Below are 54,132 nucleotides of genomic sequence, written 5' to 3' on the forward strand. Positions count from 1 at the left end.
AGGCCATGCGCGCCAGCAGCGCGCTGGCGGCCGAAGCGCGCCACGGGGCCGGCCCCGCGCGCGGCCCGGCGGCCGCGGAGAAGGCGGGGCTGCTGCTGCGCGACAACTTCCGCCACCGCGTGCGCATCGAGCGGGCCTACCGCCGGGCCATCGGCGCGGCGCGGCACGAGGTCATCATCGCCAATGCCTATTTCCTGCCGGGCGGCAAGGTGCGCCGCGCGCTCATCATGGCGGCGCGCCGCGGCGTCAAGGTGCAGCTGCTGCTGCAGGGCCGCTACGAGTACTTCATGCAGTACCACGCCGCGCGCCCGGTCTACGGGGCGCTGCTGGGCGCGGGCGTGGAGATCTACGAGTACGAGCCCAGCTTCCTGCATGCCAAGGTGGCGGTGATCGACGGGCACTGGGCCACGGTCGGCTCGTCCAACCTCGACCCGCTGAGCCTGCTGCTGGCGCGCGAGGCCAACGTGGTGGTGGAGGGCCCGGCCTTCGCCCAGCCGCTGCGCGAGCGGCTGGTGCGCGCCATGGCCGAGGAGGGCCGGCGCATCGACCCGGCCGACTACGCCCACCGCCCGTTGCTGCAGCGCGCGCTCGACCGCGTGGCCTTCGGCCTGATGCGGCTGGCGCTGTTCGCGATCGGGATGCGCTATTGAATTGATAGCAAAAAAAGACCATCCGACGCGGACATCCGCAGAAAAAACCTTAGAATCCGATCGCTGATACCATGTCTGGATGCTTATGAAGATACCCCCTGGCATGAGCCCTGTCCCTGCTGGCCAGCAGGGCGACGAGGGCACGCCCGTCTCCGTGAAGATCCGCGAACGCCTGGCCGCCGCGCGCAAGCGCTTCCACTCCAACGACAACATCGCCGCCTTCATCGAGCCCGGCGAGCTGGAGAAGCTGCTCGACGAGGTGACCGACAAGATGAAGGGCGTGCTCGACAGCCTGGTGATCGACACCGACAGCGACCACAACACGCACAGCACCGCGCGCCGCGTGGCCAAGATGTACGTCAACGAGGTGTTCAAGGGCCGCTACGTCGAGGCCCCCGCCATCACCGAGTTTCCCAACGCCGAGCACCTGAACGAGCTGATGATCGTCGGCCCGATCACCGTGCGCAGCGCCTGCAGCCACCATTTCTGCCCGGTCATCGGCAAGATCTGGATCGGCGTGATGCCCAACGAGCACACCAACGTGATCGGCCTGTCCAAGTACGCGCGCCTGGCCGAGTGGGTGATGGGGCGCCCGCAGATCCAGGAAGAGGCCGTGGTGCAACTGGCCGACCTGATCCAGGAAAAAACCCAGCCCGACGGCCTGGCCATCGTGATGCAGGCCAGCCACTACTGCATGGCTTGGCGCGGCGTGAAGGAGATGGACAGCAAGATGATCAACTCCGTCATGCGCGGCGTGTTCCTCAAGGACCCGGCGCTGCGCCGCGAATTCCTCTCGCTGATTCCCGGAAAGGACTAGCATGAACTGCCCCCACGCTCGCTTCGCTCCCTGCCCCCCGAGGGGGCGCTCCGTGCCCTTCGGGCGGCCGGGCGGGCACTGACATGCTGGTACGCCTGCTCTACGCCAGCCGCGCGGTGGACAACAGCCCCGCGGCGATCGAGGCCATCCTCACGCAGTCGCGCCTGCACAACCCCTCGTGCGGCATCACCGGCATCCTGTGCTACGGCGGCGGCATCTTCCTGCAGGCCATCGAGGGCGGCCGCATGGCGGTGAGCGACCTGTTCGGCCACATCCAGAAGGACGTGCGCCACAAGGACGTGGCCCTGCTGCACTACGAAGAGATTTCCGAGCGCCGCTTCGGCGGCTGGACCATGGGGCAGGTCAATTTGTCCAAGCTCAACCACTCCATCCTGCTCAAGTACTCCGAGAAGCCCGAGCTCGATCCCTATGCCGTCTCGGGCAAGGTGTCGCTGGCCCTGCTGGAAGAGCTGATGGCCACCGCGTCCATCATCGGCCGGGCGTGACAGGCTCACCCCCAGGCTGCGCTTCGCTACGCCTCCCCCCTGCGAGGGGGCAACACCGGCGGCCCGGCCAAGCCGGTTCCGCGGTGTTTTCCGGGTGGGCCGCGCTGCGCGGGCCAGGGGCAGGCCGGTCAGCCTGACGCCTCCGTTCCTGTTGCGGCCGCCGCTCCCGTTGCATTCTCCTGCGCCATGCCATTACAAGCCCTCGTCCTCGTCATCCTCGCCGGACTGATCCACGCCAGCTGGAACATCGCGGCCAAGAAGGCCGGCGGCGACGCGCGCTTCGCCGCCTTCACCGGCCTGGTGATGATGGTGTTCTGGGCGCCGCTGGGCCTGTGGCTCGGCGTGCAGGAACTGCCGCGCTGGGGCCGCCTCGAGTGGCTGCTGCTGGTGGCCAGCGCCGCGCTGCACACCATCTACTACATCACCCTGCTGCGCGGCTACCGCAAGGCCGATCTCACGGTGGTCTACCCGCTGGCGCGCGGCTCGGGGCCGCTGCTGTCCTCGCTGGTGGCCATCGTGCTGCTGGGCGAGCAGATCTCGGCGCTGGGCGTGCTCGGCATCGCGGGCGTGGTGGTGGGCGTGTTCCTGATCGCGGGCGGGCCCGGCCTGTGGAAGGCCACGCACGACCCGGCCCGCGCGCGGCGCGTGCGCAAGGGCATGGTCTACGGCCTGCTCACGGGCGCCTTCATCGCGAGCTACACCGTGGTGGACGGCTACGCGGTCAAGTTCGTGCTGATGTCGCCGATCCTGCTCGACTACATCGGCAACCTGGTGCGCCTGGTGTTCCTGGTGCCCACCGTGCTGCGCGACCGCCCGGCCGCCGCCGCGCTGTGGCGCCAGCAATGGAAGTACGCGGTGCTGGTGGGCATCATCAGCCCGGTGTCCTATGTGCTGGTGCTGTACGCGGTGCAGGTGGCGCCGCTGTCGCACGTGGCGCCGGCGCGCGAGGTGTCGATGCTGTTCGCGGCGCTGATCGGCGGCCACCTGCTGGGCGAGGGCGACCGCGCGCTGCGCCTGGTGGGCGCCGCCTGCATCGCCGTGGGCGTGATGGCCCTGGCCCTGGGCTGAGAGCGCATTGCCCATGGCCTCGCCCGTGCCCGCCGCGCCGCTGCTCGTGGGCTGCGACTTCTCAAGCCGCCCCATGGCCCGGAAAACCATTGTTTTAGCCCAGGGGTCCGCGTCGGGTGGACGTATCGTGCTATCAAAAATGGAGCGTTTCGCATCGCTCGACGACTGGGCGCAGTGGCTCGGCCAGCCGGGGCCGTGGATCGGCGCGTTCGATTTCCCGTTCGGCCTGCCGCGCGAGCTGGTCGAGCAGCTCGGCTGGCCGCGCACCTGGGAAGCCTGCATGCGCCACTACGCGGCGCTCAGCCGCGAGCAGATCCGCGCCACCTTCGCCGCGTTCTGCGATGCGCGGCCGGTGGGGAAGAAGTTCGCGCACCGCGCCTGCGACGTTCCCGCGGGCGCCAGCCCCTCGATGAAATGGGTCAACCCGCCGGTGGCCTACATGCTGCATGCGGGCGTGCCGCGGCTGCTGGCCGCCGGCGTGCACCTGCCGGGCCTGCACGCGGGCGACCGCGCGCGGGTGGCGCTCGAAGGCTACCCCGGCCTGCTGGCGCGCGAGGTGCTGGGCCGGCGCAGCTACAAGAGCGACGACCGGGCCCAGCAGACACCCGAGCGCCTGATCGCGCGCAAGGACCTGATCACCGCGCTGGAGCATGGCCAGACCCGGCTGGGGTTGCGCCTCAAGCTCAGCCACGCGCAGCGCGACGCGCTGGCGGCCGATGCCAGCGGCGACAGCCTGGACGCCGCGCTGTGCCTGCTGCAGGCGGCCTGGGCCCAGCAGCAGGGCGCGCCGCGCTACGGCCTGCCCGAGGGGCTCGACCCGCTCGAAGGATGGATCGTCACGGCCGGCGCCTAGGGCCTGTTCACCCTATTTTTACCAGTGCGAACGAGGTGAAAACAGCGCCAATCAAGGCGCCTGACGACGCCCAGCCTGGACGGCTGGGCTAGGAGGGCAACGCCGAGTGGCGCTGTTTTCACCCCGTTCCCTGCGGGTTGCGGCCAAAAAGGCCATGCGCCGCGTTGCGAAGCCTTGCCGGGGGCCAACCCCGGCTGCGTTTCGCGCCTTGCGCATGACCTTTTTGCTCCGCAACGCATCTGGCAAAAATAGGGTGAACAGGCCCTAATGCGCTACAAAGCCGGTTGGTGCATTTTCCGCGAGGCTTCGCATGCATGGTGTCTCCCATCCCCTGGGGCGCAAGGTTTTCTACTGGCTCGACCTGCTCGGCGTGGCGGTGTTCGCCGTCAGCGGCACGCTGGCCGCGGGCTACGCGGGGCTGGACCTGCTGGGCGTGGTGGTGATCGCGGCCCTCACCGCCATCGGCGGCGGCACGCTGCGCGACCTGCTGATGGGCCGCCATCCGGTCTTCTGGATGCGCGACCCGAACCCGCTCTACGTGATCCTGCTCACGGCGCTGCTGACCATGCTCTACGTGCGTGTCTATCCGCCGCCGATGGGCACGCTGCTGTGGGCCGATGCGCTGGGCTTGGCGCTGTTCGCGCTGTCGGGGGCGCAGATCGCCGAGGCCGCGCGGCTGCCGGCGCTCGTCGTGGTGCTGATGGGCACGATGTCCGGGGCCGCCGGCGGCGTGCTGCGCGACGTGCTCACGGCCAAGGTGCCGCTGCTGCTGCGCGGCGACATCTATGCCACCGCGGCGATCGCCGGCATCGCGCTGTACCTGCTGCTGCAGGCCGTCGGCGTGCGGCGCCCCTGGGCCTTCGGTTTCGGCCTGGCCACGGTGGCTGCGATGCGCGGCTGCGCCATCGTCTGGCCGCTGCACCTGCCGGTGTTCCGGCTCTGAGCGCAGGGTGCTCCTCTATTGATAGCAAAAAATGACCAGAGGACAAGGACATCCGGCCGATTTGATTCAAAAATCGCCGGCATCGCGGGCGCTGGCGGCTTTCGGGGAGAATCGCGGCATGCGCCGCCGGGCCGTTCTCCGGGGGCGCCTGCCGCAGCGCGCTGCGCGGAGCTGACCGAATGAGCACAGCCTACAACCTCCCCCTGCTGCTGGCCGCCGGCCTGAGCGCCGCCGCGGCGCTGCTGCACCTGGCCATCATCGCGGGCGGTCCGGCCTGGTACCGCTTCTTCGGCGCGGGCGAGCGCATGGCCTCGGCCGCCGCAGCCGGCCGCGGCTACCCGGCCGCGGTCACGCTGGCGATCGCCGCCGTGCTGTTCGTGTGGGCCGCCTATGCGCTGTCGGCCGCGGGCGCCCTGGCGCCGCTGCCGGGCCGGCGCGCCGCGCTCGGCCTGATCACCGCCATCTACCTGCTGCGCGGCCTGCTGTTCGTGCCCGCGCTGGCAGCCGCCGGCCGGCGCATCACCCCCTTCGCGCTCTGGAGTTCGGCGATCTGCCTGCTGTATGGCGCGGTCCACCTGCTGGGCCTGCGCCAGGCCTGGGCCTCGCTGTGGGGCGAGGCGCTGCCATTCCCCCCATCCCCAAGGAGTTTGCATGACCCGCCGCCTCATCAGTTCCGGTTCCACCTTCGAGCAGGAGATCGGCTATTCGCGCGCCGTGGTCGACGGCGACTGGGTGTTCGTCTCGGGCACCACGGGCTTCGACTACGCCAGCATGACCATCGCCGAAGGCCTGCCCGAGCAGACCGAGCAGTGCCTGAAGAACATCGAGGCTGCGCTGCAGCAGGCCGGCGCCAGCCTGCGCGACGTGGTGCGCGTGACCTACGTGCTGCCCCATGGCCCCGACTTTCCCCAGTGCTGGCCGGTGCTGCGCAAGTACTTCGGCGAGGTGCGGCCGGCCGCGATGATGATCTCGGCCCAGTTGCTCGATCCGCGCATGCGCATCGAGATCGAGGTCACGGCGCGCAAGGGCGCCGGCGCCTGAGCCCGCCATGACCCGCTGCGACGCCCTGCTGGCCGAGGTGCGCGCCTGCACGCTGTGCGCGCCGCAGCTGCCGCTGGGGCCGCGGCCGGTGCTGCAGCTGCACCCGCGGGCGCGGCTGCTGATTGCGGGGCAGGCGCCGGGGCGCAAGGTGCATGCCTCGGGCATCCCGTTCGACGACGCCAGCGGCGAGCGCCTGCGCGACTGGCTGGGCCTTGGCCGCGAGGTGTTCTACGACCCGCGCCAGGTGGCCATCCTGCCCATGGGCTTCTGCTACCCCGGCACTGGCCGCTCGGGCGACCTGCCGCCGCGCCCCGAATGCGCGCCGGCCTGGCGCGCGCCGCTGCTGGCGCAGCTGCGCCACCTGCAGCTCACGCTGCTGGTGGGCCAGTATGCGCAGGCCTGGCATCTGGGCGGGCCGAAGCGGCCGCTGACCGAGACGGTGCGCGACTGGCGCCGCGGCTGGGACGCGGGCCTGCTGCCGCTGCCGCATCCCAGCCCGCGCAACAACCTCTGGCTGCGGCGCAACCCCTGGTTCGAGGCGGAGCTGCTGCCGGCGCTGCGCGAGCGCGTCCGGGCTGCTTTGGCGGATTAGGGCCCGACAGCAAGCCAGGCCGCGCCGCAAGCCGCTTACCTCGGGCCAGCCAGCACGCTCAGCGAGGTCTTGTCGAGGGTGTTCTGCCAGAGAAGGAAGCCCACGAGCGCGGGCGTCGCCGCCTTGTCGACAGGCAACTTGTCCACCTTCAAGGCGTGCACGGTGTACACGTAGGTATGTTGGCGGCCGACAGGCGGGCAGGGACCGAGATAGCCCGGTTTGCCGAGGTCTGTGTGGCCTTCCACGGCGCCGCTGGGCAGCGGGCCGCCATTGACGCCGCCGGCCAGGGCGCGGGTATCCGCCGGAATGTCGTAGACGACCCAGTGCCAGAAGCCGCTGCCGGTGGGCGCGTCCTTGTCGTAGAAGGTCACTGCAAAGCTCCTGGTGTCGGCCGGCGCGCCCTGCCAGGCCAGGTCGGGCATGACGTTGCCGCCGCTGCAGCCGAAGTTGTTCCAGTAGTGCGCGGCGCCGATCGCGCCGCCTTGCTGGATGGCCCGGCTGCCCAGCTCGAAGTCGGCGGCGTGGGCGGTGCGGGAAGCCATCGCGAACGCGAGGGAGGCGAGGGCCAGGGCGGTGATTGTCTTCATGGTGATTTCCGTCGTGCGTGGTGTGCCGTGGTGTGAGGCTGCCCGCGTTTCACACGAAGCCGGCCAGCACGCACTTGCCGCGCGCCTGGCCCGATTCGATCCAGGCATGCGCCTGCCTGAGGTTCTTGGCGTTGATGCTGCCGAAGGATTGGCCGGCCGTGGTGCGCAGTTCGCCGCGGTCCACCAGCTGCGCCACCTCGTCCAGCAGGCGGCCCTGCTCCGCCAGGTCGGGCGTGCCGAACAGCGTGCGGGTGAACATCAGCTCCCAGTGCAGCGAGATGGACTTGCGCTTGAGCAGCGTGGCATCAAGCGACTGCGGGTCGTCGATCAGCGCGATCTGCCCCTGCGGCGCGGTGATGTCCACCAGGGCCGCGAAATGCCGGTCGGTTTCCGTCAGGCTGGCCACCTTGTCCACATAGGCCAGGCCCAGCTCCTCGATCTGGCGGCGCAGCGGCCGCGAATGGTCGATCACGTCGTGCGCGCCCATCTCCAGGCACCATTGCCGCGTCTCTTCGCGCGACGCCGTCGCGATCACGCGCAGCGAAGTGAGGCGCCGGGCGAGCTGGACCAGGATGGAGCCGACACCGCCGGCGCCGCCCAGCACCAGCAGCGTCTGGCCCTGCCCGCCGCCGCGGCCGACGCGCAGCCGGTCGAACAGCAGTTCCCATGCGGTAATGGCGGTGAGCGGAAGGGCGGCGGCCTCCGCGTCATCCAGCGTCGCGGGCGCGCGGCCGGCGATGCGTTCATCCACCGCATGCAGCTCGGCATTCGTGCCCGGCCGGTCGATGGCGCCGGCATAGAAGACGCGGTCGCCCGGCTTGAAGCGGGTGACGTGCGGCCCCACGGCCTCGACCAGACCGGCGGCGTCGAAACCCAGGATGCGCGGTTCACCGGCCGCGGGCTTGGCGCCACGCCGCAGCTTGGTGTCCACCGGGTTCACCGACACAGCTTGCACGCGCACCAGCAGGTCGAAGGGCCGCAGTGGCGGAATGGGAAGCTCGATGTCAACCAGCGAAGCTTCCTGGTCGATGGGGAGCGGTTCAAAGTAGCCAACAGCTTTCATGACAGTGCGAGGAAATGGAGAGAACTGCACTGTCGGCTATCTGGGCCGGTTTGATAAGCCAGGTGGTTGCGCTAACAAATTCAATCGCCCATTGAAAATCCCCCAGAGCGGCCAACGGCTCAGGCACGCCGGGGGATCATGTTCGGTTCCACGAACGCCGACGCCTGGTGGGCATCGCGCTCATGGCGCCGGGAGGGCCCAGGTGGGGCCGCGCCGCCCGCGTGAGCCAGGTGCGGCGTATGCGGCACAGGCGGCCCATGGATTTCACGGCCGCAGGGCGGCCGCGAGGTAGTCGTCCTGCGTGTTCTCGGCGACTCGGAACCACATCGAGCTTTCGTGGCGGAACTTGTCCCAGGAGGCGTGCAGGCCCTTGAATTCGGCGTTCCTGGCGGAGATCTCCGCGTTGATCGACTGCGCGGCCTTGAAGGCTTCGTCGAGCACGGCGCGCGGATAGGCGCGCAGCAGCGTGCCCCGGCCCACCAGGCGCTTGAGCGCCTCGGGGTTCTGGGTGTCGTACCTGGCCTGCAGCCACACGTGCGCCTCCATCGACGCGGCCTCGATGGCGTGGCGGTGGCCGGCGGGCAGTGCGTCCAGCGCCTTCTGGTTCACGTAGAACGACAGCTGCGGGCTGCCGTCGAACCAGCCGGGGTAGTAGTAGTACTTGGCCACCCGGAACAGACCGAGCTTCTCGTCGTCGTACGGCCCCACGAATTCGGCCGCGTCGATCGTGCCTTTCTCGATGGCGCCATAGGTCTCGCCGGCGGGGATGATCTGGGGAATGCCGCCCATCGCGGCCCAGACCTGCCCACCCAGGCCGCCGATGCGCATCTTGTTGCCCTTGATGTCGGCGGGCGTCTTGATTTCCTTGCGGAACCAGCCGCCCATCTGCGCGCCGGTGTTGCCGCCCATGTAGTTGACGATGCCGTAGCCGGCGTAGAGCTTGCGCAGCAGCTCCATGCCTCCGCCGTGCATCAGCCAGGCGGTCTGGGCCCGCGAGTTCAGGCCGAAGGGCAGCGCGAAGTCGAAGGCGAGCGCGTCGTTCTTGCCGGTGTAGTAGTAGGAGGCGGTGTGGCCCATCTCCAGTGTGGCGTTGCTTACCGCGTCCATCACCTGCAGGCCGGGCACCAGTTCGCCCGCCGCATGGACGCTGATCTCGAAGGCGCCGCCCGTGAGTTCCTTGACGCGCCGGCCGAACAGCTCGGCCGCGCCGTAGATGGTGTCCAGCGACTTGGGAAAGCTGGAGGCCAGGCGCCAGCGCACCCGGGCCTGGGCGTGGATGGCGGGTGCGGCAAGCACCGCAGGCGCCGCGAGCGCGGCGGCCTGCAGCAGTTTTCTTCTTTCCATGGGGTCTCCTCTTCGTTGTGGTTCATTCCAGGATCTCGGCCCAGAAGCCGAGCATCACGGGCACGTTCAGCGGCATCACCAGGTGCCCGAGGGCCGTACGCGCGTGCCGGCCACGCTCCGCGAACACCTCGTTGATCAGTTCGGAGCCGCCGTTGAGCACTTGCGGGATCTGCGAGAAACCCTCCACGCAGCCCACGTGGCCCTCGATGCGCAGCACCCGCACGCGGCCCAGGTCGCCGTCCGCCGCGGCCTTGAGCTGCGCGATGCCGTTCAGCGCGCAGATGCGCGCGGCCCGGTAGCCCTGCTCCGTGTCCAGTGCCTCACCCAGCCGGCCCACATGGGCGAGGCTGCCGTTGACCCAGGGCAGCTGGAACGAGGTGGTGACGAGAGAGCCCACGCGCTGCCAGGGCTCGTAGGCGGCCACGGCGCCGGGGGCGGCGGGCACGGCCAGGCCGAGTGCGGCCAGGCGGGTTTCAGGCAAGTGGGTCCGGTTCATTTCAATACCTCTTCAATACGTTGCAAGACCTTGTGTTGTGCGCGCCAGCCAATGGGCCGCGGCTTCCTGCGGGCTGTGGCCCGCCACGCTGATCTGATGGTCCAGCGCGGCCACCGCGGCATTGCCCAGGTGCAGGTGGCGCAACTGCTGCAACGTGGCCTCGGGGATCAGATGGGCCGCATCCCGCCGCATCACCAGGGTCGCCGCATCGCGGCCACGCAGCAGCCCGAGGGGCTCCGCGAGTTCCCGGATGGCATAGCGGTGATGCAGGTACTGCGGATGCCACAGCGGCACCACCGCCCAGCGCCCGTCCTGCCAGGCGCGCTCGAACGCACCGGTGCAGTCGGCCAGCGTGCCGTTGTGGAACTGGTAGCCCAGCTCGCTCAGGCTGTAGCGCTCCATGATTTCGCGCGAGAAGCGGCTGATGCCCGCGCCTGGCCCGATGCCCTGGATGCGCTTGTCCATGCGCGCGGCCACTTCCGGCTTCGCGAGATCGGCCACCTGGGCCACCAGTTCGCGCGGCACATAGCCGGGCACGCCCCAAATGGCGTAGGGCTCATACAGCACGCCGAGTTTCAGCAATTCAGGTTCGAGGGGGTCCACATAGACGCCGTGGCTGCCCGGCAGCCAGGCGGACACCACCATGTCCACCTCGCCGCGCGCCAGCATGGCGTACATGGCTTCGTGCGGCGCTTCACGCGTGAAGGTCTTGACGCCCGAGCGTTCGACGATGGCGCGCACGACGGCCGCGCTCGCGACGTGGAAAGACAGCGCGATCTGTCCAATGACCAGCTCCCGGGTCATTGCGCGTCCACGGCGATGCCGGCCTCGTCCGAGTGCCAGCTGGAAGTTTCCGTGGCGTCGAAGATGAACTCGATGGTGAGCCGGCCCGGTGCGATCACGAAAACCTGATGCTCTTCGAGGGCGGGAACGGTTCGGGCGCGGTAGGCGCGTCCCTGTGTCTTTAGACGCTCCTCGAACGCCGGCAGGTCGGTGCAGCGCATCGCAATGTGGTCCACCACCCCGGTGTCATCGCCCACTTGGCGATCACCGAGATACGCGGCCAGGCGCTCATCCGAGGGGTCGTGCGGCGCCAGGTGCACCACGGCTGTGCCACCCGAATACAACCAGTATCCGGGGAACTGGAACGGCGGCCGGGGCCCAACGGCAAAGCCGGCGACTTGCTCGAAGAATCGACGCGTCTCCTCCATCAGCGACGTGCGCAGGGTGAAGTGGTCGAGGCGCGTAACTCCCATGGTGCTGCCTCAGTTCAAGATGTGACACGCTGCAGTCTAGGAGGCGCGATCCAGGCTAGTAAGGGGCCGGCGGAACTAACACCTTCAAGCGGGAATTGAAAATCCAGGCTTGATATGCCGGCCCGGATCGCGCAGGATTCTCAAATGAAGATTGAAAATGTCGCGGACCTGAGGGTCCTGGTGGAAACGGCGCGCAGAGGTTCGTTGACAGCGGCATCGCGCGAACTGGGGGTGACGCCGGCCGCTGCCAGCGCGATGCTGAAACGGCTGGAAGCACTCCTGGGCGCGCGGCTCTTCGAGCGGTCAACGCGCGCGATGCGGCTCACCGTGGAAGGCCAGACCCTGCTGGACTACGCGAACCGCGCGCTGGAGCTGCTCGAGGAAGGAGAGGCACAGCTGCTGGATACCGGCGCTCGCCTGATCGGCACACTCCGCATCTCGGTGCCCTCGGATCTGGCCCGCAGTGTGCTGCTGCCCTGGTTCGACGAATTCCTTGCACTGAATCCCGGCGTGCAGATCAGCTTGTCGGTCAGCGACCGGCTGGCCGACGTGATGCGCGATTCCATGGATCTGGCGCTGCGCTATGGCGACTTGGTGGATTCGCGGCTGGTGGCCCGGCCGCTCGCGTCTACGCGCAGGGTGCTGTGTGCTTCGCCGGCCTACCTTGCGCGCCGCGGGGCGCCGCAAGCGCCGGAGGACCTCGTCAAGCACAACTGCCTGACGTTCCACCTGAACGGACGCCGCTACGTCTCCTGGCGGTTCGAGCGTGGCGGGGAATGGACCGAGGTGCGCATCAGCGGGGACCGGGGCGCCGACGACGCGGCGCTCGCGCACCAATGGGCGCTTGCCGGCGTGGGCCTTACCTACAAGTCAGAGCTGGATCTGGTTCATGACCTGGCGAGCGGAGCGCTGGTGCGCTTGCTGCCGGAGTGGGACGGCGAGCACTATCCGCTGAACGCCATTCTTCCCAGCAACCGTTTTTTGCCCGCGCGCGTGCGCGCCATGGTGGACTTCCTGGCCGCCAAGTTCGAGGAACTGGCGGCCCGCAGGGCTTAGAAGCCAGGCATCCCGGGCGCGAGCGGCTTGAAGCGGTAGACCAGGTAGGGTGCCTTGTTCCTGGCGACTCCATCGGCTTGCAGGACGTTGGTCAGCGGCAACTGCGCGGCGCCGGTGTACATGTAGCCGTCCTTGTTGAAGGTCACGCCGTCAGGCCACACCATGCCGGGATCGGTGACGAGGCGGCGGTATGTGCGCGTGCCGGGCGGGATCACCCCCACGGCGCGCTCGCCAACCTCCGTCAGGTACAGGTTGCCCGCGGAGTCGATGGACAGGCCGCCGTTGAACGGCTTGTCGGCATAGGTTTCGACACGCGACGCCAACTGCGCCTGGGTGAGTCCGCGGTTGAGCAGGTCTGCCATGCGCATCCGGTACATCTTGTAGCCTGAGAGCGGGGCGAAATACAGCCACTCGCTCTGGTGGTCCAAGGCGATGCCATCGACGCCGATGCTCAGCTTGAAAGAACCAGCCGTGGGCGTGCCGACGTCCCAGCGGATGGGGTCGGCCACGGGTTTCATGCTCTCGTGGCCTTGCAGCAGCCGCCGGCTGCTGCCGTCCTTCAGGCTCACCAAAACCAGCGCCGCCTTGTCGCCCACGCCATTGGAGTTCTCGCCGATCGCCTCGTCGGCAATGACGATGACCTGGTTCTTGAGATCGACCACGAAGTCGTTGTGCTGCGACTCGGTGATGGTGGCCGCCGGGTCCAGCTTGATGATGCGTTCGAGCTTGTTGGTCTTCGTGTTCCAGCCCACCAGCTTGGGCACCAGGCCGGCGGGCCGGCCGGCCGCCTTGTCGGTGGTTTTTGCCGAGTCCAGCAGCCACAGGATGCCGTTGGCGTCCGTGTGCAGGCCCAGTACCCAGTCGAGGCAGTGGTCCAGGTCCGCTTTCCACTGGCCGTCGGCGGTCTTGCAGCTTTGCCATTCCAGGTTCGGGTAGGGCGTGGTCGAGCGGCGGTCGGCGTTCAACAGAGCCACCTGCACCTTGGGTGAGTAGAAGGGGTGGTAGCCGATCACGACGCGGCCATCGGGCATCTGCGTGATGCCTCCGACGCCGCCTTCCTGGAGCTGGGCATAGACCTCCGGCGAGGCCTTTTCCGCCTGGGCCGAGGCGCTGCCGGCGAATGCGGTTGCAAGTGCGAGTGCTGCGAGCACGGAAATGGTGGGTTGCATGGATGTCTCCTCGTTTGAGAGGCCCCCATGCTATGAAACGCGAAGTCCCAGGACTACCCAGACCCATTGGCTATCAGTTTCAATTTGCCGTTGAAAATCAATCCCGGATCAGTTCGCATGGCATGTGTCTGCAGCGCGCCGGGGGCAGAAGCCATTCAAGACGCACGGTTGCATGCTAGGTCTCGGCGGTCTGCTGCAGCGCGGCCATGGTCTCGGCATCGGTGCGGTACAGGCGCAGCAGCGGTCCTTCGGACAGCTCTCCGGCGCGCCGCAGCACCGTCTCCACCGGCAGCTTGATGCCGCTGATGTGCAGCGTGATGCCGCGCGCGGCCAGCACCTGGCGGATCTGGCCGAAGATCTCCACCCCGGTGGCGTCGATGCGGTTGATCGGCTGCGCGAACAGGCAGACATGGCGCACCGCGGGCTGCGCCGCGACCTGGTCGCTGATGGCGCGCTCCAGGCTGGTGGCCGAGGCGAAGTCCAGCTCCGCGTCCATGCGCAGGGCATAGAGGCCGGGCGCCAGCGGCGGCAGGTGCCACAGGTGGCGGTCGCGCAGGCTGCCGTCGGGATGCAGGCCCACTTCGATGATGCGCGGGTGCAGGCGCTGGTACAGGAAGTGCAGCAGGCCCATCATCAGTCCCGTGATCACGCCCCAGTACAGGCGCGGCGCGCTCAGCACCGTGACGGCGAAGGTCACGCTGCCGGTGGCCGCCTCCACGCGCGAGACGCGCCACAGCCGCGCGAAGGCCGCGGGCTTGAGCGTGCCGTAGATCGCGGCCACCACCACGGCCGCCAGCACCGACTGCGGCACGTAGTGCAGCACCGGGGTGAGCAGCAGCAGCGCCAGCAGCACCACGACCACCGAGACGAGGGTGGCCCAGCCGGTCTGCGCGCCTGCGAACAGGTTGAGCGCCGAGCGCGAGAACGAGGAGCTGGTGGGAAACGCGCCGCTGAAGGCCGAGGTGATCTTGGCCAGGCCCTGGCCGATCAGGTCCTGGTCCTGATCCCAGCGGTGGCCGCCGCGCTGGCTGTCCACCTTGGCGCTGGAGGCCGTTTCGAGGAAGCTCACCAGCGTGATCACCAGCGCCGGCACCATCAGTTCGCCCAGGGCCTGCCACGGCAGCAGCGAGGGAACGTAGAACGAAGGCAGGCCCGCCGCCAGCGCGCCCACGACCTTGCCACCCGAGGCCTCGAAGCCCAGGCCGGCGCTCAGGCCCGCGCTCAGCCCCACCACCAGCACCACGGCCGGAAAGCGCGGCGACCAGCGCCGCGCCAGCACCAGCGCCGCCAGGCTGCCGAGCCCGAAGGCCGCCGCGGCCAGATTCACTTCAGGCTGCGCGAGCATGCCGGCCCAGTCATGCCGGAAACCCAGCAGCGCGGGTAGCTGCGAGGCCAGGATCAGCACTGCCGCCGCTTGCGTGAAGCCGGTGAGCACGGGCGAGCTCACCACGTTGAGCAGCCAGCCGAAACGCATGAAGCCCAGCCCCACCTGCAGCAGGCCCGACAGCAGCGCGAGCCAGACGGCCAGGTTGATCCACTGCGGGCTGCCGGGCTCGGCCAGGCCCGTGAGCGAGGACGCCACCAGCAGGCAGGTGAGCGCCGTCGGCCCGACCGACAGCCGCGTGGACGAACTCCACAGCACCGCAACCAGCGCGGGCAGCATCGAGGCGTAGATGCCCGTCACCAGCGGCATGCCGGCCAGCGCCGCATAGGCCACGCCCTGCGGGATCACCATCAGGCCGACAGTGAGGCCGGCCCACAGCTCGCCGTGCAGCAGGTGGCGGGTGGGGCGGGGCCAGGCGAGGAAGGGGAACCAGCGATGCAGAGAGGAGGGCATGCGCTCGATGTTAAGGCACCGCCTGCCCGGCGGGCCTCCCCGCGGCTGCAAACGAGGCAGATGCACGCCAGTCCTCTCTCACAGAAGCTCTGCGCCGCGACATGTCCTTGGGGCGGATGGCCCCTGGCGAGGGGTCGCACAACGGTCAGGGTAATTCCCTGTGCGAATTGTTTTCAACAATTAGCCGCCGGGTTACGAAGATGGCGCCCATCACACCTCACCCCCGTGTCGACGGGTCGTTTCGAAAGAAGCGGCCGGCTTGTTGGCTGGGGCCTTGGACAGGAATGGACGCAACGCATGATCTACCCCGATACCCAGCTACTCATCGACGGCGAATGGTGTGATGCCGCCGACGGCCGCACCCTGCCTGTGCTCGATCCTGCGACGGGTGGGACCATCGGCTGCGTGGCGCACGCTGCCATCGCTGATCTGGATCGCGCGTTGGAGGCCGCGGCTCGCGGCTTTCTGGCTTGGCGCGATGTGCCCGCCATCGAACGTGGCCAGGCGCTGCGGCGGGCTGCTCAACTGATGCGTGAGCGTGCCGACGCCATCGCCTATGTGCTGACTCGGGAGCAAGGAAAACCGCTGGCCGAGGCTCTCGCCGAGACACACATGGCGGCAGAGGTGATCGAGTGGTTCGCCGAGGAAGCGCGCCGCCTCTATGGTCGCGTGGTGCCCCCGCGCCAACTATCGGTGCAGCAACTGGTCCTACGCGATCCGGTGGGGCCTGTGGCGGCATTCACTCCCTGGAATTTCCCCATCAACCAGGCCGTACGCAAGGTGGCGGCAGCCTTGGCGGCCGGCTGTTCCATCCTCGTCAAAGCGCCGGAAGAAACACCGGCCGCGCCCGCCGCTCTGGTGCGCGCCTTCGTCGATGCAGGTATACCGGCAGGCACCGTCGGTCTGGTGTTCGGGGATCCGGCCCAGATATCGGCCCATCTGATTGCCCACCCCGTCATACGCAAGGTCACTTTCACGGGCTCGACGCCCGTGGGCAAGCAGTTGGCGGCGCTGGCTGGTGCGCACATGAAGCGGGTGACGATGGAACTGGGAGGGCATGCGCCCGTCATCGTGGCGGAGGATGCCGATGTCGCAGGGGTCGCCCGTGCCAGTGCGGCCGCCAAATTCCGCAATGCCGGCCAGATCTGTGTTGCGCCGACGCGTTTTCTGGTGCACGAGTCCATTCACGACGAATTCGTGCGTGAGTTGGTGCTCAATGCGCGGTCGCTGACGCTGGGTCACGGTCTTGAAGCGCGCACCACGCTCGGTCCGCTGGCCAACGCCCGCCGCCTGGCGGCGATGGAGCAACTCACCCGCGATGCCGTGCAGCGTGGCGCGCAACTGGCTACCGGCGGAGCGCGGGTTGGCGAGCAAGGAAATTTCTTTTCTCCCACGGTGTTGACCGGCGTGCCAACGGACGCCCGCGCCTTCAACGACGAGCCTTTCGGCCCGATAGCGGCCGTGCAACGCTTCCGGTTTCTCGACGAGGCCATCGCCGAGGCCAACCGATTGCCCTACGGACTCGCGGGCTATGCCTTTACCCAGTCGCTGAAGACGGCTCATCTGCTGAGTCAGCGGCTGGAGTTGGGTTTGCTCTGGATCAATCAGCCTGCGCCGGCCTGGCCCGAGTTGCCGTTCGGTGGCGTCAAGGATTCCGGCTTCGGTTCCGAGGGTGGGCCGGAGGCGCTGGAGGCCTACACCAGCACCAAAACGGTGTCGGTGCTATGCCTCTGAGTATTTCGCTTGCCCGCTGCCAGCGGGCTCGGCTGGCCGACCGGAGTTCTCGGCTGATGACAAACGATGAGGAGACATGATGAGACGAAAGATGAAAGCCTGCGGTGCTGCACTCGGGCTACTGTGCGGCCATGCTGGCGCGCAGCCGACGGCCATGGTTTTCGGCGTGGTGGATGTGGGTGTGCAGCGCACCATCGGAGGGGGAAACGGTTCGGTTACCGGAGTGTCCTCATCGGGACTGGGGGCTAGCCAGATCGGGATGCGCGGTACCGAGGAGCTTGGGGGCGGGCTGCGGGCCGGATTTTGGCTCGAGAGTGGCCTTAACCCCGATACAGGCCATGGGCAACTCACCAATATCAACAATCAGTCCAGTGGCTTCGTCGGCGATGGCAGCCTGACTTTCAATCGCCGCTCCTACGTCAGCCTGTCCGGATCGTTCGGCGAACTGCGTTTGGGTCGTGATTTCGTCCCTACGCACTACAACATCTTCGAGTTTGACCCGTTCAATGCCAACGGTGTGGCGCGTGCCGCGAACTTCACCTTTTCTACCGTGGGCACTGGTAACCTGCCCACGACGGTCGTGGCCAGCAATTCGATCAGCTATTGGTTGCCACCTGATCTCGGCGGGTTCTACGGTCTCGCGATGGTGGCGCGTGGCGAGAATGCATCCAACACCAGCAACGCCAAGGACGGCAACATGACCAGCGTCCGGCTGGGCTGGCGCTCCGGCGCGTTCGACATGGCCGCGGCCTTGGGCCGAACGCAATATGCCAAGACAGCGACGCTCGGTGACTACACACACGGCAATCTAGGGGTTTCATGGAACGCGGGCTTCGCCAAGCTGTTCGCGCTCTACAACCTGAGCAAGGTAGCGGTTGCCGGTGGCGATGTGCGCAAGTACACCTGGGAGGTCGGCGCGCACGTTCCGGTCGGTCAGGTAGGGCGGCTACGCCTGAGCCATGCGCGGCTGGATGATCGCAGTGCCGCCACGCTGGCCAATGCGGACGGATCACTGCGCCGTACCAATCAGGCGCGTTTGTATGGGGTGGGCTATGTCCACGACCTGTCCAGGCGGACCGCACTCTATGCCACCTATGCCCGGATCACGAATCAGGGCCAGGCGGCCTATGTCGTGAGCGGTGGTGTAGCACCGCGCCCAGGGAGTCCATCCTCGGGGTTTGAAATGGGCATCCGCCACGCCTTCTGAATTGAACGCTAACTTTGAGGAGACATGTCATGGCATTCTGGAAACAACTGTTGCTGGCCTGCGGAATCGGCCTAGGCCTGCTGCCGGCATTCGCCCAGGAGGCGTCGCCGCTCAGAATACTGGTGGGTTTTCCCGCCGGTGACGTGGGTGATGTCCTTGCCCGGTTGACTGCGGAAAAGATGCGCCCGCTGCTGCATCGCAGCGTCATTGTTGAGAACCGGCCTGGCGCCGGCGGCATGCTTGCCGCCGAGGCGGTGAAGCTTGCGCCGCCCGACGGCAACCTCATCATGCAGGCCCCGCTGGCGACGATGGTGACTTTCCCCTACACCTTCGACAATTTGCGCTACGACCCGATCAAGGACTACGAGCCCGTCGCACTGCTGGCAACCTTTGATCTGGCGATTGTGGTGAATGCCGTGAGCGGCCCCAAGTCCATCGCCGAACTCGCGCAAGCCGCCCGAACCCATCCGCAGATGGCAAATTTTGCCTCACCCGCGGCCGGTAGTCTGCCGCATTTCTTCGGGTTGATGTTCGGCCGGTCGGTCGGGGCTCCGATGGTTCACGTGGCCTACCGTGGTGATGCTCCGGCCAAGCAGGCGCTGCTGGCGGGCGAGGTTGGCATGCTGGTAGCGCCGGTGTCCGCGGTGCTGGAACTGGAGAAGTCGGGCCGGGTGCGGATTCTGGCCACGTCGGGGGGGAAGCGCAGCGTGTTGTTGCCCAAGGTCCTCACGCTGAAGGAGGCCGGTGTCGAGGTGGAAGGCTCAGCCTGGCTGGCGCTGTTTGCTCCGGCCAAAACCCCAAAGCCCATTGTCGAGGCGTTGTCCCGCGCGGCTTTGGCGGTTGTTAACGAACCCGCGATGAAGCAGCGTCTTGCCGACTATGGGCTGGATGTGGCGAACATCGGTCCGCAGGGCCTGGCGGAGGTGATGGCGCGTGACCACAAGCGCTGGTCCGAGGTCATCAAGGAATCCGGGTTCAAAGCCAATCCGTGAACATGCATTACCCCTGAAGAGGATCACCATGAGATTGAAAGACAAGGTCGCCATCATCACCGGTGCGGCCGGCAACATCGGCCTGGCAACGGCCAGGCTTTTTGCACGCGAAGGTGCGCGGCTGGTGCTCATCGATGCCCAGCGCGCGGCTTTGGATGCAGCCTGCAAGGAGTTCGACTCCGTCACCATGCTGCCGATCACCGCGGATGTCACTTCTGCAGAGGACACGATTCGCGTTGCGGACGCAACCATCGCTCGCTTCGGCGGCATCGACATCCTGTTCGCCAATGCGGGCATTGAAGGACTGGTTCAACCTACGGGCGACTATCCCGAGGAAGTCTATGACAAGGTCATGGACGTCAACGTCAAGGGCGTGTTTCTCGGTGTCAAGCACATTGCCCCGCGCATGCGCGAAGGCGGCAGTCTCGTCATGACCTCATCAATCATGGGTCTCATGGGTGCGCCGCGCAATATCGCCTACACCGCCAGCAAGCATGCCGTCGTGGGTCTCATGCGATCGGCCGCGGCCGATCTGGCAGCCCGGCGCATCCGCGTCAATACGGTGCACCCCGGCATGGTCGAAAGCGACATGCTGCGCCGCTTGATCGAGCGCCATCCCGATCCAAAGCAACGCCATGCCGATCTGATCGCGCGCATCAAGCTCGGCCGCTTCGTGGCGCCGGAAGAGATCGCGCATACCGTGCTGTTCTTGTCTTCCGACGAGAGTTGCATGACGACAGGACAGACATTTCTCGTTGACGGCGGCTACCTGGAATGAATACTTCGTCCAACTCTCTTCCCGCGGATGGTGCTCATCGCGTTGTCATCGTGGGAGCAGGCTTCGCTGGCATCGGTCTGGGTGTGCTGCTCAAGCAGGCCGGCGTGAACGACTTCGTCATTCTGGAACGTGCCGACGACATCGGCGGTGTCTGGCGCGACAACCACTACCCAGGTTCCGCCTGCGACATTCCAGCCGTGCTCTATTCATACTCCTTCGAGGTCGAATACCCATGGTCCTCCGGTTATCCGAAACAGCGGGAACTGCTGGACTACATACGCCACGTGGTTGCGAAATACGGCATCGGCCCGCATCTACGCTTTGGCCAGCAGGTGACTGAGGCCGTCTTCGACGACAACAGGCAACGCTGGGTCGTGTCCAGCCAGCAGGGCCAAGCCTGGGAGGGCGAATGCTTCGTGCCCGCCGTGGGTATCTTCAATGACCCGGTGATTCCGCGTCTGGCCGGTCAGGCCGATTTCCGCGGTGAAGCCTTTCACTCTGCTCAATGGCGCGACGGCACGGACGCCACGGGCATGCGCGTGGCCGTCATTGGCACCGGGGCGAGTGCCGTGCAAATCGTTCCCGAGATGGCTCGGATCGCCGCTCAAGTCTCGCTCTACCAGCGCACGCCGCCTTTCGTCGTACCCAAGTCCGTGATCGCCCCCGGCCAGCCGCTATCTGAGCGGGAGCGCATCTTTTCCGAGTTCGAGGCGGTGGCGGGGCGGCGTAAGGATTTCGCGGCCACGCAAGCGGCACAGGATGCGTTCATGCAATACCTGGCGCAGCAGGTACCCGATCCAGCACTGCGCGCCAAGCTCACGCCCGGTTTCACCCTGGGTTGCAAGCGTTCGTTGTTCTCCAATGAGTGGTACCGCGTGCTGCAGCAGCCGAATGTGGAAGTCATCACCGAGGAGATTGAGACGTTGACCAAGACCGGAATATGCACCCGGAATGGCCGGGTCACGGAGGTTGATCTCGTCGTTTACGCGACGGGGTTTAACCCGTCCAACTACCTGCCCGGGATCACCGTGCGTGGGCGTGCGGGAGCACTCCTGGCCGAGGCCTGGCGGGATGGGCCTGAGGCCTACCTGGGTATCACCGTCCATGGATTCCCGAACATGTTCATCCTATTTGGCCCCAATACCAACGTACCCGGCAGCGTGCTTTTCATGCTGGAGTGCCAGGCCCAGTATGTGATGGATGCGCTACGCAGGTTGGTATCCAGCGGAGCTCGCACGATGGAGGTACGTTACGACACGATGCGCCGCTTCTGCGACGGGTTGCAGCAAGACCTGAGAGCGACCACGCAGTCGGCCACGCATTGCACCAGCTACTACATGAATGCTGCAGGCAAGGTGGTCACGAATTTTCCCGGAACACAGACGCAGTATCGGCAAATGACCCGGGCAGTCGCGCCTGATGACTATCTCCTGCGCTGATGTTGGCGGATCGGCAGTGCCGCGTTCACTACCCGGTGCTGCGCCCCACCCAGCGGCGCCGGCTCCCGCCGCGATGCCGGTCGGCTTGGACCTCCGACGCATTTTCCCGGTTGATCTCGACCGCCTGCCGCGTCAGCGCTTCCAACGATGCAAACAGGGCCTCGCGTGCTTCCGGCGAAATTGCGGACAGGACACGCTCGTTGATCTCATCAATCTGCGGGAACAGTTCGTTGGCCAGATTGATGCCCTTCGGTGTGAGCGTCAAGACCGCGCGACACCGATCGTCGCGTACGGCCGTGCGTTGCATCAAAGACTTCTCGATCAAGCTGGCAATGGCCTTGGATACACGTGCCCGGTCGAGGGAGGCGCGCAGCGCTATCTCCGAGGGCGACAACGGTCCGTCACGGGCCAGCATGGCGAGCAGATGCCATTCGCGACGCGTGATACCGTAGCGACCTTCGCACAGTCGCGTGACGGGGGCGCCCGCCAAGGAAACAAGTCTCCAGAGCCGGAAATTGAGCAGATTTTCAGGATCAATCTTCATTGCTCAGGTTTTCCGGTCTTCGCCATGAGGCCGATCGGCCTAACGTTGCGGCATGTCCTTGGCGGAGTAGCCCAGGCTCACGGTGGCGTCTTCCGGGATCGGCGGCATGGTGGCGTCCCAGTCCTGCCAGGCGGCGCGCAGGCGGGCCAGGCGCTCGGGCTCGCGCGCCGCCAGGTTGGCGCGCTCGCGCTCGTCGGCGGGCAGGTTGAAAAGGTACTCGTGGCCGTCGACCTGCAGGTACTTCCAGTCGCCGTCGCGCAAGGCGCGCTGGCCGCGGTGGTTCATGCGCCAGTGCAGCGGCCGGCGGAACTGGTGCCCGGCGTCGCGCAGCACGGGCATCAGCGACAGGCCGTCCAGCGGATAGGCCGGATCGGCGGCCACGCCCGCGGCATCGAGCATCGTGGCCGACCAGTCCATGGTCATGCAGTGCTGGGCGCTCACGCCGCCCGGGGCGATGGCGGCCGGCCAGTGCGCGATCCAGGGCACGCGGATGCCGCCTTCGGTCAGGTCCATCTTGCCGCCCACCAGTGGCCAGTTGTCGGAGAAGCGCTCGCCGCCGTTGTCGCTGGTGAACACCACCAGGGTGTTGTCGGCCAGGCCGTGCTTCTTCAGCGCCTCCATCACCCAGCCGATGCCCTCGTCCATGTGGTGGATCATGCGGCGGTAGGTGTGGATGTTGCCGCCGTGCAGGTGGAACAGGTTGCTCTTCACTTCCTGTGCCAGCGCCTCGTCGTCGCGGGTTTCCCAGGGCCAGTGCGGCGCGGTGTAGTGCAGGCTCAGGAAGAACGGGGCGTCCTGCTGCGCCATGCGCTCCACGTAGTCGACGGCGCGGTGCGAGAGCAGGTCGGTCAGGTAGCCGTCCTCCTGGCGTTCCTCCTCGCCGAACCACAGGTCGTGGTGGCCTGCGGAGCTGCAATGGGTGAAGTAGTCCACGCCGCCCGACATCGGGCCGAAGAATTCCTCGTAGCCCGAGCGCAGCGGTCCGAAGCTCGGCGGGTAGCCCAGGTGCCACTTGCCGATCAGCGCGGTGCGGTAGCCGCTGTCCTTGAGCAGCGAGGGCAGCGTCGGGTGCTCGGGCGGCAGGCCCAGGGTGGTGCTGCCGCGGCTCTTGCTGTTGATCGGCTCCTCGGCCGCGCCGCGCAGGCGGTACTGGTAGCGCGCCGTCATCAGCGCGAAGCGCGTGGGCGAGCACACCGGCGAGTTGGCGTAGCCCTGCGTCAGGCGCAGGCCGTTGGCGGCCAGGCCGTCGAGCACGGGCGACACGGGCTCGCGGCCGCCGTAGCAGCCGAGGTCGGCGAAGCCCAGGTCGTCGGCGACGATGAAGATGATGTTGGGGCGCTGCTGGGGGTTCTGGGTGGCCATGATGTCGGGCGGCTGTTTCAATCGGATGCGACGAAGTTGGTGGCTTTCATGATGCGGGCCCAGCGCTCGATGTCCTCGCGCATGGTCTTCACCAGGGCGTCGGGCCCGTCGCCGACCGGGTACATGCCGTTGAGCAGCAGTTGCTGGCGCACCTCGCGCGTGTTGACGGCCCGGGTGAGCTCGGCGCGCAGCAGGTCCAGCACCGGCCTGGGCGTCTTCGCCGGGGCATAGTAGGCGAACCAGGCCGCGGCGATCACGTCCTTGTAGCCGAGCTCGACGAAGGTCGGGATGGCCGGCATCGGCGGCGAGCGCCTGGCGCCGCTGGTGGCGAGCACCTTCACGCGGCCGGTGGGCTGCATGGTGATGGCGCCGCCCACGGTGTCGAAGTACACCGGCACGGTGCCGCCCATCAGGTCCTGGCGCGCCGGCGTGGAGCCGCGGTAGGGCACGTGCACCATCTGCAGGCCGGCGGCGCGGTTGAGCATTTCGCCGAGGAAGTGCGAGGGCGTGCCCGCGCCATAGGAGGCGAAGCTGACCTTGTTGCCGTTGGGGCCCTGGGTCTTGGCCCAGGCGATGAACTCGGGCACGGTGCTGGCCGGCACGTCCTTGTGCACCACCATGGCGAGCTCGAAGCTGGCCGCGTTGATGAGGGGCGAGAAGTCCTTGATCGGGTCGTAGCTCAGGTTCTTGTAGGCGCTGGGGAACATGGTCATCATGCTGGCCGTGCCCAGCAGCAGGGTGTGGCCGTCGGGCTCGGCGGTCTTCACCGTGTCCACCGCAATGCGGCCGGACGCGCCCGACTTGTTGTCGATGATGAGCGGGCCCAGCGAACTGCGCACCGCATCGGCGACGGCGCGCGTCAGCACGTCCTGCGTGCCGCCGGCGGGAACGCCGATCAGCACCCGGGTGGGCTTGGACGCAAAGCCCTGCGTCTGCGCTTGCGCCTGCGACGCGAGCGGCGCCAGCGCGAGGCCGCCGAGGGCGGCCAGGGCCTGGCGGCGGCCGGGCTGGAAGTTCGGGAAAGTCATGAAATCTCCTGGGAATTCAGGGCTGGTAGCCCGATTTCTGCACCACCGGCGTCCACTGCGCGCGGAATGCCTTGAGCATGGCGTCGGTCTGCGCCCGGGTGCTGGCCACCGGGGTCATCTTGGCATCGACGAATTTGCGGACGGTGTCCGGGTCCTGCATCACCTCGTGCACGGCCGCAGCAAGGCGCTCGACCTTGGCGCGCGGCATGCTGGCCGGCGCGTAGAGCGTGTTCCAGCCGGTGGCCACGAGGTCGAGCCCGGCTTCCTTGAACGTGGGGATGTCCGGGGCATAGGGCGAGCGCCTGTCGCTCGAAATGGCGAGGATGCGGACCCGGCCGGCCTCATGCTGCGGCAGCGCGGTGTCGAAGGTGTCGAACGCGACGGCCACCTGGCCGCCCATGAGGTCGGTCAGCAGCGGCGCCGAGCCGCGGTAGCCGACCACCTGCGCCTGGACCCGGGCCTTCTCGCCCATCATGAGGCTGAAGAAATGCGGCAGGCTGCCGGTGGCCGGTACGCCGAAATTGGCTTTCTCGGGATTGGCGCGCAGCCAGGCCAGCAGGTGCGACAGCTCGCGCACCGGCACGGCGGAGGCCACCGCGAGCGCGAATTCGTAGTTGTTGACGTGCGAGACCGGCACGAAATCGCGCTCGGGGTCGTAGCCGTTGTCCTTGAACACCAGCGGCGCCACCACCATCACCGCCGGGTTGGCGAGCATCAGCACGTTCTGACCGGCCGGGGTGGCCTTGACCTGTTGGGCCGCCAGGCGTCCGCCGGCGCCGGTCCGGTTCTCCACCACCACGGGCACGCCGAGGCGGGCCTGCAGCTTCTCGCCCACGATGCGCGCCACCCGGTCGTTCGAGCCGCCCGGTGCGTAGCCCACCACGATGCGCAGCGGGCCGTCCAGCGGCTGCGCCTGCGCACACAGGGCAGCGGCAGCGCAGGTGAGCGCGAGCCACGCGCGAAAGCGGTTGAACATGGGGGAGTCTCCTGGTGCAGGTTTGTCAGGGCACTGTAATGGCCGGACAATTGATTGTTCTAATCAATCATTCATGGGGCTTACCCTGATGACCTACCTGCCTGATGCGCCCCGCCTGGGCCATCCCAAGTCGATGGACGACCTGCTGCTGTACCGCCTGAGCCGGCTGCTCGGCGTGGCCGGCAGCATGGTGATCCGGCTGTGCGAAGGGCGTTTCGGCATCACGCGGCGCGAGTGGCGCGTGCTGGCGCTGCTGGCTCAGGACGAGGGGCTGCTGTCGTCGCAGCTGGCCGAGCGCGCGCAGCTCGACCGGGCGCGCACCTCCCGGGCCATCACCTCGCTGGTGGCCAAGCGGCTGCTGGTGCGCCAGCCGCGGCCGGGCGACCGGCGCCAGGCCGCGCTGGCGCTGACCGATGGTGGCCGGGCCCTGTATGCGGAACTGTTCCCGCTGGTGGTGCAGCTCAATGCCAGCCTGCTGTCGGTGCTGGAGGGCAGCGACGTGCACCGGCTGGATGCCGCGCTCGACGAACTGCAGCAGCGCGCCGATGCGATGGTGGCGCAGGCCGAGCTGCCCAAGGCCGACCGGCGGCGCGGCGGGCGGACGCATCGGGGCATGGATTGAGCAGTCATCCGCTTGTCCTACACGAACATCGGCCTTGTCCGACGCGCCCCGGCTGGCAGGCTGCCTAAAGTGAATGTGTCCTGGAGGCGTGCCTCCGGACCCACCCATTGCCAAGGAGCCTTTCATGAATTCAAGTCATTTCCGCGCTGCCGGCCGCCGCTTCGGCGGGGCCGCCGCCGCGGTCTCGGCCGCCGCGCTGCTGCTGGCGCTCGGCGCCTGCAGCAAGCAGCAGGACAACGCCACCGTGGGCCAGCAGATCGATTCCGCCGTCGCCAAAACCGAGCAGGCGGCCGAGAAAGCCAAGGACGAAGCCCAGTCCTCGATGGCCGCGGCCGGATCCGCCGTGAAAGACGCGGCGCAGGACGCCAAGGCCACGACCCAGGAGACGGTCGACAAGATGTCCGCCACGATCGACGATGCCACGATCACGGCGGCCGTCACCGCCGGCCTGGCCAAGGACCCGGACCTGAGCGCGATCAAGATCAACGTGGACACCCAGGGCGGCCGCGTGAGCCTGACCGGCCCGGCGCCCTCCGCCGAGGCGCGCGAGCGTGCTTCAGTCATCGCGAAGAGCATCAAGGGCGTGCAGGCCGTCGACAACCAGCTCACCATCAAGGCGGGTTGATCCGCGCCCGGGCGCGCGGCCCCGCATGAGCGGCCTGCGCCGGGCTCAGGCCGCAGCCGGAGGGCTTGTCTTTTGCGCGGCCTGCGGAGCGGCAACGGGCGTTGCCGCTGCCGCCGCGGGACCTGTCGAGGCCTGGATGACGTCGTGCACGTAGCGCAGCTTGCGCAGGGCGCCTTCCCTCAGCGCGAAGGGGTAGGCGTCGTTCTGGCCCAGGCTGCGGTTGAGGCTGTTGAGCAGCAGCGTCACCGGCACCCACTGGCGCACCATCTCGTCGAAATCGCTGTCGCCGGCCGCGAACGGATTGGCGACGGGGCCGGAGGCGCCGGCAGCCTGGCCCGGTCCGGCGCCCGGCACCACCACCGTGGTCTGGTAGGTGGAGGCGGTTTCGAGCAGGTCCACCATGTGCAGATAGTGCGCCCAGGTTTCGGCCCAGTCCTCCCACGGGTGGGCCGTGGCGTAGGCGCTCACATGCGCTTCCTGCCACGCGTCGCCGGCGCTGGCACCGGCGGCGTAGTGCGCCTCCAGGGCCTTCAGGTAGTCGGCGGATTCGTCGCCGAACACCTCGCGGAACGACGCCAGCCGTTTCGGCGCCAGGATCAGCCGGTCCCAGTAGTAGTGCCCTGATTCATGGCGCAGATGGCCCAGCAGGGTGCGGTAGGGCTCATGCAGGGCGAGGCGCCGGCGCGCCCGCTCGTCGTCGTCCGCTTCGGCGACATTGAGCGTGATGACGCCCTGGCGGTGGCCCGTCAGCACCGGGGGCTCGCCCGGCAGGTCGGCCAGGAACTCGAAGACCGGGGCCTCGACCGGGGCCGTGCCGGACACGGTCGGCATCAGCCCGAGCCGGGCCAGCGTGTAGTACAGGCGCCGCTTGGCGGCCTCGATGCGGTACCAGCGCTCCAGGTTCGAGGGCGCCGACAGGTCGGGCAGGAGCCGCGTTTGCCGGCAGGAGAGGCACAGCGGGTTGGCGTCGTCCGCCGGCACGGCGAAATTGCAGGCCTGGTACAGGTCGTGGTTGCGGCACATCCGGTAGCGCGTGCCGTCGGCCTCGCCGTCCCTGCGCTGCCACAGCGCCGGGGCCGCCGCGCCGGGCACCGGCTCCAGCGCGGCCAGCGTGAGCGGCCCGGGTAGGAAGGCCAGCGTGCTGTCGCAGTTCAGGCACGTCACGTTCTCGAAGAAAACCGGGTGGCCGCAATGGTCGCAATTGAAGATCTTCATGGGCGTTCAGGGCGTGCATGCAACAAGGCAGGCGCCGGAATATGCTTCCGGCGCCTGCCTTGCATTGTGGACCGGCCCGCAGGCCGAGGCTCAGGGACGGACCACGATGTTGTTGCGTACCTCGCGCACGCCCTTGGCGTCGCGCGCCAGCCTTTCGGCCTGGGCCTTTTCGGTGGCAGATTTTGCGAAGCCCGACAGCTGCACCGTGCCATTGAGCGTTTCCACGCTGATGGCCGAGGCCGAGACGGTGGTGTCGTCCACGAACTTGGCCTTCACGGCCGTGGTGATGGCAGTGTCGTCGACATACGCTCCCACGGTCTCCTGGTTGCGTGTCACGGCGCAACCGGTGGTCAGCACCGTGAGGCCTGCCAGGGCGGCGAAAGCGAGGGCACGAGCGTGTTTCATGGTAGTTCCTTTTCTCGGGTTGATGGAGCGGTGGTGCCACGGCAGGGAGCCTGGCCGGTGGACGGCACCCCATCCACCGGCCTCGGGAGAGGCGCTAGCTTTTCTTCACCAGGCTGATGATGAAGCTGACGATGGCCATGATCGCGAAGATGAAGAAGAGGATCTTCGCGATCTCCACCGCGCCGGCAGCAATGCCGCCGAAGCCGAAGACGGCCGCGATCAATGCGATGACCAGAAACACAACGGCGTAGTGCAGCATGTCGATCTCCTTGCGGGAGGCTCCCGTGGGCGGTGTTCCTCCGGTGAAGCACCTGGCATCAGGTTAAGCCCCAGGCCCGCCGGGCCGCATCAGCGGCCGCCGTGCGCGCGTGTCGGTGACTGCGAGAGGCCGCTGTAGGACGGCACCCACAGGGCTCTACGGGCTCTTGGGCAGCGTCGCCGACACATGCGTGCCCCGGCCTTCGCTGGACGCCACGCTGAGCCGCCCGCCGCTGGCCTCGACGCGGTGCCGCATGCCCGCCAGGCCGTGGCTGGCCGGGCGGATGCGCGTGGTGTCGAAGCCCTGGCCGTCGTCCCGCACCGACACCGTGACGTAGGTGCCGTAATTCAGCAGGGTGATCTCCACCTGCCGCGCCTGGGCGTATTTGGCGATGTTGGTCAGCGATTCCTGCACCAGCCGGTAGATGGTGAGCTGGGTCGCCTCGTCCACGTCGGCGGCCTCGAAGCTGGTGGTGATGTCCAGGCCCGAGCGTTCGCCGAACTCGCGCGCCAGGATCTCCAGCGAGGCCACCAGCCCGAGGTTGGCCAGCGACGAAGGCCGCAGGTCCTCGATGATGCGGCGCTTCAGCGCGATGCCGCTGTTGAGCGTGTCGTTGAGGTGCATCAGGCGCTGGGTGACGTCGACCGACTCACCGCCGACCCGGGACTTCAGGCGGGCCACATCGAGCTTGGCGGCGGTGAGCAGCGCGCCCAGCTCGTCATGCAGCTCGCGCGCCAGATGGCCGCGCTCCTGCTCGCGCACCTGCTGCAGGTGCGTGGCCAGCTCGGCCAGGCTGGCGGTGCGCTCCCTGACGAGCTTGCCGAGCAGATCCCGCTCCTGCTGCAGGGCCTGCTGCTGCTGCTGCGCCGCGAGCCTGAGCGCATTGCTCTGGCGCAGGTAGAGATAGAACGCCAGCAGGCCCGCCATGGCCACCATGGCGATGCCGATGCGCGAGAGCTGCAGCGATTTCGCGATCTGCTCCTGGCTCAGCTCCATCTTCTGCGAGCTGATGGCGATCAGTTTCGTGGACTGCTCGCGGATCAGGTCCATCTGCTCCTTGCCGACGTCCGTGGTCAGCACGAACTTCCAGGCATCCTCGTTGCCCTTCTTGCGCAGCCGCACCGACACGTCCATTTCCGACAGCTTGCGCGACACGCTCTGGGCCAGCGTGCTGAACACCGCGTTTTCCTGCGGGTACGCCGCATAGAACTGGCGCAGGGCGTCCAGGTTCTTCGAGATGTCGTTCATCGCGAGGTCGTAGGGCTCCAGGTACCTCGGGTCGCCGGTGAGCAGGTAGCCGCGCTGGCCGGTCTCGGCGTCCAGCATGTACTGCAGCAGCTTGTTGACGTTGGCCCGGATCTGCTGGGCCTCCGAGATGCTCTGCACCGCGTGCATGGACTGGTTGTACCCGGTCTCGTTGATGCCGACCAGCGCGCAGGCGGCCAGCACGGCGAGCGGCAGGCTGATCGCCATTTTCGGAATTGAAGGCCAGCGCATGATGTTCTTCTCCGATCAGCGGAATGAGTAATTCGTGAATAATCGTACTTGGCACCGCGCACCCCGCACGGACAGAGTACAGAGAAAGACACTGACATGATTGAAATCGGGATTGTGGACGACCATGCCATCGTGCGCACGGGTCTGCGCCAGTTCTTCTCCGAGCAGGTGGACTTGCGCGTGGTGGGCGAGGCCGCGAGCGGGCGCGAGGCGATCGACCTGGTGCGCAACGTCCCCCTGGACGTGCTGGTGATGGACCTGTCCATGCCCGGGCAGAGCGGCATCGAGGCGCTGGCCATGATCCGCGCCAAGGCGCCCGACGTGGGCATCCTGATCCTGAGCGGCTACCCCGAGGAGCACTACGCCGTCAACCTGATCCGCCAGGGCGCGAGCGGCTACCTCAACAAGGAATGCGATCCGATGGAGATCGTCAACGCGATCCGCACCATCGCGCTGGGGCGGCGCCACATCACGCCGGCCGTGGCGGAGCTGCTGGCGCAGCAGCTCGACCGCAAGGACGGCGGCGAGGCCGCGCCCCACGAGCAGTTGTCCGAGCGTGAGTTCCAAGTGTTCCTCCGGCTGGCCAAGGGCGAGACCGCGGGCGACATCGCCAAGGCGCTGTCGCTCAGCGTCAAGACGGTCAGCACCTACCGCACGCGGCTGATGGAAAAAATGGGCCTGGCCTCCAACAGCGACCTGACCTACTACGCGCTGAAAAACGGCCTCATTGACTGAAGCTGCCGCTGTGGGGGGCGCTGCATTGGGCGATGCAGTAGTCCACCAGGGCGTCGATCTCATTGGATTTGTCGAATACCGCGTCGACCCCCATCTGCGCGCAGCGCTTGCGCATGTCGGTCGTGGCGTAGTTGCTGAGCACCACCACCCGCTGGCCGGGGCGGCGGTCGCGGCAGGCCTCGAGCACGCCCAGCCCGCTGCCCTGCTTGAGAAACAGGTCCACGATGGCAAGGTCCCACTGCTCGCTGTTCTGGGCGAGCCAGGCGCGGCTCTCGTTCTCCGTCTCGGCGGTGCCCACGGCGGTGATGCAGGTGAGCTCTTCCAGCGTCCCGATCAGGTTCTCGCGGATGGTGGCGTTGTCTTCAACGATGTATGTTCTCAGTCCCACGGTGATTCCAGATGTCAGGGCCTCGGCCCGGCTGCCTTCCACGCTGTGGCCGGCAGCCCCACGAGCCATCGAACAGCCTGCGTCCCACAATGTAGTCCCGCCCGGAAAATAATTGTGCCAGCCACTGTGTCGGTTACACGTAGGACGGAGCCTACAGCCGCCCCGACTGTCGGTTGCGGACGACAGCGAACGGGCGCGCAGGGGAAGAAGCTTCAGCGCCCGGGCTGCAGGCAGTGCTGCCACGCGGCCTCGATGGCCGGCGTGGCGGCGCACAGGAACTGGCTGTCCAGCAGGGGCCGGCCGTCCCGGGCCGCGATGCGCGCGCCGCTTTCCTGCAGCAGCACGATGCCGGCCGCCGCGTCCCAGGCGCCCATGCCGCGTTCCCAGAAGGCGTCGATCCGGCCGGCAGCCAGATAGGCCAGCTCCAGCGCCATCGAGCCGCTGCGCCGCACCTGGCCGAAGCAGCGGATCACGCGGCCGAACTCGTCGAGGTAGCCGTCCATGAACGGCGCGCGGGGCTTGGGGAACACGGTGGCGGCGATGCATTGCAGCGGGTCGCCGCGGCTCGCGCAGCGCAGCGGCTGGCCGTTGAGCATGGCCCCGGCGCCGCGCGCGGCGGCGAACACCTCGCCCCGGCACGGATCGGCGATCACGCCGAGCACCGGTTCGCGGTCGATGGCGAGGGCGACCGACACCGCGTACTGCGGATAGCCGCGCACGTAGTTCGCGGTGCCGTCGATCGGATCAACGATCCAGGTTGGCGCCTCGGTGAGTGCGCCGCCGCTTTCCTCGCCCAGGAACGCGCTGCCGGGCAGGACCTGCAGCAGCCGGCCGCGCAGCCACTGCTCGGCTTCCAGGTCGATGTCGGTGGCCACGTCGCCCGGCGCCTTGTGCCGCACCCCGGCCGGATCCAGGCGCTCGCGCTGTTGCCGGATTTGAGTGGCAATCTCGGCAGAGGTCCGCACCACGCGGTCAAGTGTTGCTACCAAATCCATAGCGTCACATGCGCTTGGACAGCACGCTCACGTAGTCGTGCGACTGGGTGTTGATGGTCGAGATGCGGAACTCCACGGGCTTCTCGCCGAACGTGAGCGCGATGCGGTGCACTTCGAGCACGGGCTGGCCGGCGGGAATGCCGAGGATGCGCGCGACCTGGCGGCTGGCCGCCGTCGCGCGCGCGCGTTCCTGGGCCCGCAGCACGGTGATGCCGTGGTTGGTCTGGTACAGGTTGTAGATCGTGCTGGGGCGCTCCCTGAAGCACTTCTCGGTCAGGCCCTTGAACAGCAGGGCCGAGATGACGAGGTGGTCGTGCACCACGGCGCGGCCGTCGAGCGACAGCCGGTTGTCGATGCGGAACACCGGATCGCCCGGCTTGATCCGCAGGGCGGCGGCCTCCATCTCGTCGGCGCGGGCCTTCTCGAACTCGACGCACTCCACCAGCGGGTATTCGCGCTCCGGCCCGGCCTCGCCGTAGCGCAGGTCCTGGCGCGGCTCCACATGGAAGAAGTGGAACAGGAAGCGGTCGTCGTTGTGCAGGGCAACGTAGGTGCCCTTGCCCTGGCGCCGCACCAGCACGTGTTCATGCACCAGCTCGTCGACGGCCTTGCGCAGCGTGCCGATGCTGACCTGCAGCGCGCGCGAGATCTCGGTTTCGCTGGGCAGCGTCTCGCCCGGTCCGCAGCGTCCGGATTCGATCAGGCGCAACAGTTCGCGCTTGACCTGCCGGTACAGGGGGACCGAGCCGGTGTCGGTCAGCGGCAGCAGGCCATGGGGGGTGGAGCGAAGGTTCACGGCCCGAGTGTAGCGGCACCTCTCCATACATCCAGGTCATTCAGATGACTTGATTGACACCGGAAAAGCGCTCACTAGACTGCGGCATTTCCGTGACCCCGCAATCTGGAGACTCAATGATTCATTTCGTGTTGCATGACGCCAAGGACACCGTGGCCGTCGTGGTGGTGGAAGGTGTGAAGGCCGGCACGGCCATGACCGGCTGGATCATGGACGAGGACCGCATGATCGACGTCAAGGCCCAGCAGGACATCCCGATCGGCCACAAGGTCGCGCTCAAGGACATGGCCGTGGGCGACACCGTGTGGAAGTACGGCATCGACATGGGCAAGGTGGTGGCGCCGATCCAGGCCGGCCAGCACGCCCACGTGCACAACATCAAGACCAAGAGGTGGTAAGTCCCCGAAGCGGCCTGCGGCCGCCTCCCCCCAAGGGGAGCGACGCCCGTGGCCTGGTGAAGCCAGTGCCACGGCGTCTGTTGGAAAAGACACGGGCATCAAACATATTCGGAGCATTTCATGAGCGTCATTGACAAGAACACAACTTTCCTCGGGTACCGCCGCGAGAACGGCCGCGTGGGCGTGCGCAACCACGTCATCATCCTGCCGCTGGACGACCTGTCCAACGCCGCGGCCGAGGCCGTGGCCCACAACATCAAGGGCGCGATGGCGATCCCGCACCCCTATGGCCGCCTGCAGTTCGGCGCCGACCTGGAGCTGCATTTCCGCACGCTGATCGGCGCGGGCTGCAACCCCAACGTGGCGGCGGTCGTCGTCATCGGCATCGAGGACGGCTGGACCAAGAAGGTGGTGGACGGCATCGCCACCACCGGCAAGCCGGTGACGGGCTTCGGCATCGAAGGCCATGGCGACCACGACACCATCATGCGCGCCAGCCAGGCCGCGCGCGAGTATGTGCAGTGGGCCAGCGAGAAGCAGCGCGAGGTCTGCGCCATCTCCGAGCTCTGGGTGTCCACCAAGTGCGGCGAATCCGACACCACCTCGGGCTGCGGCGCCAACCCCACCGTGGGCAATGCCTTCGACAAGCTGCACCCGCTGGGCAACTACCTGTGCTTCGGCGAGACCAGCGAGATCACCGGTGGCGAGAACATCGTGGCCGAGCGCTGCGCCAGCGACGCCGTGCGCGAGCAGTTCATGTTCATGTTCAACCGCTACCAGGACATGATCAACCGCCACAAGACCAGCGACCTGTCCGACAGCCAGCCGACCAAGGGCAACATCGCCGGCGGCCTCACCACCATCGAGGAGAAGGCGCTGGGCAACATCCAGAAGATCGGCAAGAAGTGCACGGTCGACGGCGTGATCGACAAGGCCGAGATGCCCACGCACCCGGGCCTGTGGTTCATGGACTCGTCCTCGGCCGCCGCCGAGATGGTGACGCTGTGCGCGGCCTCGGGCTACGCGGTGCATTTCTTCCCCACGGGCCAGGGCAACGTGATCGGCAACCCGATCGTGCCGGTCATCAAGATCTGCGCGAATCCGCGCACCGTGCGCCTGATGAGCGAGCACATCGACGTCGACACCTCGGGCCTGCTGCAGCGCGAGATCACGCTCGACCAAGCTGGCGACAAGCTGCTCGAATGCATGCTGCGCACCGCCAACGGCCGCCTGACCGCGGCCGAGGCGCTGGGCCACCGCGAGTTCGTGCTGACGCGCCTGTTCGAGTCGGCCTGATGGCGCGCATCGTCATCAGCGAGTTCATGGACGAGCGCGCCGTGGCGCTGCTGCGGCCGCGCCATGAGGTGCTGTACGACCCAGGCCTCGTGGATGACGCGCTGCGCCTGCAGGCCGAGGCCGCCGCCTGCGACGCCCTGGTCGTGCGCAACCGCACCCAGGTGCGCGGCGATCTGGTGCGCGCCCTGGCGCGCTGCCGGGTCGTGGGCCGCCTGGGCGTCGGGCTCGACAACATCGACGTGGCGGCCTGCGAGGCGCAGGGGATGCAGGTGATCCCGGCCACCGGCGCCAATGCCCTGAGCGTGGCCGAGTACGTGGTGGCCTCGGCCATGCTGCTGCTGCGCGGCGCCTTCGCTTCGAGCTCCGACGTGGCGCAGGGCCGCTGGCCGCGCAACGCCCTGAGCCAGGGCCGCGAAACGGCGGGCAAGACGCTGGGCATCATCGGCTTCGGCTCGATCGGCCAGACCACGGCGCGGCTGGCGCGCGGGCTCGGCATGGACGTGATCGCCTACGATGCGCTGCTGGGCGCGGGCGATGCCGTCTTCGGGCAGGCCGGCGTGCGCTGCGCCACGCTGGATGAAGTGATCGGCCAGTCGGATGTGGTGACCCTGCATGTGCCGCTGGTCGAGGCCACGCGCGGGCTGTTCGGCGCGGCGCGCATCGCTTCCATGAAGCGCGGCGCGGTGCTGATCAACACCTCGCGCGGCCACATCGTGGACCTGGCCGCCCTGGCGGCGGCGCTGCGCTCGGGCCAGCTCGGCGGCGGCGCCATCGACGTGTTCGATGCCGAGCCCCTGCCGCCCAGTCCTGGGCTGGAGGATTGTCCGAACCTGGTGCTCACGCCGCATATCTCCGGGGTGAGCGCCGAGTCCAACGAACGCGTGTCGTTCATGATCGCGGAACGGGTGCTGCAAGCCCTGGCCGCCGAGGTGAGCTGAAGTGGTGCAACTGCTGTCCTGGGATCAAGCGACGGAACTGGCCGCGCGCGCGCTGCGCCGGGCCGGCGCCCACGAGGCCATGGCCGCCAGCACGGCGCGCGCGCTGGTGCTGGCCGAGGCCCAGGGCCTGGCCTCGCACGGCCTGAGCCGCGTGGCGCAGTACGCCACGCACCTGCGCAACGGGCGCGCCGATGGCGCGGCGGTGGCAGAGGTGGCGCGGCGCAAGGGCGCGGCCGTGCTGGTCGATGCCTGCCAGGGCCTGGCCTTTCCGGCCTGCGACCTGGCCGTGCGCGAGGCCGTGGCCACGGCGCAGGAACTGGGCGTTTGTTTCGCGGGCGTGACCCACAGCCACCATTGCGGCGTGGTCGTGGACCACCTGCGCGCGGCCGCGGCCGCCGGCCTGGTGGGACTCGGTTTTGCCAATTCGCCGGCCGCCATGCCCGCGGCAGGCGGGCGCCATCCGGTGTTCGGCACCAACCCGGTGGCCGCGGTGTTCCCGCGCCGCGCCGCCGATCCGCTGCTGATCGACCTGTCGCTCAGCGAGGTGGCGCGCGGCAAGCTCATGGTGGCGGCCAAGGAGGGCCGGCCGATTCCCCTGGGCTGGGCGCTGGACAAGGACGGCCAGCCCACGACCGACCCCCGTGCCGGCCTGGAAGGCTCGATGCTGCCGATCGGGGCCGTCAGCAGCCCCAAGGGCTCGATGCTGGCGCTGATCGTCGAGCTGCTGGTGACGGCGGTGATCGGCGCGCAGTTCGGCTTCGAGGCCTCGTCGTTCTTCGTGGACGAAGGCAACGCGCCGCGCATCGGCCAGGCCTTCATCGTGATTGACCCGGGCGCGCTGGCTGGCGCGCAGGTGTACTACGAGCGCATGGAAACGCTGATGGCGGAGATACTCAAGGATGATGGCGTCCGGCTGGCGGGCGCACGGCGCCTGCAGCTCGAAGCCAAGGCGCGGGTGCAGGGCCTGACGATTCCGCAGGCCCTGTACCAGTCGCTCGACCAGCTTGCCAGTTGACTTTTTTTCACCAGAGGAAGGAGATGAGACATGAAGCGTCGTGACATCGTGATGGGGGCCGCAGGTGCCTCGCTGGCCGGATGGTCCGGCCTGAGCGCCGCACAGGCCGATTTCCCCAAGTCGGGAACCAACATCAAGTACGTGGTGCCGTTCGCGCCGGGCGGGCTGACCGACGTGATGGCCCGCATCGTCGGGCAGAAGCTCAATGAAGCCTGGAAGGTGCCTGTGCTGATCGAGAACAAGGCCGGCGGCAACGCGCAGATCGGCGCCGAGCAGGTGGCCAAGTCGGCGCCAGACGGCTCCAGCCTGCTGGCCATCACGCTCACGCACGCGGCCAACGTGGCGCTGTTTCCCAATGCGCCCTACAGCTTCATGCGCGATCTGCGCCCGGTGGCCCTGCTGGCGGGCTCGCCGATGCTGATCGTGGTGCCGGCCAACAGCCCGATCAAGGACTTGCAGGATCTGATCGCGGTGTCCAAGACCCGGCAGCTCAACGCCGGCTCCAGCGGCAACGGCACGCCGCCGCACCTCACCATGGCGCTGTTCAACGACCTGAACAAGACCAAGATGACGCACGTACCCTACCGCGGCGGCGCACCCTCCATGACCGACCTGATCGGCGGCCAGCTCGACGTGATCTTCTCCAACTTCCCCGAGTCGGTGGCCCATGTGAAGGGCGGCAAGCTGCGCGCGCTGGCCATCTGCAGCCTGGGCCGCCATCCGCAGGTGCCCGACGTGCCCACCACGCTGGAAGCCGGCATGCCGGGGCTGTTCGTGGAGAACTGGACCGCCGCGATGATCCAGTCGAAGACGCCCGACGCCATCGTCGACAAATACTCGCGCGAGATGATCAAGATCATGTTCAGCCGCGAAGTCGAGGAGCGCGCCCGGCAGCAGGGTTTCCGGGTCAGCCCCAAGGGCGCGGACGAGTTCGCGGTGTTCCTCAAGGGTGAGGTGGAACGCTGGAGCCGCATCATCAAGACGGCCAAGATCACGGCAACTTGAAGTAAAGCAACCCCCAGGCTTCGCGCTTTGCGCTACGCCTCCCCCCTTCCGCTACGCGAAGGGGGCTGAGCCCTTACACAAAAGGTCCAGTGGACCTTTTGTGACTGGCGAAGAGCCGGGGCACTGGCCCGGCGCGGCCTGCAAGGCCACCCGGTGGCCCGGCCAAGCCGGTTCCACGGGTGCACTGGCATGGCGATGCTTGGGCGCATGTTTCGTAGAAGCTGCTTCCGACGCTGGCAGCATCAGCCGCCGTGCCGGTCGCCGCAGATGGGGCATGACGGGTTGCGCGGCAGGCGCAGCTCGCTCCATTCCATGCTGCGGCCGTCGAGCATCAGCAGCCGGCCGGCCAGCGAGGTGCCGGCGCCGCTGAGCAGCTTGAGCGCCTCGGCGGCCTGCACGGCGCCGATGATGCCCACCAGCGGCGCGAACACGCCGAGCGTGGCGCACAGGGTTTCCTCCACCTCTGCATCAGGCGGGAACACGCAGGCGTAGCAGGGCGAGTGGCTGCTGCGCGGGTCGTACACGCTGACCTGGCCGTCGAAGCGGATGGCCGCGCCCGACACCAGCGGCCGGCGGTGCTTCACGCAGGCGGCGTTGACGGCTTGGCGCGTGGCGAAGTTGTCGCAGCAGTCGAGCACCACGTCGGCCTGGCTCACCAGCTCGTCGAGCAGCGCGGCATCGGCGCGCGCCACGACCGGCGTGACCCGCACATCCGGATTGAGGGCCGCGACGGATTGCTGCGCGGAGATGGCCTTGGGCTGGCCCATGCGCGCCAGGGTGTGGGCGATCTGGCGCTGCAGGTTGGTCAGGTCCACCGTGTCGTGGTCCACCAGGGTCAGTTGCCCGACGCCCGCTGCGCCCAGGTAGAGGGCCACGGGCGAGCCCAGGCCACCGGCGCCGATGACGAGGGCCCGCGCCGCGAGCAGGCGCTGCTGCCCCTCGACGCCGATCTCGTCGAGCAGGATGTGGCGCGAGTAGCGCAGGAGCTGGTCGTCGGTCATGGGGCCATTGTCGCGGCAGAAAAAAAGCCCCGCAACGCGGGGCCTTGATCCGGGAGGCGCCGTGCCGGGCGCGGAGCCTAGTTTTCTTTCTTCTCTTCAGGGCGCTCGGTCTGGGTCTTGCTGACCAGCACCGGCTGCCCCTTGAGCTGGTTGATGGCCTGGGCCAGCTGGAAGTCCTTGTCGCTGCCGAACTCGGGCAGCTTGCGGTCCGCCACGGGCTTCTTGGCTTCCTCTTCGAGCTTCTTGCGGGCTTCCTCGCGGGCCTTTTCGCGGGCTTCGTCCTTCTTCTCTTCGCCCTGGCCGCTGTTGAGGTGCTTCTCGAGATCGGCTTCGCGCATGCGCAGGGCGGCGAACGGGCTGCCCTCCACGCTTTCGTCCACCATGACGTCGGGCACGATGCCCTTGGCCTGGATCGACTTGCCGCTGGGCGTGTAGTAGCGCGCGGTGGTGAGCTTCAGGCCGGTGTCGGGACCGAGCGGGCGCACCGTCTGCACCGAGCCCTTGCCGAAGGTCTGGCTGCCCATCAGCGTGGCGCGCTTGTGGTCCTGCAGCGCGCCGGCCACGATCTCGCTGGCCGAGGCCGAGCCTTCGTTGACCAGCACCACCAGCGGCACGGTCTTGAGGGCCACCGGCAGGCGCTTGAGCGGGTCGGCGCCGCTGCGACGCTGGTAGAACTCGGGCGCGGCCTTGTAGGTGAACTTGCTCTCGGCCAGCTGGCCGTTGGTGGAGACCACGGTCACGTTCTCGGGCAGGAACACCGCCGATATGGCCACGGCCGCGTCGAGCAGGCCGCCCGGGTCGTTGCGCAGGTCGAGCACCAGGCCCTTGAGGTGGGGCTCCTGGCGGTAGATCTCCTCGACCTTCTTGACGAAGTCGTCGACCGTGCGTTCCTGGAACTGGCTCAGGCGGATCCAGGCGTAGCCCGGCTCGACCACCTTGCCGCGCACCGACTGGGTGCGGATTTCCTCGCGCGTGATGGTCACCGGGAACGAGCGGTTCTCGTCCTTGCGGTAGATCGTGAGCGAGACCTTGGTGTTGGGCTCGCCGCGCATCTTCTTGACGGCGTCGTTGAGCGACAGGCCCTTGACGGCGGTGTCGTCGATTTTGGTGATCAGGTCATTGGTTTTGAGCCCGGCGCGAAAGGCCGGCGAGCCCTCGATCGGCGACACCACCTTGACCAGCCCGTCTTCCTGCGTGATCTCGATGCCCACGCCGACGAAGCGGCCCGAGGTGCCCTCGCGGAATTCCTTGAACGACTTCTTGTCGAAGTACTGCGAATGCGGGTCCAGGCTCGACACCATGCCCGAGATCGCGTCGGTGATGAGCTTCTTCTCGTCCACCGGCTCCACGTAATCGGTCTTGACCATGCCGAACACGGCGGCGAGCTGCTGCAGTTCTTCCAGCGGCAGCGGCGCCAGCGTCCCACGGGCCACGGTCTGCAACGAAACCGTGGTCAGCACGCCGGCAATGGCACCGATCGAAATCCAGCCTGCTATTTTGAGTTTCTGGCTCATAAAAATCCTCTACCGGTTCAATATACACCTTGGAACGGTGCTCGGCGTAACGGTTCCGCAGGCCGTGGGGGTATGCGCCGCCGGGCGCGGCGTTTACTCAGGCTTTACCTTGGGAGGCCACGGCGGCCGCGGCCCGGGCGGCGGCCTCGGCATCGCCCAGGTAGTCGTGGCGCAGCGGCTTGAGCGACGCGTCCAGCTCGTACACCAGCGGGATGCCGTTGGGGATGTTCAGCCCCACGATGTCGGTGTCGGAGACGCCGTCCAGGTACTTCACCAGGGCCCGGATCGAGTTGCCGTGGGCCGCCACCACGATGCGCTTGCCGGCCCGGATGGCCGGCGCCATGGCCTCGTTCCAGAACGGCAGCACGCGCGCCACCGTGTCCTTCAGGCACTCGGTGAGGGGGATCTGCTCGGGGCTGAGGCGGGCGTAGCGGATGTCGCCGCGCTCGCTGCGCGGATCGGTCGGCTCCAGCGCCGGCGGCGGCGTGTCATAGCTGCGCCGCCACACCAGCACCTGGGCGTCGCCGTACTGCTTGGCCATGTCGGCTTTGTTCAGGCCCTGCAGCGCGCCGTAGTGGCGCTCGTTGAGGCGCCAGGAGTGCATCACGGGCAGCCAGGTGCGGTCCATCTCGTCCAGCGTGTGCCACAGGGTGCGGGTGGCGCGCTTGAGCACGCTGGTGTAGGCCAGGTCGAATTCGTAACCCTCGGCCTTCAGCAGGCGGCCGGCGTTCTTGGCCTGCTCCACGCCGGTGGCGGTCAGGTCCACGTCAGTCCATCCGGTGAAGCGATTCTCGAGGTTCCAGGTCGATTCGCCGTGGCGGATCAGCACGAGTTTGTACATGGCAGCCCTATAAATTCACATGCAGAACCCGACATTCTAAAATTGCGGGTTACCCATCCCTCGAACGTCTAAGGAAAACCGTGAAATTCATCATCGACAACTGGATGCTGCTGTCCGTCGCGCTGGCTTCGGGCGGCATGCTGCTGTGGCCCGTGCTCAAGGGCGCCACCGGCGGCGCGCTGACCACCGCCGCGGCCGTGCAGCTGATCAATCGCGAGAAGGCGGTGGTGATCGACGTGAGCGAGGCCGATGAGTACGCCCGGGCCCACGTGGGCGGTGCCCGCAACGTGCCGTTCGGCCAGCTCGAGGACAAGCTCGCGGCCACGGTGAAGAACAAGGCGCTGCCGGTGATCCTGGTCTGCGCCACGGGCGCCCGCGCCAACCGCGCCGTGGCCGTGGCGAAGAAACTCGGTTACGAGCAGGCCCAAGCGCTGGGCGGCGGGCTCAAGGCGTGGAAAGACGCTAACCTCCCGATAGAAAGCGCGTGAATTGACCTCCCCCCGAAGCGCCTGCGGCGCCTCCCCCAAGGGGGCGCACCCAGCGGCCTGGCGGAGCCGGTTCCGCGGTGGCCCTGGTATGGCCTGCTTCGCGGCTGTTTTTGCCGGCTGACTGATCGGTTCCTTCTTCAGAAAAAAGTGCCCCTTCCCATGCAATCCGTCACCATGTACACCACGGCCGTCTGCCCCTACTGCATCCGCGCCAAGCAGATCCTCAAAGCCAAGGGCGTGGAGCAGATCGACGAGATCCGCGTCGATGCCAGCCCCGACGAGCGGCTGAAGATGATGGAGCGCACGGGCCGGCGCACCGTGCCGCAGATCTTCATCGGCGGCACCCATGTGGGCGGCTGCGACGACCTGATGGCGCTGGACGGGCAGGGCGGCCTGCTGCCGCTGCTGAACGCCGCCTGAACGCCGCCTGGGCGCCATGCGGGGCCGCCGGGCGGCCCCGCGCACCTGAGATAATGTTGCCAGTGCCCGCTGCGGGAACGCATCCCCGGCGGGCTTTGTTTTGACCTCATCACCCGAACTGCGAACTCTCATGGCCGACCAACAAGACCCCGTATTCCAGATCCAGCGCGTCTACCTCAAGGACCTGTCGCTGGAGCAGCCCAACTCGCCGGGCATCCTGCTCGAGCAGGAGCAGCCCGCCGTGGACATCCAGCTCGGCGTGGACGCCACCCCGGTGGCCGACGGCATCTTCGAGGTGACGGTGACGGCCACCGTGCAGACCAAGATCAAGGACAAGACCGTGTTCCTGGTCGAGGCCAAGCAGGCCGGCATCTTCGAGGCGCGCAACCTGCCCGACGAGCAGATGGGCCCGATCCTGGGCATCGCCTGCCCGCAGATCGTCTACCCCTACCTGCGCGGCAACGTGGCCGACATCATCCAGCGCGCCGGCTTCCCGCCCGTGCACCTGGCCGAAATCAACTTCCAGGCCATGTACGAGCAGCAGCAGGCGGCCGCCGCCGGCGCCGCGCCGTCGATCATCACCCAGTAAGGCTTTTCAGGGCCTTTTGAGCGGAATGTCCAGGCACAGCGGGCATCGGATGCTATGAAAATCATAGTTCTTGGCGCCGGTGCCTGGGGCACGGCCATGGCCATCAGCGCCAGCGGCCAGCCCGCCGCGCGGCACCAGGTCACGCTGTGGGCGCGCAGCGCGCCACAGGCCGAGGCGCTGCAGGCCGCGCGCGAGAACGCGCGCTACCTGCCCGGCATTGCGCTGCCGGTCGCGCTGGCCGTGCAGTCCGGGCCGCCCGAGGCCCTGCCGGCGCTCACCGCCGGCGCCGACCTGCTGATCATCGCCAGCCCCATGGCCGGCCTGCGCGGCCTGCTCGCGCAGCTGCGCGACAGCGCCGTGCCGGTGGCCTGGCTGTGCAAGGGCTTCGAGGCGCCGCAGGCCGGCGCCGCGGCCGCCTTCGGCCTGATGGCGCACGAGGTGCGGGCGCAGGTGGCGCCCGCGCTGCGCAGCGGCGTGCTCAGCGGCCCGAGCTTCGCGCAGGAGGTGGCGCGCGGCCAGCCCAGCGCGCTGGTGGCCGCCAGCGAACATGCTGCCGTGCGCGACGCGCTGGTCGACGCCTTCCACGGCCCGACGCTGCGGGTCTATGCCAACGACGACATCGTGGGCGTGGAGGTGGGGGGCGCGGTGAAGAACGTGCTGTCCATCGCCACCGGGCTGTGCGACGGCCTGAACCTCGGCCTGAACGCGCGAGCCGCCCTGATCACCCGCGGCCTGGCCGAGATGACGCGGCTGGGCGTGGCGCTGGGCGCCCGGGCCGACACCTTCATGGGCCTGTCCGGCCTGGGCGACCTGGTGCTCACCGCCACCGGCGACCTGTCGCGCAATCGCCAGGTCGGGCTGCTGCTGGCGCAGGGCCGCACGCTGCAGCAAGCGGTCGATTCGCTGGGCCATGTGGCCGAGGGCGTCTACTGCGCCCGCACCGTGGTGCAGCGCGCGCAAAGCCTGGGGCTGGAGATGCCGATCTCGCAGAGCGTGGTGGCCCTGCTCGACGGCCGACTGAAGCCGGCCGATGCCGTGGCCGCGCTGATGGGGCGCGGCCCGGTGGCGGAACCGGGCTGAGCGCCCGGCGCGGCCGTTTTTCTGGAAAATCAGCGTCGAATCGGCCGGATGTCCGCGTGCAGCGGTCATCTGATGCTATTGAAAGCATAGCGGCCAGCCAGCCAGCCAGCCAGCCAGCCAGCCAGCCAGCCGACGGCCGGCCCGGCCCGGCCCGGCCCGCCAGCCTCACTCGGGCTTGATCTTCTGTTCCCTGATGATGCGGCCCCAGCGCGCCGACTCCTTGCCGATGTCGCTGGCCAGCGCAGCCGAGCCCATGTAGGCCGGCACCGCGCCCTGCTGGGCGGCGGCCACGGCCAGGTCGGGCGCCGACATCACCGTGCGGATCGCCTCGTTGAGGCGCTCCACGATCGGCTGCGGCGTGCCCGCGGGCGACAGGATGAACAGGCGCGGCGCGGCGTCGAAGCCCGGCAGCGCCTCCGACAGCAGGGGCACCTCGTCGGCGCCCGGCAGCTTGGTGCCGCTCATCAGCGCCATCGCATGCAGCTTGCCGGCCTTGGCCTGCGCCATCCCGGCGGTGGCGCTGACCACGCCGATCGGCACCTGGCCGCTGATCACGTCGGGCACGATCTGGGCCGCGCCGCGGTAGGGGATGTGCACCACGAAGCTGCCGGTCCAGGCCTTGACCATCTCGAAGCCCAGGTGCTGCACCGTGCCCACGCCCGAGGTGGCGAACGAGTAGGCGCCGGGGCTCGATTTGAGCTTGGCCAGGAACTCCTTGGGGCCGCGCGCCGGGAAGTTGTTGCCGGTCACGATCATCAGCGGCAGCGTGAACACGGCCGACACCGGCGTGAAGCTCTTGACCGGGTCGAACGTCATGTGGGGCTGCATGTACTGCGCGATCAGCATCGCGCTCTCGGCCAGGATCAGCGTGTAGCCGTCGGGCGCGGACTTGGCGGCCAGGTCGCCGGCGATCAGGCCGGCCGCGCCGGCGCGGTTCTCCACCACCACCTGCTGGCCCAGCACGGTGGACAGGCGCGGCGCCAGCAGGCGCGCCATGGCGTCCACGCCGCCGCCGGCCGAGTAGCCCACCAGCAGGCGGATCGGCCGGCTGGGGTAGGCGGCTGGCTGCGCCAGGGCGCTGGTGCCGGCCAGCGCGGCCAGGCCGGCCAGCATCGCGCTGCGGCGGGAAAAGGCGTTGTTGAAAGTCGTCATGCGGTGTCTCCAATGATTGAATGAGGGGGCGCTCGGCCGTTCAGGCCTTGCCGACGCCGCGCGAGCCGGGGCGCTTGGCCAGTTCGGCGATGCGTTCGCGGTTGGGCCGGAAGCCCAGGCCCGGGGTCTCGGGCAGGGTCAGCACGCCGTTCACCGGCTCGGGCAGGCCGTCGAACACCTGCTTGCAGCATTCCACCGCCACCGAGTGGTATTCCACCAGCGAGCCATTGGCCAGGCCCGCGTGCAGGTGCATGTTGTGGTGCGGCCAGGCGCCGCCGTTGGCAAAGCGCGTGTTGAAGGCGGCCGCCATGCCGGCGATGCGCGTGCACTGGGTGAAGCCGCCCGAGATGCAGGCGTTGGGCTGCACCACGTCCACCGCCTGCGCCACCAGCAGGTCGCGAAAGCGCGAGGCCAGGCCTTCGTTCTGGCCCGCGGCCAGCGGGATCGAGGTCTTGGCGCGCAGCTTGGCCAGGTTGGGCACGTCGTTCTGCGTCACCGGCTCCTCGAAGAAGCTGATGCCGTAGTCCTCGATGCGCTGCGCCAGCGACAGCGCGTGGAAGTAGTCGAGGCTGCAGTTGGCGTCGATGTAGAGCTGCACGTCGGGGCCCACGGCCTCGCGCACGGCGCGGATGCGCTGCACGTCCTCGGCGATCACGTCGGCCAGCTCGCGCGGCTCGTCGCGCCGCTGCAGCGCGTGGTGGCCCACCGTCATCTTCAGGCGCTTGAAGCCGCGCTCGACCCAGCCTTTGGCCGCAGCGGCCAGCTCGTCGCGCTCGAAGAAGGCGAAGCCGAAGGTGGCGTACACCGGCACCTGCGGCCGCGCGCCGCCCAGCAGCCGCCAGCAGGGCTGGCCCAGGGCCTGGCCCTTGAGGTCCCACAGCGCGAGGTCGAGCGCCGCGATGGCGTGGCTCGCGTAGCCCGACTGGCCGCGCGGCGTGAGCAGCCAGTACAGCTTGTCCCAGAGCTGCTCGTGGCGCAGCGGGTCGGCGCCGATCAGCGCGTGCGCGGCGATGTCGTTGACGATGGAGCCGATCACCTCTTCCTCGGTGATGGCGGTCATGCCGGTGCCGATAAGGCCGGTGTCGGTTTCGATGTCCACCAGGCACAGCGAGAGCGAGGTGGTCTTGGTGCGGCCCGAGATGCTGACCGAGACAGGCAGGTGCAGCGGCGTAGCGCTGACGCGGGTGATGTTCATGGCGTGAAGGCAGGGCCCGCGGGCGGGCCGGTGGTCGGAAAGCTGGCAGTCTAGGAAACGGGGTGGCGGCCCGCAAGCATGCGGGCCGAAGGCGGCTTTCGCCAATCGCGAAAGCCCGCCGCGGCCGGCTTCAGGCGGTGAGCGCCTGCACCAGCGTGTGCGCGGCGGGCGACAGCGCCACGCCGCTGCGGGTGGCTAGGCGGTGCGTGCGCACGGCCCAGCCATCGCTGAGCGCGATGGCCTTGAGCGGCAGCATCGCGAGCTGCGGCGCCACCGCCTGCAGCGGCAGCACGCCCACGCCCAGGCCGCCGGCCACCATGCGGCAGACTGCGTCGAAGCTGCGCATCTGCATGCGGATCTTGACGGGCCGCCCGAGCGCGGCGGCCTCCGAGATCAACCGGTTCGACAGCGCCGTGCCGTCCATCAGGCCGATGAAGTCCTCCTCCAGCGCATCGGCCAGCGCTAGCCGGCGCCGGCCGGCCAGGCGGTGCGCCGGCGGCACCACCAGCACCAGCGTGTCGCTGAAGAAGTCGCGCAGCTCCAGGCCCTGCGGCGGGCTGGCGGTGTCCACGATGCCCAGGTCGGCCCGGCCTTCGAGCAGCGCCATGCAGATCTCGGGGCTGCTGTGCTCCTCCAGGTCGATGCGGATCAGCGGATGCCGGCGCATGAAGCGCTCCAGCCGCTGCGGCATCGCCTCCAGCACCGAGGAGCCGTTGGCCAGCACCCGCACATGGCCTTTGAGGCCCAGGCTGTAGTCGCGCAGGTCCAGCGTCAGCCGGTCGGCGTCGGCCAGCAGCTCGCGCCCGCGCTGCACCAGCATGTGGCCGGTGGGCGTGACGCGCGCGCCGCGCGAGGAGCGCTCGAAGATGCGGATGCCGAGAGAGGCCTCCAGCGCCGAGATGCGCGCGCTGGCGGCGGCCACCGCGAGCTCGAGCTGGTTGCTGCCGGCGCTGATGGAGCCGGCATCGGCCACCGCCACGATCACGCGCAGGGTGACGAGGTCGATCGCGTCGGCGGTCATGCGCTCACGGCGGGCAAGGCGGCGAAGGGGGCGGGCAGGGTCATGCGGTGTCTCCGGGAGGCTCTGGCCGTGGATTATGAGTGAAATCGCCGGGAGGTCCTTGCCGGATGGTCCTTTTCAGCTATCAAAAACGGAGCAAGCCGGGCGCAGGCCCGGGCCGGGCGGTGCGCGCGGCATGCGAAGGGCCATCGGGATGCCGCTATGCTTACACCATGATGACAACCCCCTTCGATTTTTCCGAGAAAAGCCTGGCCGAGCTGGCCCGCGCCGACGCCGCGCGCGCCCTGCAGGAAGACCTGGGCGCGGGCGATCTCACGGCCGGCCTGGTCGATGCCGCGCGCCGCGCGCAGGCCCGCGTGATCGCGCGCGAAGCCGCCGTGATCTGCGGCGCGCCCTGGGTCGAGGCCACGCTGCGCCAGCTCGACCCCGGCCTGCGCTGGACCTGGGCCGTGCCCGAAGGCGGGCGCTGCGAGGTGAACCAGGTGGTGCTGGAGATCGAAGGCCCGGCCCGCGCGCTGCTGAGCGCCGAGCGCACCGCGCTCAATTTCCTGCAGCTGCTGAGCGCCGTGGCGAGCAAGACCGCGGCCTACGTGGAGGCCGTGCGCGGCACGCGCGCGCAGATCGTGGACACGCGCAAGACCCTGCCCGGCCTGCGGCTGGCGCAGAAATACGCGGTGAAGACCGGCGGCGGCACCAACCACCGCATCGGCCTCTATGACGCGGTGCTGATCAAGGAGAACCACATCGCAGCCGCCGGCGGCGTGACGGCCGTGCTGCGCCGCGCGGCCGAGGTGGCGGCGCAGGCGGCGTTCGTGGAGATCGAGGTCGAGACCCTGGCCCAGCTCGACGAGGCGCTCGCCGCCGGCGCCACCATGGTGCTGCTCGACAACATGGACCTACCCACGCTGCGCGAGGCCGTGCGCCGCAACGCGGGCCGCGCCGTGCTCGAAATCTCGGGCGGCGTCACCTTCGACGGCGTGCGCGCCCTGGCCGAGACCGGCGTGGACCGCATCTCGATCGGCGCGCTGACCAAGGACGTCAAGGCCACCGACTTCTCGATGCGCCTGCAGGAGCTGGGATGAGCACCGCTGCCGCCCTGATCGAGGTCGAATACGAGCAGCCGGCCTGCGCCACCCGGCATGCCTGGGCCCGCGTGCCGGTGGAGCCTGGCCCCGCCGAGCGCGCCGCGTTCAAGGACCGGGTGCGCCGCCTGCTCAAGGAGCGCAACGCGGTGATGGTCTCGCACTACTACGTGCACCCGGACCTGCAGGACCTGGCCGAGGAAACCGGCGGCCTGGTGAGCGACTCGCTGGAGATGGCGCGCTTCGGGCGCGACCACGCGGCGCAGACCCTGGTGGTCTCGGGCGTGCGCTTCATGGGCGAGACCGCCAAGATCCTGTCGCCCGAGAAGAAGGTGCTGATGCCCGACCTGGACGCCACCTGCTCGCTCGACCTCGGCTGCCCGGTGGACGAATTCAGCGCCTTCTGCGACCAGCACCCCGATCGCACCGTGGTGGTCTACGCCAACACCAGCGCGGCCGTGAAGGCGCGCGCCGACTGGCTCGTGACATCGAGCTGCGCGCTCGACATCGTGCGCGCGCTGAGCGAGCAGGGCCAGAAGATCCTGTGGGCGCCCGACAAGCACCTGGGCGGCTACATCCAGCGCGAGACCGGGGCCGACATGGTGTTCTGGAACGGCTCGTGCATCGTGCACGACGAGTTCAAGGGTTTCGAGCTGGAGGCGCTCAAGCGCGAGCATCCGCGCGCCAAGGTGCTGGTGCACCCCGAATCGCCGGCCGAGGTGGTGGCGCTGGCCGACGCCGTGGGCTCGACCTCGGGCATCCTGAAGGCCGCGCGCGAGATGGACGCCAGCGAGTTCATCGTCGCCACCGACAACGGCATGATGCATAAGCTGCGCGCGCTGAACCCCGGCAAGACCTTCATCGAGGCGCCCACGGCCGGCAACAGCGCCACCTGCAAGAGCTGCGCGCACTGCCCCTGGATGGCGATGAACGGCCTCGCGGGCCTGGCCCATGTGCTGGAAACCGGCGCCAACGAAGTCCAGGTCGACCCGGTGCTGGGCTTGCGCGCCCGCCTGCCGATCGACCGCATGCTGGCTTTCACGGCGGCATTGAAGGCCGGGCAGGCGGCGGGGGCGCTGGTGCCGAACATGGGCGCGGTGTAGGTGCCATGCCAGCGCGCGTGCTATTGCTGGAAGACGACCCCGCGATCGCGCGCACGGTGGTCTACGCGATAGAGCGCGAGGGGCTGCAGGTCACGCACAGCCTGCTGTTGCAGGATGCGCGTCAGCTGTTGCGTGTTCAAACGTTTGACCTGCTCGTGCTCGATGTGGGGCTGCCTGATGGCAGTGGACTGGACCTGTGCCGCGAAGTGCGTGCCGCAGGGGGCACGCCTGTGCTCATACTCAGCGCGCGCGGCGAGGAACTGGACCGCGTGCTAGGCCTGGAGCTGGGCGCCGATGACTACCTGGCCAAGCCCTTCAGTCCGCGCGAGCTGGCCGCGCGCGTGAAGGCCCTGCTGCGCCGCACCGCTGCCATGACCGCTGTGCCCATGGCACACACCACTCCGTTTCACGACGACGGCATGGGCCAACGCATGCACTTGCATGGTCGGCCGCTGCCACTCACACGGCGCGAATACCGCCTGCTGGCCTGTCTGCTCGCGGGCGCGGGCCGCATCCACACGCGTGACGCATTGCTGGCTGCCGCCTGGGGCGACGACAGCGACAGCACCGATCGCACCGTGGACACCCACGTCAAAACCCTGCGTGCCAAGTTGCGCGAGGCCGACCCTGCGCGCGAATACATCGTCACGCACCGGGGCATGGGTTATTGCCTCGACCTCTGAAGTCGCTGCTCCCCATGCGCCTTGGCCTGCGTTTGCTGTTTGCGTTCTTCCTCATCAACGGCATCGCCGCGTTTTTCGTGCTGCGTGTGTTCACGGCCGAGATCAAGCCCAGCGTGCGCGAGGTGATGGAAGACATGATGGTGGATACGGCCAACATCCTGGCTGAGCTGGTCAGTGATGACCTGACGGCCGGGCGCCTGGCCGAGGGCCGTTTCGCGCAGCAGGTGCGCCAGTACGCAACCCGGCCCGTGGACGCGGCGATCTGGGGGCTGTCCAAGCAGACGCTGGATTTCCGCATCTACGTGACCGACGCCACGGGCCGTGTGCTGTTCGACTCCGAGCAGCGCGCCGTGGGCGAGGACTACTCGGCCTGGCGCGATGTGGCGCGCACGCTGCGCGGCGAGTACGGCGCCCGTGCCACGCGGGAAGTTTCGGGCGACGACAAGAGCGGCGTGATGTACGTGGCCGCTCCCATTTACGCCCGGGGCTCCGGAGGCCAGAAGATCGCCGGTGTGCTGACCGTGGCCAAGCCCGTGTTCGCCGTGCAGCGCTTCATCGACCGCGCGGAGCGCAAGGTGCTCATGGGCGGTCTGCTGCTGTTGGTCCTTTCGGCTGCCGTGGGCGTGGCCGTCACGCTGTGGGTGGTGTGGCATGTGCGCCGCCTGCGCGACTACGCGCTCAGCGTGCAAGGGCCGGCCCAGGGGGACGGAGCCTCGTTCCCGCCTGCGCAGCCAGTTCCCGAGGTGCCAAACGCTCCCGGCGAGCTGGGTGACCTGGCGCGCGCCATGGACCGCATGCGCGCGCGTCTCGAAGGACACGATTACATCGAGGAATACGTGCGGGCGCTGACCCATGAACTCAAAAGCCCCGTGGCCGCGATCCGCGGTGCGGGGGAACTTCTGCAGGAGGATCTGCCCGCCGCCGATCGCGCCCAGTTCGCCGCCCAGGTGGTGGCTCAGAGCGAGCGCCTGCAGCGTCTCATTGACAGGCTGCTGGAGCTGAGCAAGCTGGAGCAGCGCCACCATGCCGAGGCTCGCATCCCCGTGGCGCTGGCCGACTGCGCGCACGCGGCGATTGTGCACACTCGGGCCCGCGCTGCGCAGCGCGGTATTGCGCTCGCGCAAACGGGCTCGGGCGCGAGCGGTTCATGGGAGGCTGAACTCGTCACGCTGGCGCTGACCAACCTGATCGATAACGCGATTGACTTTGCCCCTGCAGGCAGCACCGTGCGGGTGGAATTGGATGGGGCACGCGTGGCTGTGCAGGACGATGGGCCGGGTGTGCCCGACTACGCGCTGCCGCGTCTGGGGGAGCGCTTCTTCACCACGGCGCGTCCCGGAGGCGAGCGCAGCGGGTCAGGGCTGGGGTTGGCGATTGTGCAGCGTGTGATGGCGCTGCATGGGGGCCACATGAGGGTTCGCAATACCGGGCCGGGATTGCGGGTGGAGTTGGATTTTCGGGATGTGCCGAACAACGGCCCCGTGATTTAACGTCTGTTTGGGGCGCGGGACAGCATTTTCACGCTGCGACCTGCCCGCGACTCTGATGCCCAGGTGTCTGGGGCCCCGGCTCCCGTCTTGCCGGGAACAACCTATCGCAACCCAGCGGCTCTCCCGAGCCACATTCTGACTCCCTCTTTCTGCACTTCACATCCGCCTCACAAACTTCATCGCACCATCACCGGCGCTCCCCACACTGTTCTTCACAGACACAACCTTTGTGGAGAACTTCTTGAAACACCCCCTGTTCATCAAACTCGCGGCGCTGGTCGCCGTCACGGTGCTGCTGCTTTTCGGTCTTGGCTTGATCGAAGGCGTGGTACGCGATCGCCAGCGCTATCGGCTCGAGGCTGCGCGCGGTGTGGAGCAGAGTCTGGCCGGGCCGCAGACGCTCATGGGCCCGATGCTGCACAGTGCTTGCGTGGAGACCTGGGACACCGTGACTGGCGCGGGTGCCGAGCGTCGCACCGCGGAGCAGCGGCGCGAATTTCTGCTCACCGCGATGCCTCAGCAGCTGCAGCTGCGCACCAGTGCCGTCATGCAGGAGCGCGCTCGTGGCCTGCACAAGGTCAACGCCTACACACTCAAGGCGCAGGTCACAGCCGAGTGGGCGTCGCTGGCCAGCCTGCAGCCCGAACGCACGGTCAAGGGCTCGCGCATGCAGTGCGGTGCCCCTATCCTGATGGTGGCCGTGGGCGATGCGCGCGGCATTCGCATGGCGCAGGTGGAGGTGGATGGACAGACCCTGGCGCTCAAGCCCGGTACTTTCCACCCCGTGTACTCCCGCGGCCTGCACACGCCGTTGCCCGAGGGGCTGCGCGCGCAGAGCGGGCAGGTGCGTGCAGTGCTGGATCTGGAACTCGTGGGCACCGAACGCTTGGTCATCGTGCCGCTGGGCGGTAACACCGAGGTGCTGATGCAAAGCGCCTGGCCGCATCCGTCGTTCGGAGGACGCTTCCTGCCGTCGGATCGCGAGGTGCGGCCCGATGGCTTCACGGCCCACTGGCGTTTGTCGTCACTGGCCAGCTCGGCACAACAGGATATTGCCGAGGGCCGCAAGGTTTGTAACGCTCCGCTGTCGGATGGCTCGGTCAATGAGACTGCCGAGAGCGAAGCGGCCGGCGCACAGCGCGCCTGCGCCGACAGTTTCAGCGTGGCTTTCATCGATCCGGTGAATCCTTACTCGTTGGCTGACCGCGCCATGAAGTACGGCGTGCTGTTCATCGCGCTCACCTTTGTGGCCGTGGGCTTGTTTGAGTTGATGCAGAAGCTGCGCGTCCACCCCGTGCAATACCTGCTGGTGGGCAGCGCGCTGTGTGTTTTCTTTCTGTTGCTCGTGAGCTTGTCGGAACACTTGGCGTTCGGGCCGTCATACGCGATGGCGGCCACGGCCTGCGTGCTGCTGCTGGCCTACTACGCCAGTCACATGCTCGGCAGTCTGCGCAGGGGCTTGCCCTTCGGCGCTTTGATCGCCGTGCTTTACAGCTTGCTCTATGTGCTGCTGCAGCTCGAGCAGACCGCACTGATCGTAGGCGCGATCGCGCTGTTCGCCGTGCTGGCGGCCGTCATGGTGCTGACCCGCCGGATGGACTGGTATGGTCTGACCGCACCGCGTTTGCCGGCCCCCGGCGAGGCGGCCGCTTCTCCTGTCGCACCAACTGCCTCGGAGGCCGCATGAGTGCTTCGATGGACATGCCCGCTGCCTTGACCGAGGCTGAAGCCCGGTGTGTGCAACGTTATTACGATCGCCTGCTGGCTGCCCTGCAGGCTCGCGACCTGCTTGCGCTGCATGATGCCCAGCAAGTCGTGCTGCGAGCGGCGTACCGCAGCCGTGCCCGTCCGGCGTTGCGCCGGGCATTGAAGGAACTGACTTGGCGCATGGCGGGGTATATCGCAGGCAAGCAACTGCGCTGGCGCGGGCGGGAACGAATCTAGTTGGGGTGTGTTGGGGCTTCGGTCGTTCTCGTGGAGAGGTCTGCGAGGCCGTAGCTCTCAGCGGTCACTCATCGGCACCTCGCCTGTGAAAAAAATCGAGCAGCTCGCGGCCCAGCCGCTCCTCGCCGCTGTTGAAGTGCGCCACCATCGACATGTGGTTGTGGCCGCGCAGCTGCAGCACGCGCGGCGCCCGTCCGCGCGCGGCGGCCAGGGCGTGGGCGAACTCCAGTCCGTAGACGTCGAGCAGCGGGTTCTCGAATTCGGCGATCGCGATGAAGACCGGCAGCGCGCCCGTGGCTGCATGGCGCACCGGCGAGCGCTGCTCGTAGCGCGCCATGTCCTCGCCGAAATAGGCGCGCACGCCGGCGGCGTTGGGGTTGGCGGGCAGGGCATCGGCGCGCAGCCGCGCCGACAGCAGGGCCAGCGCCGCGGCGTGGCGCCCCAGGTAGCCCAGCGCCGGGTCAAAGGCATAGCTGGCTACGTGGGTGCCGCCCGCCGAGTGGCCGATCAGCAGCAGGCGCGCCGGGTCGCCGCCGTAGGCCGCAACCTGGCGGTGCAGCCAGTCCATGGCCAGCGCCACGTCCTCGGCGCCGGCCGGGAACGGGGCCTCGGGTGCGAGCCGGTATTCGACGTTCGCGGCCACCCAGCCCTGGCGCACGAACCAGTGCATGACGTTGTCGTAGAGCTCGCCGCTCACGCACTTGTCGCCGCGCACGAAGCCGCCGCCGTGCACGAACACCGCCACCGGCGCGCCGGCCTCCGCCGCCAGATCGGCCGGCCTGAACAGGTCGAGCACCTGGCGCGGATGCGCGCCGTAGGGCTGGTCGCGCGCGATGGCCGCGCCGCTGGGGGGCGCGGCGCGCAGCAGCGGCGCGTAGGCGTCCTTGACTTGCTGGCTGTGGGCTCGGATGTCCTGTGCCCAGCGCGGGCCGATCCGGGCCTGCAGGCGCTCCAGTGCGGCCTGGGCGATGGGGCTCGGCCCCGTCATGGCGCGAGTCCGGC

59 protein-coding genes (2 of these 59 cut by a window edge) are annotated in these 54,132 nt (G+C 68.3%); 32 read left to right on the plus strand and 27 right to left on the minus strand.

What is annotated here, in order from left to right; genetic code table 11:
• From clsB to MMF98_RS17950, 8 genes are all read left to right on the plus strand, one after another.
• Positions 1–650: the 3' portion of a cardiolipin synthase ClsB gene (clsB, locus tag MMF98_RS17915; RefSeq protein WP_243308156.1), read on the plus strand. The gene continues 565 nt to the left of window position 1, outside the view; only the last 650 of its 1,215 coding nucleotides appear in the window; its start codon lies beyond the left edge, outside the window; it ends in the stop codon at positions 648–650.
• 103 nt (positions 651–753) lie between these two features.
• Positions 754–1,467, plus strand: a complete 714-nt coding sequence (gene folE, locus MMF98_RS17920) for a GTP cyclohydrolase I (protein WP_243308163.1) — start codon at positions 754–756, stop codon at positions 1,465–1,467.
• Positions 1,468–1,550: 83 nt separating this feature from the next.
• Positions 1,551–1,973, plus strand: coding sequence for a BLUF domain-containing protein (locus MMF98_RS17925; RefSeq protein WP_243308165.1), 423 nt, complete (start codon positions 1,551–1,553; stop codon positions 1,971–1,973).
• Positions 1,974–2,159: 186 nt separating this feature from the next.
• Positions 2,160–3,041 (plus strand): DMT family transporter, encoded by an 882-nt coding sequence (locus MMF98_RS17930; RefSeq protein ID WP_243308167.1) that lies wholly within the window; start codon positions 2,160–2,162, stop codon positions 3,039–3,041.
• Positions 3,042–3,054: 13 nt separating this feature from the next.
• Positions 3,055–3,894, plus strand: coding sequence for a DUF429 domain-containing protein (locus MMF98_RS17935; protein ID WP_243308169.1), 840 nt, complete (start codon positions 3,055–3,057; stop codon positions 3,892–3,894).
• A 310-nt stretch (positions 3,895–4,204) separates the two neighbouring features.
• Positions 4,205–4,837 (plus strand): trimeric intracellular cation channel family protein, encoded by a 633-nt coding sequence (locus MMF98_RS17940; protein WP_243308171.1) that lies wholly within the window; start codon positions 4,205–4,207, stop codon positions 4,835–4,837.
• Between the two features lie 651 nt (positions 4,838–5,488).
• Positions 5,489–5,878, plus strand: a complete 390-nt coding sequence (locus MMF98_RS17945; RefSeq protein WP_243308173.1) for a RidA family protein — start codon at positions 5,489–5,491, stop codon at positions 5,876–5,878.
• Between the two features lie 7 nt (positions 5,879–5,885).
• The gene (locus tag MMF98_RS17950; RefSeq protein ID WP_243308179.1) at positions 5,886–6,470 is read left to right on the plus strand and encodes a uracil-DNA glycosylase family protein; all 585 of its coding nucleotides are present in this window, start codon (positions 5,886–5,888) and stop codon (positions 6,468–6,470) included.
• 35 nt (positions 6,471–6,505) lie between these two features.
• On the opposite strand, the gene MMF98_RS17955 is transcribed toward MMF98_RS17950, so the two are convergent.
• The 6 genes from MMF98_RS17955 to MMF98_RS17980 form a co-directional block, all read right to left on the minus strand.
• Entirely contained in the window at positions 6,506–7,057 is a 552-nt protein-coding gene (locus MMF98_RS17955; protein ID WP_243308181.1) for a YbhB/YbcL family Raf kinase inhibitor-like protein, read from the minus strand.
• A gap of 49 nt (positions 7,058–7,106) precedes the next feature.
• On the minus strand, positions 7,107–8,120 hold the full coding sequence (locus MMF98_RS17960; RefSeq protein WP_243308182.1) for a zinc-binding alcohol dehydrogenase family protein: 1,014 nt from the start codon (positions 8,118–8,120) through the stop codon (positions 7,107–7,109).
• Between the two features lie 264 nt (positions 8,121–8,384).
• Positions 8,385–9,464, minus strand: a complete 1,080-nt coding sequence (locus MMF98_RS17965) for a TRAP transporter substrate-binding protein (RefSeq protein ID WP_243308184.1) — start codon at positions 9,462–9,464, stop codon at positions 8,385–8,387.
• Positions 9,465–9,486: 22 nt separating this feature from the next.
• Positions 9,487–9,960 (minus strand): RidA family protein, encoded by a 474-nt coding sequence (locus MMF98_RS17970; RefSeq protein ID WP_243308186.1) that lies wholly within the window; start codon positions 9,958–9,960, stop codon positions 9,487–9,489.
• A gap of 12 nt (positions 9,961–9,972) precedes the next feature.
• The gene (locus MMF98_RS17975; RefSeq protein ID WP_243308188.1) at positions 9,973–10,764 is read right to left on the minus strand and encodes a glycine betaine ABC transporter substrate-binding protein; all 792 of its coding nucleotides are present in this window, start codon (positions 10,762–10,764) and stop codon (positions 9,973–9,975) included.
• Complete coding sequence (locus MMF98_RS17980; RefSeq protein WP_243308189.1) at positions 10,761–11,216, minus strand: VOC family protein; 456 nt, start codon at positions 11,214–11,216, stop codon at positions 10,761–10,763. Before MMF98_RS17980 ends, MMF98_RS17975 begins: the two co-directional genes overlap by 4 nt.
• A 144-nt stretch (positions 11,217–11,360) precedes the next feature.
• On the opposite strand from MMF98_RS17980, the gene MMF98_RS17985 reads away from it, so the two are divergent.
• Positions 11,361–12,272 (plus strand): LysR family transcriptional regulator, encoded by a 912-nt coding sequence (locus tag MMF98_RS17985; RefSeq protein ID WP_243308191.1) that lies wholly within the window; start codon positions 11,361–11,363, stop codon positions 12,270–12,272.
• On the opposite strand, the gene MMF98_RS17990 is transcribed toward MMF98_RS17985, so the two are convergent.
• Entirely contained in the window at positions 12,269–13,441 is a 1,173-nt protein-coding gene (locus tag MMF98_RS17990; RefSeq protein WP_243308193.1) for a major royal jelly family protein, read from the minus strand. The genes MMF98_RS17985 and MMF98_RS17990 overlap by 4 nt on opposite strands.
• A gap of 175 nt (positions 13,442–13,616) precedes the next feature.
• Positions 13,617–15,278 carry a SulP family inorganic anion transporter gene (locus tag MMF98_RS17995; RefSeq protein WP_243308194.1) on the minus strand — a complete coding sequence of 554 codons (1,662 nt, stop codon included), beginning with the start codon at positions 15,276–15,278 and terminating at the stop codon, positions 13,617–13,619.
• Between the two features lie 297 nt (positions 15,279–15,575).
• Between MMF98_RS17995 and MMF98_RS18000 the strand changes: the two genes are divergently transcribed.
• From MMF98_RS18000 to MMF98_RS18020, 5 genes are all read left to right on the plus strand, one after another.
• Positions 15,576–17,012, plus strand: coding sequence for an NAD-dependent succinate-semialdehyde dehydrogenase (locus tag MMF98_RS18000; RefSeq protein WP_243308196.1), 1,437 nt, complete (start codon positions 15,576–15,578; stop codon positions 17,010–17,012).
• A gap of 79 nt (positions 17,013–17,091) precedes the next feature.
• A complete protein-coding gene (locus MMF98_RS18005) occupies positions 17,092–18,219 on the plus strand; it encodes a porin (protein ID WP_243308198.1) in 1,128 nt (375 codons plus the stop codon).
• Positions 18,220–18,248: 29 nt separating this feature from the next.
• On the plus strand, positions 18,249–19,211 hold the full coding sequence (locus tag MMF98_RS18010) for a tripartite tricarboxylate transporter substrate-binding protein (RefSeq protein WP_243308199.1): 963 nt from the start codon (positions 18,249–18,251) through the stop codon (positions 19,209–19,211).
• A gap of 28 nt (positions 19,212–19,239) precedes the next feature.
• Positions 19,240–19,989 carry an SDR family NAD(P)-dependent oxidoreductase gene (locus MMF98_RS18015; protein WP_243308200.1) on the plus strand — a complete coding sequence of 250 codons (750 nt, stop codon included), beginning with the start codon at positions 19,240–19,242 and terminating at the stop codon, positions 19,987–19,989.
• Positions 19,986–21,428: a flavin-containing monooxygenase gene (locus tag MMF98_RS18020; protein WP_243308201.1), complete on the plus strand. Its 1,443-nt coding sequence runs from the start codon at positions 19,986–19,988 to the stop codon at positions 21,426–21,428. The genes MMF98_RS18015 and MMF98_RS18020 overlap by 4 nt, the downstream gene beginning before the upstream one ends.
• A 28-nt stretch (positions 21,429–21,456) precedes the next feature.
• Here the strand turns inward: MMF98_RS18020 and MMF98_RS18025 are convergent, their stop codons facing one another.
• From MMF98_RS18025 to MMF98_RS18040, 4 genes are read right to left on the minus strand one after another with little or no spacing between them, the layout of a single operon-like run.
• Positions 21,457–21,972 carry a MarR family winged helix-turn-helix transcriptional regulator gene (locus tag MMF98_RS18025; protein WP_243308202.1) on the minus strand — a complete coding sequence of 172 codons (516 nt, stop codon included), beginning with the start codon at positions 21,970–21,972 and terminating at the stop codon, positions 21,457–21,459.
• A gap of 39 nt (positions 21,973–22,011) precedes the next feature.
• Positions 22,012–23,334, minus strand: coding sequence for a sulfatase family protein (locus tag MMF98_RS18030; RefSeq protein ID WP_243308681.1), 1,323 nt, complete (start codon positions 23,332–23,334; stop codon positions 22,012–22,014).
• Between the two features lie 17 nt (positions 23,335–23,351).
• Positions 23,352–24,362: a Bug family tripartite tricarboxylate transporter substrate binding protein gene (locus tag MMF98_RS18035; RefSeq protein WP_243308203.1), complete on the minus strand. Its 1,011-nt coding sequence runs from the start codon at positions 24,360–24,362 to the stop codon at positions 23,352–23,354.
• A gap of 16 nt (positions 24,363–24,378) precedes the next feature.
• Positions 24,379–25,338 (minus strand): Bug family tripartite tricarboxylate transporter substrate binding protein, encoded by a 960-nt coding sequence (locus MMF98_RS18040; RefSeq protein WP_243308204.1) that lies wholly within the window; start codon positions 25,336–25,338, stop codon positions 24,379–24,381.
• An 88-nt stretch (positions 25,339–25,426) separates the two neighbouring features.
• Here MMF98_RS18040 and MMF98_RS18045 point away from each other — a divergent pair, with 88 nt between their 5' ends.
• Both MMF98_RS18045 and MMF98_RS18050 read left to right on the plus strand, forming a co-directional pair.
• A complete protein-coding gene (locus tag MMF98_RS18045) occupies positions 25,427–25,960 on the plus strand; it encodes a MarR family winged helix-turn-helix transcriptional regulator (RefSeq protein WP_243308206.1) in 534 nt (177 codons plus the stop codon).
• 124 nt (positions 25,961–26,084) lie between these two features.
• Positions 26,085–26,585 carry a BON domain-containing protein gene (locus MMF98_RS18050; protein WP_243308211.1) on the plus strand — a complete coding sequence of 167 codons (501 nt, stop codon included), beginning with the start codon at positions 26,085–26,087 and terminating at the stop codon, positions 26,583–26,585.
• A 45-nt stretch (positions 26,586–26,630) separates the two neighbouring features.
• Here MMF98_RS18050 and MMF98_RS18055 read toward each other — a convergent pair whose 3' ends face one another.
• From MMF98_RS18055 to MMF98_RS18070, 4 genes are all read right to left on the minus strand, one after another.
• The gene (locus MMF98_RS18055) at positions 26,631–27,800 is read right to left on the minus strand and encodes a zinc-binding metallopeptidase family protein (protein ID WP_243308212.1); all 1,170 of its coding nucleotides are present in this window, start codon (positions 27,798–27,800) and stop codon (positions 26,631–26,633) included.
• Positions 27,801–27,890: 90 nt separating this feature from the next.
• Positions 27,891–28,205, minus strand: coding sequence for a BON domain-containing protein (locus MMF98_RS18060; RefSeq protein WP_243308213.1), 315 nt, complete (start codon positions 28,203–28,205; stop codon positions 27,891–27,893).
• 94 nt (positions 28,206–28,299) lie between these two features.
• Positions 28,300–28,464, minus strand: a complete 165-nt coding sequence (locus MMF98_RS18065; RefSeq protein ID WP_243308214.1) for a DUF1328 domain-containing protein — start codon at positions 28,462–28,464, stop codon at positions 28,300–28,302.
• 156 nt (positions 28,465–28,620) lie between these two features.
• Positions 28,621–29,961, minus strand: coding sequence for a sensor histidine kinase (locus MMF98_RS18070; protein WP_243308215.1), 1,341 nt, complete (start codon positions 29,959–29,961; stop codon positions 28,621–28,623).
• A gap of 96 nt (positions 29,962–30,057) precedes the next feature.
• Between MMF98_RS18070 and MMF98_RS18075 the strand changes: the two genes are divergently transcribed.
• Positions 30,058–30,696: a response regulator gene (locus MMF98_RS18075; protein WP_243308218.1), complete on the plus strand. Its 639-nt coding sequence runs from the start codon at positions 30,058–30,060 to the stop codon at positions 30,694–30,696.
• Here MMF98_RS18075 and MMF98_RS18080 read toward each other — a convergent pair.
• The 3 genes from MMF98_RS18080 to MMF98_RS18090 form a co-directional block, all read right to left on the minus strand.
• A complete protein-coding gene (locus MMF98_RS18080; RefSeq protein ID WP_243308221.1) occupies positions 30,686–31,084 on the minus strand; it encodes a response regulator in 399 nt (132 codons plus the stop codon). The two genes, MMF98_RS18075 and MMF98_RS18080, sit on opposite strands and share 11 nt — an antisense overlap.
• A gap of 212 nt (positions 31,085–31,296) precedes the next feature.
• Entirely contained in the window at positions 31,297–32,079 is a 783-nt protein-coding gene (locus MMF98_RS18085; protein ID WP_243308222.1) for an inositol monophosphatase family protein, read from the minus strand.
• 4 nt (positions 32,080–32,083) lie between these two features.
• On the minus strand, positions 32,084–32,875 hold the full coding sequence (locus MMF98_RS18090; RefSeq protein ID WP_243308223.1) for a GntR family transcriptional regulator: 792 nt from the start codon (positions 32,873–32,875) through the stop codon (positions 32,084–32,086).
• A 116-nt stretch (positions 32,876–32,991) separates the two neighbouring features.
• On the opposite strand from MMF98_RS18090, the gene MMF98_RS18095 reads away from it, so the two are divergent.
• The 5 genes from MMF98_RS18095 (at position 32,992) to MMF98_RS18115 (ending at position 37,527) form a co-directional block, all read left to right on the plus strand.
• On the plus strand, positions 32,992–33,273 hold the full coding sequence (locus MMF98_RS18095) for an SAF domain-containing protein (protein ID WP_243308224.1): 282 nt from the start codon (positions 32,992–32,994) through the stop codon (positions 33,271–33,273).
• Between the two features lie 120 nt (positions 33,274–33,393).
• On the plus strand, positions 33,394–34,569 hold the full coding sequence (locus MMF98_RS18100) for a UxaA family hydrolase (protein WP_243308226.1): 1,176 nt from the start codon (positions 33,394–33,396) through the stop codon (positions 34,567–34,569).
• Positions 34,569–35,507 carry a hydroxyacid dehydrogenase gene (locus tag MMF98_RS18105; protein ID WP_243308227.1) on the plus strand — a complete coding sequence of 313 codons (939 nt, stop codon included), beginning with the start codon at positions 34,569–34,571 and terminating at the stop codon, positions 35,505–35,507. Before MMF98_RS18100 ends, MMF98_RS18105 begins: the two co-directional genes overlap by 1 nt.
• 4 nt (positions 35,508–35,511) lie before the next feature.
• Complete coding sequence (locus MMF98_RS18110) at positions 35,512–36,522, plus strand: Ldh family oxidoreductase (protein ID WP_243308229.1); 1,011 nt, start codon at positions 35,512–35,514, stop codon at positions 36,520–36,522.
• Positions 36,523–36,552: 30 nt separating this feature from the next.
• Entirely contained in the window at positions 36,553–37,527 is a 975-nt protein-coding gene (locus MMF98_RS18115; protein ID WP_243308231.1) for a Bug family tripartite tricarboxylate transporter substrate binding protein, read from the plus strand.
• Positions 37,528–37,769: 242 nt separating this feature from the next.
• On the opposite strand, the gene MMF98_RS18120 is transcribed toward MMF98_RS18115, so the two are convergent.
• From MMF98_RS18120 to gpmA, 3 genes are all read right to left on the minus strand, one after another.
• A complete protein-coding gene (locus MMF98_RS18120; protein ID WP_243308233.1) occupies positions 37,770–38,528 on the minus strand; it encodes a HesA/MoeB/ThiF family protein in 759 nt (252 codons plus the stop codon).
• Positions 38,529–38,605: 77 nt separating this feature from the next.
• On the minus strand, positions 38,606–40,042 hold the full coding sequence (locus tag MMF98_RS18125) for a S41 family peptidase (RefSeq protein ID WP_243308235.1): 1,437 nt from the start codon (positions 40,040–40,042) through the stop codon (positions 38,606–38,608).
• Between the two features lie 97 nt (positions 40,043–40,139).
• Positions 40,140–40,883: a 2,3-diphosphoglycerate-dependent phosphoglycerate mutase gene (gpmA, locus tag MMF98_RS18130; RefSeq protein WP_243308239.1), complete on the minus strand. Its 744-nt coding sequence runs from the start codon at positions 40,881–40,883 to the stop codon at positions 40,140–40,142.
• 80 nt (positions 40,884–40,963) lie between these two features.
• Between gpmA and MMF98_RS18135 the strand changes: the two genes are divergently transcribed.
• From MMF98_RS18135 to MMF98_RS18150, 4 genes are all read left to right on the plus strand, one after another.
• Positions 40,964–41,371, plus strand: coding sequence for a rhodanese-like domain-containing protein (locus MMF98_RS18135; RefSeq protein ID WP_243308240.1), 408 nt, complete (start codon positions 40,964–40,966; stop codon positions 41,369–41,371).
• Between the two features lie 159 nt (positions 41,372–41,530).
• Positions 41,531–41,791, plus strand: a complete 261-nt coding sequence (gene grxC, locus MMF98_RS18140) for a glutaredoxin 3 (protein ID WP_243308241.1) — start codon at positions 41,531–41,533, stop codon at positions 41,789–41,791.
• A 130-nt stretch (positions 41,792–41,921) separates the two neighbouring features.
• Positions 41,922–42,380: a protein-export chaperone SecB gene (secB, locus tag MMF98_RS18145; RefSeq protein ID WP_243308242.1), complete on the plus strand. Its 459-nt coding sequence runs from the start codon at positions 41,922–41,924 to the stop codon at positions 42,378–42,380.
• A 54-nt stretch (positions 42,381–42,434) separates the two neighbouring features.
• On the plus strand, positions 42,435–43,460 hold the full coding sequence (locus MMF98_RS18150) for an NAD(P)H-dependent glycerol-3-phosphate dehydrogenase (RefSeq protein WP_243308243.1): 1,026 nt from the start codon (positions 42,435–42,437) through the stop codon (positions 43,458–43,460).
• A gap of 165 nt (positions 43,461–43,625) precedes the next feature.
• Here the strand turns inward: MMF98_RS18150 and MMF98_RS18155 are convergent, their stop codons facing one another.
• The 3 genes from MMF98_RS18155 to MMF98_RS18165 all read right to left on the minus strand — a co-directional run bounded on the left by MMF98_RS18155 (position 43,626) and on the right by MMF98_RS18165 (position 46,828).
• The gene (locus MMF98_RS18155; protein ID WP_243308244.1) at positions 43,626–44,612 is read right to left on the minus strand and encodes a Bug family tripartite tricarboxylate transporter substrate binding protein; all 987 of its coding nucleotides are present in this window, start codon (positions 44,610–44,612) and stop codon (positions 43,626–43,628) included.
• A gap of 40 nt (positions 44,613–44,652) precedes the next feature.
• Positions 44,653–45,807: a mandelate racemase/muconate lactonizing enzyme family protein gene (locus MMF98_RS18160; protein WP_243308245.1), complete on the minus strand. Its 1,155-nt coding sequence runs from the start codon at positions 45,805–45,807 to the stop codon at positions 44,653–44,655.
• Between the two features lie 130 nt (positions 45,808–45,937).
• Positions 45,938–46,828 carry a LysR substrate-binding domain-containing protein gene (locus tag MMF98_RS18165; protein ID WP_243308246.1) on the minus strand — a complete coding sequence of 297 codons (891 nt, stop codon included), beginning with the start codon at positions 46,826–46,828 and terminating at the stop codon, positions 45,938–45,940.
• A gap of 215 nt (positions 46,829–47,043) precedes the next feature.
• Here MMF98_RS18165 and nadC point away from each other — a divergent pair, with 215 nt between their 5' ends.
• From nadC to MMF98_RS18195, 6 genes are all read left to right on the plus strand, one after another.
• Positions 47,044–47,910, plus strand: coding sequence for a carboxylating nicotinate-nucleotide diphosphorylase (gene nadC, locus MMF98_RS18170; RefSeq protein WP_243308689.1), 867 nt, complete (start codon positions 47,044–47,046; stop codon positions 47,908–47,910).
• Positions 47,907–49,013 carry a quinolinate synthase NadA gene (gene nadA / locus MMF98_RS18175; protein WP_243308247.1) on the plus strand — a complete coding sequence of 369 codons (1,107 nt, stop codon included), beginning with the start codon at positions 47,907–47,909 and terminating at the stop codon, positions 49,011–49,013. Before nadC ends, nadA begins: the two co-directional genes overlap by 4 nt.
• A 5-nt stretch (positions 49,014–49,018) precedes the next feature.
• Entirely contained in the window at positions 49,019–49,696 is a 678-nt protein-coding gene (gene creB, locus MMF98_RS18180; RefSeq protein WP_243308249.1) for a two-component system response regulator CreB, read from the plus strand.
• A 14-nt stretch (positions 49,697–49,710) separates the two neighbouring features.
• Positions 49,711–51,186, plus strand: a complete 1,476-nt coding sequence (creC, locus tag MMF98_RS18185; protein ID WP_243308251.1) for a two-component system sensor histidine kinase CreC — start codon at positions 49,711–49,713, stop codon at positions 51,184–51,186.
• 241 nt (positions 51,187–51,427) lie between these two features.
• Entirely contained in the window at positions 51,428–52,873 is a 1,446-nt protein-coding gene (creD, locus tag MMF98_RS18190; RefSeq protein WP_243308252.1) for a cell envelope integrity protein CreD, read from the plus strand.
• The gene (locus MMF98_RS18195; RefSeq protein WP_243308253.1) at positions 52,870–53,130 is read left to right on the plus strand and encodes a hypothetical protein; all 261 of its coding nucleotides are present in this window, start codon (positions 52,870–52,872) and stop codon (positions 53,128–53,130) included. Before creD ends, MMF98_RS18195 begins: the two co-directional genes overlap by 4 nt.
• 64 nt (positions 53,131–53,194) lie before the next feature.
• Here MMF98_RS18195 and MMF98_RS18200 read toward each other — a convergent pair whose 3' ends face one another.
• Both MMF98_RS18200 and MMF98_RS18205 read right to left on the minus strand, forming a co-directional pair.
• Positions 53,195–54,118, minus strand: coding sequence for an alpha/beta hydrolase (locus tag MMF98_RS18200; RefSeq protein WP_243308254.1), 924 nt, complete (start codon positions 54,116–54,118; stop codon positions 53,195–53,197).
• Positions 54,115–54,132 carry the end of a tripartite tricarboxylate transporter substrate binding protein gene (locus MMF98_RS18205; protein ID WP_243308256.1) on the minus strand. It continues 963 nt past the right edge of the window, so 18 of the gene's 981 nt are visible here — the last part of the coding sequence; the start codon falls outside the window, past its right edge — the gene reads right to left on this strand; the stop codon is at positions 54,115–54,117. Before MMF98_RS18205 ends, MMF98_RS18200 begins: the two co-directional genes overlap by 4 nt.

This window comes from Variovorax terrae (assembly GCF_022809125.1).
GTDB lineage: Bacteria > Pseudomonadota > Gammaproteobacteria > Burkholderiales > Burkholderiaceae_C > Variovorax_A > Variovorax_A terrae.

Excerpts from the sequence above, each read along its gene's own strand:
- MMF98_RS17980 (WP_243308189.1), bottom strand. The coding sequence starts at position 11,216 with ATGGGAGTTACGCGCCTCGACCACTTCACCCTGCGCACGTCGCTGATG.
- MMF98_RS18120 (WP_243308233.1), bottom strand. The coding sequence starts at position 38,528 with ATGACCGACGACCAGCTCCTGCGCTACTCGCGCCACATCCTGCTCGAC.
- secB (WP_243308242.1), top strand. The coding sequence starts at position 41,922 with ATGGCCGACCAACAAGACCCCGTATTCCAGATCCAGCGCGTCTACCTC.
- grxC (WP_243308241.1), top strand. The coding sequence starts at position 41,531 with ATGCAATCCGTCACCATGTACACCACGGCCGTCTGCCCCTACTGCATC.
- creB (WP_243308249.1), top strand. The coding sequence starts at position 49,019 with ATGCCAGCGCGCGTGCTATTGCTGGAAGACGACCCCGCGATCGCGCGC.
- MMF98_RS18030 (WP_243308681.1), bottom strand. The coding sequence starts at position 23,334 with ATGGCCACCCAGAACCCCCAGCAGCGCCCCAACATCATCTTCATCGTC.
- MMF98_RS17995 (WP_243308194.1), bottom strand. The coding sequence starts at position 15,278 with ATGCCCTCCTCTCTGCATCGCTGGTTCCCCTTCCTCGCCTGGCCCCGC.
- MMF98_RS18015 (WP_243308200.1), top strand. The coding sequence starts at position 19,240 with ATGAGATTGAAAGACAAGGTCGCCATCATCACCGGTGCGGCCGGCAAC.
- gpmA (WP_243308239.1), bottom strand. The coding sequence starts at position 40,883 with ATGTACAAACTCGTGCTGATCCGCCACGGCGAATCGACCTGGAACCTC.
- MMF98_RS17940 (WP_243308171.1), top strand. The coding sequence starts at position 4,205 with ATGCATGGTGTCTCCCATCCCCTGGGGCGCAAGGTTTTCTACTGGCTC.
- MMF98_RS18035 (WP_243308203.1), bottom strand. The coding sequence starts at position 24,362 with ATGACTTTCCCGAACTTCCAGCCCGGCCGCCGCCAGGCCCTGGCCGCC.
- creC (WP_243308251.1), top strand. The coding sequence starts at position 49,711 with ATGCGCCTTGGCCTGCGTTTGCTGTTTGCGTTCTTCCTCATCAACGGC.
- MMF98_RS18150 (WP_243308243.1), top strand. The coding sequence starts at position 42,435 with ATGAAAATCATAGTTCTTGGCGCCGGTGCCTGGGGCACGGCCATGGCC.
- MMF98_RS17945 (WP_243308173.1), top strand. The coding sequence starts at position 5,489 with ATGACCCGCCGCCTCATCAGTTCCGGTTCCACCTTCGAGCAGGAGATC.
- MMF98_RS17955 (WP_243308181.1), bottom strand. The coding sequence starts at position 7,057 with ATGAAGACAATCACCGCCCTGGCCCTCGCCTCCCTCGCGTTCGCGATG.
- MMF98_RS18025 (WP_243308202.1), bottom strand. The coding sequence starts at position 21,972 with ATGAAGATTGATCCTGAAAATCTGCTCAATTTCCGGCTCTGGAGACTT.
- MMF98_RS17975 (WP_243308188.1), bottom strand. The coding sequence starts at position 10,764 with ATGACCCGGGAGCTGGTCATTGGACAGATCGCGCTGTCTTTCCACGTC.
- folE (WP_243308163.1), top strand. The coding sequence starts at position 754 with ATGAGCCCTGTCCCTGCTGGCCAGCAGGGCGACGAGGGCACGCCCGTC.
- MMF98_RS18085 (WP_243308222.1), bottom strand. The coding sequence starts at position 32,079 with ATGGATTTGGTAGCAACACTTGACCGCGTGGTGCGGACCTCTGCCGAG.
- MMF98_RS18075 (WP_243308218.1), top strand. The coding sequence starts at position 30,058 with ATGATTGAAATCGGGATTGTGGACGACCATGCCATCGTGCGCACGGGT.
- MMF98_RS18055 (WP_243308212.1), bottom strand. The coding sequence starts at position 27,800 with ATGAAGATCTTCAATTGCGACCATTGCGGCCACCCGGTTTTCTTCGAG.
- MMF98_RS17960 (WP_243308182.1), bottom strand. The coding sequence starts at position 8,120 with ATGAAAGCTGTTGGCTACTTTGAACCGCTCCCCATCGACCAGGAAGCT.
- MMF98_RS18050 (WP_243308211.1), top strand. The coding sequence starts at position 26,085 with ATGAATTCAAGTCATTTCCGCGCTGCCGGCCGCCGCTTCGGCGGGGCC.
- MMF98_RS18200 (WP_243308254.1), bottom strand. The coding sequence starts at position 54,118 with ATGACGGGGCCGAGCCCCATCGCCCAGGCCGCACTGGAGCGCCTGCAG.
- MMF98_RS18115 (WP_243308231.1), top strand. The coding sequence starts at position 36,553 with ATGAAGCGTCGTGACATCGTGATGGGGGCCGCAGGTGCCTCGCTGGCC.
- MMF98_RS18010 (WP_243308199.1), top strand. The coding sequence starts at position 18,249 with ATGGCATTCTGGAAACAACTGTTGCTGGCCTGCGGAATCGGCCTAGGC.
- MMF98_RS18195 (WP_243308253.1), top strand. The coding sequence starts at position 52,870 with ATGAGTGCTTCGATGGACATGCCCGCTGCCTTGACCGAGGCTGAAGCC.
- MMF98_RS17930 (WP_243308167.1), top strand. The coding sequence starts at position 2,160 with ATGCCATTACAAGCCCTCGTCCTCGTCATCCTCGCCGGACTGATCCAC.
- MMF98_RS18040 (WP_243308204.1), bottom strand. The coding sequence starts at position 25,338 with ATGTTCAACCGCTTTCGCGCGTGGCTCGCGCTCACCTGCGCTGCCGCT.
- MMF98_RS18060 (WP_243308213.1), bottom strand. The coding sequence starts at position 28,205 with ATGAAACACGCTCGTGCCCTCGCTTTCGCCGCCCTGGCAGGCCTCACG.
- MMF98_RS18070 (WP_243308215.1), bottom strand. The coding sequence starts at position 29,961 with ATGCGCTGGCCTTCAATTCCGAAAATGGCGATCAGCCTGCCGCTCGCC.
- nadA (WP_243308247.1), top strand. The coding sequence starts at position 47,907 with ATGAGCACCGCTGCCGCCCTGATCGAGGTCGAATACGAGCAGCCGGCC.
- MMF98_RS18165 (WP_243308246.1), bottom strand. The coding sequence starts at position 46,828 with ATGACCGCCGACGCGATCGACCTCGTCACCCTGCGCGTGATCGTGGCG.
- MMF98_RS18160 (WP_243308245.1), bottom strand. The coding sequence starts at position 45,807 with ATGAACATCACCCGCGTCAGCGCTACGCCGCTGCACCTGCCTGTCTCG.
- MMF98_RS18020 (WP_243308201.1), top strand. The coding sequence starts at position 19,986 with ATGAATACTTCGTCCAACTCTCTTCCCGCGGATGGTGCTCATCGCGTT.
- MMF98_RS17965 (WP_243308184.1), bottom strand. The coding sequence starts at position 9,464 with ATGGAAAGAAGAAAACTGCTGCAGGCCGCCGCGCTCGCGGCGCCTGCG.
- MMF98_RS18095 (WP_243308224.1), top strand. The coding sequence starts at position 32,992 with ATGATTCATTTCGTGTTGCATGACGCCAAGGACACCGTGGCCGTCGTG.
- MMF98_RS17925 (WP_243308165.1), top strand. The coding sequence starts at position 1,551 with ATGCTGGTACGCCTGCTCTACGCCAGCCGCGCGGTGGACAACAGCCCC.
- MMF98_RS17935 (WP_243308169.1), top strand. The coding sequence starts at position 3,055 with ATGGCCTCGCCCGTGCCCGCCGCGCCGCTGCTCGTGGGCTGCGACTTC.
- MMF98_RS17985 (WP_243308191.1), top strand. The coding sequence starts at position 11,361 with ATGAAGATTGAAAATGTCGCGGACCTGAGGGTCCTGGTGGAAACGGCG.
- MMF98_RS17990 (WP_243308193.1), bottom strand. The coding sequence starts at position 13,441 with ATGCAACCCACCATTTCCGTGCTCGCAGCACTCGCACTTGCAACCGCA.
- MMF98_RS18000 (WP_243308196.1), top strand. The coding sequence starts at position 15,576 with ATGATCTACCCCGATACCCAGCTACTCATCGACGGCGAATGGTGTGAT.
- MMF98_RS17950 (WP_243308179.1), top strand. The coding sequence starts at position 5,886 with ATGACCCGCTGCGACGCCCTGCTGGCCGAGGTGCGCGCCTGCACGCTG.
- MMF98_RS18125 (WP_243308235.1), bottom strand. The coding sequence starts at position 40,042 with ATGAGCCAGAAACTCAAAATAGCAGGCTGGATTTCGATCGGTGCCATT.
- MMF98_RS18005 (WP_243308198.1), top strand. The coding sequence starts at position 17,092 with ATGAGACGAAAGATGAAAGCCTGCGGTGCTGCACTCGGGCTACTGTGC.
- MMF98_RS18105 (WP_243308227.1), top strand. The coding sequence starts at position 34,569 with ATGGCGCGCATCGTCATCAGCGAGTTCATGGACGAGCGCGCCGTGGCG.
- MMF98_RS18045 (WP_243308206.1), top strand. The coding sequence starts at position 25,427 with ATGACCTACCTGCCTGATGCGCCCCGCCTGGGCCATCCCAAGTCGATG.
- MMF98_RS18100 (WP_243308226.1), top strand. The coding sequence starts at position 33,394 with ATGAGCGTCATTGACAAGAACACAACTTTCCTCGGGTACCGCCGCGAG.
- MMF98_RS18155 (WP_243308244.1), bottom strand. The coding sequence starts at position 44,612 with ATGACGACTTTCAACAACGCCTTTTCCCGCCGCAGCGCGATGCTGGCC.
- nadC (WP_243308689.1), top strand. The coding sequence starts at position 47,044 with ATGACAACCCCCTTCGATTTTTCCGAGAAAAGCCTGGCCGAGCTGGCC.
- MMF98_RS17970 (WP_243308186.1), bottom strand. The coding sequence starts at position 9,960 with ATGAACCGGACCCACTTGCCTGAAACCCGCCTGGCCGCACTCGGCCTG.
- MMF98_RS18065 (WP_243308214.1), bottom strand. The coding sequence starts at position 28,464 with ATGCTGCACTACGCCGTTGTGTTTCTGGTCATCGCATTGATCGCGGCC.